Genomic DNA, 57,671 nt, shown 5'->3' on the forward strand with positions numbered 1-57,671 from the left:
CCCTGAAAAACAGCCCCGAGGGCGAGACCGTCACGCTGGCGAGCGTCCTCTATCGCCTGAACCATTTCGACGCCCACGCGGGCGGCACCGAGACCGACCGCTTCATCGTCGAGAACACGCTGAACGACCCGGCCACCTTCGACGACTACAAGGGCTTCACCAACGCGGCGCCGGAGAAGATGATGCTCTCCTTCGTCTCCACCGCCGCGACCGCCCTTTCCTTGCTGGGCAATCCGGACATCGCCCGCCTGACCAGCCACCACGACTTCGACTTCGCAGCCATGAAGGAGGAGGAGACGGCTCTCTTCGTCATGGTGCGCCAGCAGGACATGGGGACCTTCCGCTTCCTCCTGTCCCTCTTTTACACGGAGCTCTGTTCCGCCCTGCTCAAGGAGCGCAAGGGCCGCCTGCCGGTCTTCCTGCTCCTCGATGAGTTCGCCCATCTGCGCATTCCGGGTTTCCCCACCTTCGCCGCCACGGCGCGAAAGTACCGGGTCGGCTTCTGGCTGATCCTGCAATCCCTCTCCCAACTGTCCGCCAACTACGGACAGAACGAAGCCTCGGCCATCCTGGAAAGCGTGGGCACGGAGAGCTATTTCGGCGGCATGGGGTTGGACACGGCGCAGAACCTCTCGGCCCGCCTGGGCACGGCCTTCCGTTTGAACTGGTTCAAGCCGTCCGACGGTCTGCACCAATCGCCCCTCATGCGGCCCGACCAGCTCATCCGGCTACGGGACAATGAACTGCTGGTGCTCCATGGCAACCGCGACCCGCTGCGCCTGCGCAGTCTGCCCTACTACCGGCGGAGCGACCTGCGGACGCGAGCCCGCATGCTCCCCGCCGAACTTCCCGAGACCCGGGGCACGAGCCCCTGAGGGGAGCCGCCCGCTCCCCCTTCTTTCCTTCCTAACCCCTTATCTATGAACACCCCCAACGAACGCGGCCCGGAAATGACCGAGGCCGAACGCCGCCTCCGTATCCGCACGCTGAACGACACCTTCCGCACCACCTTCATCGGCGGACAGGTCATGCTCACCAGCGGCATCCAGGCCCTCGGTTCCCGCGTGGTCTACGACCTGATCCAGACGATCCAGAGCTACGACGATTTCACCAAGGACAACGACCCCCACGGCGAACACGACTTCGGCGCCTTCACCGCCGAGGGTCGGAAGGTTTTTTGGAAAATCGATTGCTACGACGAAGCCATGACCTTCGGATCGGACGACCCCACCGACCCGACGAAGACGACGCGGGTTTTAACGATCATGCTGGCGGAGGAGTATTAGTCCACGGATTTATCCGAACCAGTACCCGAAGACGAAAGGCGCGGCTCCTCGACGGGCCGCGCGTTTCATTTCCTTGCCATCCCACGCAGACGGTGGGTTACTCGATCACACACCTCGTCCGCTGAACCGGCCACGACCCAAGCCCCCGGCACGCCTACCAAGGCGGTCAGTTCATCGGCGGACAGGCCGTCCTCTTGAACACACTCGACAGGCGTGGCCCCAGATCCGGAAGCGGTTGATGATTTGTTCGTTCTCATATGGTCGGTCTATTCTTGTGGTTCGGGCGACGCAACACGCGCCTCGGCACGCTCTTTCTCGTCGGCGTATTTCTTGAGGGCGACCAGTTCCTCTTCCGGGGCATTTTGCAGCCATTCGGCCAATTTGGGATCAGATATCTCGCGATCAAAACGCATGAAATGACCTCGGGTTACAAGGCGGCTCGAATATCTCGCGACGAGTGAATGACACGAACAACAGAGATGCCATCTTCCAGGGGCATGTACAGGATAACATAGGCTCCGTGTGCGAATGACCGCATCCCGGGTGCGATATCCGGTCTGCTCTGCCCGCTCATGGGGAAGTCTGCTCTCTTCCCGCACCGGAACCGGATTTCATGGACGAATGAGCCCGCCCTTTCAGGGTTGTCCTGAGCGATGTACCGGGCGATGGACTTCAGATCGGCGACAGCGGCACGGCTATATACCGCGTTAGCCATCTTTCAGCTGGGGATACTGTCCGTACAGATCGCCAAGAATATCCTCGAAGGCTTCTTCTTCGGACACCTCACCGCTCTCCAGGCCCTCCTGTGCCAGACGACGCAGTTCGTGGAGTTTCGCGACATCCTCGGCGTCCAGGACCTGGGCGAAAACGAACTGATCCTCCTTCACGCCTGCCTTGGCGAGCGCGGCGGGAAATTCGGCGACGGAGCTTTGAACGATTTTCGTCATGCCTTGAGTTTAGGAAGCCGGAGCCTTCCGTGCAAGGGTCGTTGCTCCCAAATACAGCATGGTTCAGGAAGAGGCATTGAAGAGAACGCCCGCGTCCTCACCTAAAGAAAAGCCGACTTTCCCAAAAAGGCGCATTTTTGGGAAAGATGGGATTTCATGTGAGACGCTCTTTTCCGGAAGAAAACACGGGGAAATTCTTACGGTTTTACAGTCGGATCGTCAATTTCTCCGTCCCAAATGTCGTTGAATTTGCTGTCGTCCAGCTCGGTATAGCGGGCCGTGTGCTTCAAGTCCCGATGGCCGAGGAACTTCTGGATTTTGCGGTATTGGCGGTCCAGGACATTGGTCAAATGGAAGCCGCAAGAGTGACGCAGCATGTGGGTATTGACCCGAACGTCCAAGCCCGCCGCCTGTCCGGCCCGGTCGATCAGCTTGTAGATTGTGGAATGACAAAGCGCCGTTCCCCTATCGCTGATAAAGACCGGGGTGGAGGGCGTGGCGCCCTCCGGTCGGAGCCGCATGAGGGCGCCCACTTCGAAGGCTCCGAGGAGGTGGGTGGAGGGCGATCCTTTCTTCTTCCGCTGAACGTGAAGCCGCAGGTGTTCGAAATCGACCTGTCCCCAGGTCAACGCCCGCGCTTCGCTGGCCCGCAGGCCATGGCGGTACGTGAGCCAGACCAGCGTTGAATCCCGCAATCCGTGCCGTCCGGTGGTCCGCGCGGCCTCGAAGAGGCGGATGACTTCCAACTGGTGGAGATACTTGCGACTGCGGCGATTGGCGTATGGGGTCATGCGAGGGGGGTGAGGTTTTTTCTTCGGCATGGTGGGGCGTCCCCGACGGGTGAGGTCAGTCCACAGGCGGGTCGTTCTTTCCCAAAAATGCGCCAAAGTGGGAATGTTGCTAACATTCTGTATTGTAACATGTTTCCCCATGACCGAAGGCGCCCGGGCCGGAGATGTCGTCCAAAAGCCCGATCCCGAACTGCTCAAACGCTTCGAGGATGAACGCGACGCGGCGGCGGCTGACCGCCGGAAGGCGGAGGAGAAAGTCCGTCGAGGGGAAGACAAGGTTCGGGAAGCCGAACGAATGCGGAAGGACGCGCACAACGAGGCCGTCGCCGAACTCTGCCGCAAGAACCTTCTGCCCGCCGACGCTTGCCCCTAATCTTCTCTTGAATGTCCACTGCGGAACGCGGTCCGAGCCGAAACACCGAGACGGAGGAGGCGTTTTCTGAAAGGCCGCCGCACTTCGATATTCCGGGGTTCGAGAAATTGCCAACGGAGACGCAAGACCTGTATCTCCGCATTCCAGCAGCAGCCTTGGACGATGCCCGCCCGACCATAGAACGGGAAATCGCGGCTCTGAAACCAGCGGACGCCATTGAACGAGACGGTCAGGCCGACATTGGAACCGGCAAAGCCGAAGCCGCCACCGCAACCACTCGCGAAACCCGAGCCGTCGCCGCCTTCGACGCCTTCCACCGAGCGGAAACCGGCGATCCAGACGCAAAGAAGGAACTGGAGGATCACAAGAAGGAACTCCTCGACGAGGAACCGGACGACGACGAGATTTTCCGGACGACCCTGGAGAGCGAGAGCTCCGATCCCTTCGCCCAAGACACGGCCATGGAGGTCATGCTCTCAGACGAACAGGCGGCGGAGAGCCAGAAGGTCCTCGACCTGTTCCAGGACTTTCGCGGCGACCTGCCCAGCGCCGACGACGCATTGCCGCCCAAGCTGCAAATCGACCTGTTTCTGAAACTGACCAAGGGCAAGGGCCTGTTCCGCGAGCGCATGGACTTCACCCGCGCGGCCTTGGGTGTCGCCACCGAGGACGGTAAACAAAATTTGTTCGAGGGCCTGTCCCAAACCGGCGTACTCGAACACCGGGACCTGTGCGATCCGGCCATCGACGCCTTGCGCGCGGGTACCGACCGCCACCTGACCGAACGCATCTTTGGCCGGGAGGACGCGGCATAGGGATCCCCAGTCTGGTAAAATACTGGGGAACAACATCTAACCGGCTTCCCTTGGCTTTCGGGACCACGATCACGCGTGTCCACATGGCGGCTCGTGAGGGCGACCTCATGGCGGAGCGCCATGCGAAGGCCCTGCCGACGACAGGTGTTGTTCAACCGCCCGTGGGCTTGCCTTTTCGGGCGCCCGGGCGAGCTCCGGGGGCGTGAGGGGTGACCCTCGCCGACCTCATCGAGTGCGCGCGGCGCATCCCGAAGGAGGACGGTTCAACGACCCGTTAACCCTCTTCACCCATGTTCCCCAACGCATCCTCTTGTGATCCCGCCCGTTGCGACCTGCCCCTTTCCGAACTCCTCGCTCAAGACCCGTATTCTCTCCATTGGTGGGGATTGGTCTTTTGTCTAGCCTTCGTCGCGGTGGGGCTGGTCCTCGCCCTCGGATTTGCGGGGATGGTTTGCGATGACGCCCTGAGAAAGCGATTTCCTCTCCGGTCCTGCCCCTATGGAATCGGCGGCGACGACGCCCCCTTCACCATGCTCGGCATCGGAGGCGCGATCCTGCTGATCGTGGCAATGATCACCGCGTAGGATGGAAACCAATTAACCCAATGAGCCCTCACGGTTGCTTGGGGCGTGGCATCCCATAAGCCATGGAAGGGGGCAAACGCGCCACGAGTTTAACAGGCCGACACCCCGTAAAGGATTTGCCCCTCCGGGTTCCTCCTTGACGGGGTTTTCGTCGGCCTGTTGCGTGGGCGGCGTTTTAACCCCCTTTTACCATGGCCACACGATCCCACATCGCCTTCTACGAGCGACCGGAGCAACCGCTCGAACAGCCCTCCATCCTGCTCTACCGGCATTCCGACGGGTACCCGAGTTCGGTTCTGCCCGACATTCTGCCCTTCCTGCAGTGGTTCCAGGCCGAACGTGGACTGGACGACGGCGAATATGCCGCCGCCCGGCTCCTTCAGCACCTCTGCAACCGACATGACGAGGTGATCGCCGCCATTTCCTCCGAAAACGGCAGAATCCCAGAAGAGACGCCCTTCACCGGAACCCTTGGCTACGGCATCTGTCCAACGAACACTCTCCACGGAGATATCGAGTTCCTCTACGCGGTGACATCGAATCCTCAAGTCTCGATCCACTACAACGCAGCGTCCTTCGGAGAACAAGCGCGGTTCTCTCGACTGGGCATCGTCGATCTCGCCGGAGACACCGTCTTCACGCCCCGCGCGGCAAGTTTCTTGGGGGAGTGCTTCGAGCACAAGTTGGAGGACGAGGCGTGACAGCGCAACGCTCCACCGATCCGGAGAAGCCCCCTATCCGGGGGCCTTTCCCGTACAGAAGCGCGCCCAATCCTCGATCAACACCCGCCACTTCTCGATCATGTCCGAGCGCCAGTAAGCTTGCTCCGCCTTGTTCTCCTGGGTGTGGGCGAGGCAGGCTTCGGCCACCTCGCGGGCCACGTCGGTACAATCCGCCGCCCAGTCGCGGAAGGTCGAGCGGAATCCATGGACGGTAATATCGCCTTCGCCCAAGTCGCGGAGCACCTTCGTCAGGGACGTATCCGACAGCGGCGTGTCCGTCTTTTTCAGGCCGGGGAAAATCAGCTTGTCCTTGCGCAGTTTGGCGGCCTCCGTCAACACCGCGACAGCCTGGGGAGACAGGGGCACGCGATGTTCCTTGCCTCCCTTCATGCGCTCTTCGGGGACCGTCCAGAGGGCTGCGTCCAGATCGATCTCGTCCCAGGTCGCCCCCCGGGTTTCCCCGGGGCGGGCGACGGTCAGGATGTCGAAGCGCAGGGCCAGCGCCGCCACCCCGCCGACGCGGTCGAGCTTTTTCCAAAAGTCCGGCATGTCCGTATGCGGGAGCGCCGGACGGTGCTTCACCTTTTTAAGCGCGCCCGGAGCGGGCAAAACAAGGGACAGGTTCCCTTTCCACAGAGCCGGGTTCTCCCCTTCCCGGTAGCCGCGCACCCTGGCCCAATCCAGAATCTTCTCGATCCGTCCGCGAAGACGCGTCGCCGTCTCGGTCTTGTCGTTCCAAATGGGCTCCAAGACCTGGAGCACCAGTGTGCGGTCCACATCGGCCACCGAGACCGGGCCGAAGACCGGATAGACATAGGTAGAGAGGGTCGAGGGCCATTGCAGGGCGTGTTTGGGGTTTTTCCACCCCGCCCGATGGGCTTCTATATAAGCCTCGGCGCATTCGGCGAAGGTGATGGAGCGCGCCGCCTTCAGCCGGGCCGTGGCTTGCCGCCGCTTCTTCGCCTCGATGGGGTCGATACCCTCCAGCCGCATCTTGCGGCAGAGCAGGGCCTTCTCCCGCGCTTCGGCGAGGCTCAGTGTCTCCGCCGAGCCCAATCCGTGGTGCCTCAGGCGCCCGTTCTCCCGGAAGCGGAAGACCCAGGATTTCGTCCCCGTCTCCGTGACCTTCAGGTACAGCCCGCCCCCGTCGCCCAGAAGGCCCCGTTTCGTCGCGCGCGAGACGTGAAGTGCCGTGAGTTTGCCCATGGGAGAATACCGAAGCAGGTCCGAAACCAGTCCATATTTCAGTCCATGCTTTACGCGCGAATAAGGGCGAACGCAAGCGAACCCCGGCGCGCCGTGCCGGGGTCAAAATCGCTTGGTTTCCGCTGTTTTCCAGCTGTATTTGGGAAAATTCAGGAAGAAAATTGGCGGAGCGGGAGGGATTCGAACCCTCGGTACCGGTTTCCCAGTACGCCGGTTTAGCAAGACGACATACATACTCAAAAAACCGCAGAAAACAGCCATTTTCTAAATCTCATATTGACATTTTCTAAAATTGTTGTTTAAATGTTGTCTACAATCGAATTATGAGGTTTAAAAATGGCTAATTATCGAAAAAATTCTTCGTCGCGTGACGGTTCAAAAAAAACAACATTCACAGCAACAATCCGCATACCTTCTGGGTATCCCCATCCTGTTGAAAAACAGTCCTTTTCTCAAACTTTCAGCACCAAAGAGCAAGCGAGGCTTTGGGCCAGGAGGCAAGAGGACCAGATTAAATCTGGAACTTGGTTAGATCCGAGAATTCTTGAAAAATCTAGAACAGAACAAGAACATTTAGAAGCTACTAAGCTTCAGATCAAAACTCTTTCAGAAGCTCTTGACATTTACGAACAAACTGTATCTTGGAAAAAAGGCATTGACCGAGATAGAAGCAAAATCAAAAAGTGGAAAGAATCATTTCTAAAAGATCACAGACTTGATGAAATTACAGTTGCTCACATCGCACAATATCGTCAAGAAAACCTGACGAAAATTAAGCCGTCAACAATGAGAAATGATTTAAGCATCCTTTCAGGTGTTTTTGAATTGGCAATTACTGAATGGCTGTACGACATAGAAAATCCAGTTACTCAATTCAGAAAACGAAAAAATGCTTTGCCACCTCTTCCACCAGGAAGAGATCGCAGGTTAAGAACTGGAGAATTTGAAAAAATCCTTCAAGCTCTCGAACAAGTTCCCAGAGCTAACGAGATGAAAGCACTCTTTTTGCTGGCTCTTGAAACTGGCATGAGGCAAGGCGAGCTAAGGACACTCAAACGAAGCTGGATTGATGGTGATACAATCTCAATCCCAGATTCAAAAACCAACAAACCTCGAAGGGTCATCTTATCGACCAAAGCTCTCGCAGCCTTAAACGAACTACCAATTTACATCCTTGGAAACCTGTTCCACTCCTCTCGATATGACATAAACAACTCGTGGCAGCGAGCTATGAAGCTGGCTGGCATTGAAGATTTTCACTTTCATGACCTACGTCATGAAGCTCTATCTCGTATGGCAGCGGCACATATGCCACCGGCATTTATGATGAGGCAAAGTGGGCATAAAACCTTGGCAATGCTCGCCAGGTATGTAAATCCAACAGACGACGACATTAGGCAAGCCCTAAGAAAAATGGAAGCAGAGAACTAAAAGAAAAAGCCTCGGAGCATAGTTACCGAGGCTTTTCTTCTTGACTTTTACATAAAAATAATTCTTAATTTAAGGTGCGAACAAAAAGAAGGAGTTATTTTTATGAGCTTACAAAATAATATAGATGCAAAAAATGAAATTGTCAAACAAATTTTTTCTAAAAATCCTAAATTTCAGAGAGTATCCGAAGATTTATCATCTTCTTGGATAGAATTATCTGGCTATTCTCATGATAGAAAATATATCTCTGTCAACAATCCAAAAATAGATAGAGTCGATTTTTTGGCTTTTGACTGTGATCATGAGGACTATAATTATATTCCTGGAAGATTAGCAAAGCCTATTTATTCAGCAATATCTAATTTAACTGGAAGACACCACAAAGGCTATATTTTAGATGTCTCAGTTTTGACCGGAGAAAATGCAAGAAGAAAGCCTATAGAATATCTTGCAAAGGTACAACGAGTCTTAACGAGAGAGCTTGATGCAGATAGAAATTATGTTGGCTCACTGACAAAAAACCCGATGCATCCTGAATGGAATGTATTTGTGTTTCCAGATGCTAAACCTGTCCGTTTAGGTGATTTTTCAGCATATTTTGAAGAAGAAAAGCAACGAAATTTTAGAGATAAGTTTATTTTAAAGGAAAGTTTTGGCTACAGCCGTAATTGCGATTTATTCGACAATACTAGGCATTGGAGATATAGATATACTTCTGCAAGCCTTGCTGAGACTATTTCTTATGCTGACAGCATAAATTCTTTGTTTGCTATTCCCTTGTCGGCCTCAGAAATCAGAGCAACAGCAAGGTCAATCGATAAATGGGTTAACACAAAATATCAAGGTAACGGACCAAGATACACAAAAAGAGCATCAAAAGATGATAATGATTTAAAATCTCTGGAAAATGCACTGAATCAAATAGAGAAGCAAAAATTAAGAAAAACCCCGGATATCATCGCATATCTTGCAGGTTTCTCCAGAGATAGACTTTATAGACTCACAAAAAAACACGGAATTAGCATCTAATTCCTTGTCAACATTTTAGTTGCACTTTTCACACTATCAGATATTAGGAACTGTTTTCGTTATCAAAAGCGAAGCAGCAACCAGAGCGAAGCCAGAGAAACCAAGACCCTGGGACGAAAGTGATTCCCCCCTTCCTTGAAGGGGGGGGAACCGCACGAGCGGTGGGGGGATTAGTGAAACCAAGTTCATCCGTCAGGATGAACACACTTCAGGGAACATACGGTATATCACAAAAATAAGAAGAACAAAGAAGCAACCAAGATTCTTGAAGCCTCCTTCAGCGAAGCTCAATGAGACACATCCGCGAAGCGGATAGACATCCCCCCTGGGGGGGATGGATGCTAAAGGTCAGGGGGGGGTTCCAAGGAGGCTTAAAATCGTATCGTAGATTGCGATTCTCTATCTGTCTGGTATCCAAGGTCACATTTTGCCGAGATGCTTCTAAAAACATCGTTTTTGGAGGTTCTGGCTATATGCCTTCCTGAATCCTCTTGAGAATCCTGTCTCTCTCGTGATGCCTGAAGACAATTGAGCTTTCATAGAAAGATAAAATTTCAAGTGCTTCAACATATTCAGAAGCATCAAAATGCAAATCATCATCTAGCAAATCTTCAAAGTGAATACGACTCACTCTGTTTCCATTTCTGTAAAACTCAATGGTGCAATCTGATATATTAAAAATATATCCATATTCACATAGCAGTTTATTTTCAATAAACTCATTATTCATAATCATTGCACCGCCATCAAATGCCCCTAATAGACTATATCTAATTGGGTCATCATCAGCAATTTCACTTGATTCAATATTTTCAATTTCTCTAATCACTTCTTCAACATCGTAAATTGAAGTTGATTTTCTTTTCAAGATAGTTGTAGCATCATCAATAAAAACTTCAGCAATATTTTTGAATTGAGCATCACTCGAAATATAAGACAATTTATATTTATCTTTGATTTTAAAACCAAAAACTCCACGAGTGCTCATTGTCACATCCTTCGATGATGAAGAAGTTATCCACAGGCTAGGCCAGGCAGCTTGGAAGCCGCCTAACCTATGGATAACTTGAAATTTCATTTTTGGAAATCCTACTCCCCCCCTGACCTTCGATAAATCGAAGGTCTTTTTTTTAGGCTGGCTCCCCCCCAGGGGGGAACCTGGTCAGCAAGCTGACGATGTTCCTAAGAGCTAAGGCTAACGATTTCAGCACTTCAATATTTTCGTTACTTATTTTATACTTTTCGATACTCGAATAAAAAGCAACTATAAATAAAATAAAAAGCAAAAGTAATTTGACATTTACTTCACTATGCTCTAATATGCTAACTAAGGTTATTAGCAAGTTGTGGGCTTTGTAGCTACTTCGTATCTCCAAGCCCAACTTGCAAAGGGGGATAAATCCCCCTGTTGAACCCCCTAAGTAAATGAAAACTTGACTACAAAGGAGTAAATAAAATGGATGAAAATATTAGAGAAGCAGAAGTTAAAAAAGAGCTTGGATTAGATGCAAACACAAAGATGGTTGGTTTTGAGCTTAAAGATCATGAATATTATGAGTTTAGAAATAGAAAAAATAACAAACTCATAAAAGGATGGGTTTATATAGAAGAGCCATTTGATGTTTATTTAAATAACTATCTTGATTTGTGCAAAATAAAAAATGTTAAATCTGTAGATGAAAAATATGATTTAAATCATGAATACCCAATATATGTTGCATATAATTTAATTCATGATTCTGAGATAGTAGGAGTTGATTTTTATACAGAAGAAATAGACGATTATTCGATAGATTATATTACTTTTTTTATAAAGATTAATGATATAGACGACAGTGACAAAGTTTATAGTATTGATTTGGAAGATAAATCACATGACATTATTGAGAATCAATTAAATCAAAAGATTAATAAAATTTATAATGACTACCATAATGAGTATGAATATCAGGGTGGCAATTAATGAGATTAAAAGACAAAACAGTTAGATTAAGAATGTCATCAGAAGAAGAGATTGAACTAAAAAACTTGGCTCAATCTCACCAAAAGACAGTTTCCCAATATATTCGAGATTGCATCAAACTAAGGCAGTTAGGGCATACACAGGACACAAGAGAAGACATTGTTTTACTCCGTAGAGAAATTGCCGCCATTGGTAATAATTTGAACCAAGTGGCAAAATACACTAATTCTACTAAACAAGCAACAGACCTTACAAACTTGATAACTTCTCTTAAAAAGATAAAGGATAAAATTAACAAAACATTATGATTATAAAAAGTAAGCGATTCAGAACAGATAGTACAACAGACCTTGCATCTTATATCTTAGAGAATGAGAAAAATGAAGTTGTTCGCTTACTTTCAGGTAATACAGCAGACATACAATTAATGAAAGAAGATGCAAGAAAATATGGCTCAAAATATATGAGCCGCCACGTTACCATATCACCAGCAGAAGAAACAACAGAACAGCAGATTTTTGAAATCGTAGACCGATATCTAAAAGACTTTGGCCTTGAAGGACAGCCATATTTGTTGGCTGAACACACAAAATCAAGAGCAGACGATGGAGCATATCCAAAGCATTACCATTTGGCTTTGCCAGAAGTGAACCCAATCACAGGTAAAATTTTGGATAGTTCATTCACAATGAAAAAAGATGAAAAGCATAGCAGAGAAGCCGAGTTATTGCTTGGGCATAAGATTGTACCTGGAAAGCATTCAAAATCCGTATATTTTGCATTCTTAGAAGAAGGTAAGAAAGAGTATGCAGATAAAATAAAATATTTATTAGATAGCGATTTACCAAAATCAGCATTTTCTGAAAAGCAATTTCAAGAAGCAAAAAGAAAAGGTGTAAGCCTATCTGAAGTTAAAGAGATTGTCCAAGATTGCTATTCCAGGTCTGATAATTATCCTTCTCTTTTAGCAGCAATGAAAGAAAAAGGTTTACATGTTCAGCAAGGAACCAAAACCCTAATTATAAAGAATGATGAAGGAACTGAATTAGGTTCTCTTCAACGACTTTTGAAGATGAAAAAAAATGAATTTGAAAAATATATAGAAGGAGAACAGATAAATGAACAAGCAAATATTGAGCCAGAAGCCAAAACCCCAGCCCCAGAGCCAAAAAACAGCACAGAGCAGCAATCCAACGAAAGCAATCTACGAACAGAGCAAGACAGCAGCAGACAACAGCAAAATGATTATATCAATGTTGACAGAGCCACCAAAAACCGAGTCAGGAGAGAACCCAATCAATCTATTATTACAAGAGATAGACCAGTTGACGAAACGAATAGAAGGCTTGGAAACACAAAACAAAATGCTAATGAAGACGTTCAATCAAATAGAAGAGAACACAAATCAGTTAGTCAAGAAGTTATTGAGCAAATCCAATTAAATCAATTAAAACAAGCCATACTCGACAGAGAGCAAGCAAAAAAACAAAAGAATTTTAATGAGAATGTTGCTCTCTATCAGTTAAGCGAAGCACTTGTTGAAAGATACAAAAAACCTGAACCAAAACCTAAAAAGCCTCTTGAAAATATAGAAGCGAAAGTTATTGACTTTATAAAAGAAAGAAAGCCAAAAGATATTGCTCTTCATAAGATCAATATTCTTATTAAAGACTATGAAAACAGAAAGAAAATAGTAGAGCAATTGCCATCCAATGAATTAGACTATATAAGGGAAAACAATGGAAAATTAAAACAATTTGAGAAAGCAAGAAGTGAATTAATTATTAAGAGAGAAGAAATAGAAAAGAAATACAAAGAACACGAAGAATTAGAACCAAAAGGTTTTTTATCAAAGATGCTTGGAAAGCATAAGAAATGGAAAAAAGAAGAAGAAAGCCTATTTAAACAGAGATATAAGATAAGAGTATCTCACAATGACTCTTTTATAGATGTTCAAAATGAAAAAGAAAAATTATCAACTGAATACAAAAGAAAATTAGTGATTAAAGATAAATCATTAGAGCAATTAAATAAGGTTTTAGAGCCAGCATTAAAAATGAGAGACTATATAGAAGCAGGAAACCAGACTGCAATTAACAATTTAGCAGCGACAGACCCCGATTTTCCTTCAACGATTATATCAGGAACTTGGAGCACTCTTCATGAAATCTCAAAAGAAGAAGAAGCCAGAAAACCTAAACCTATAAGAGAATATCAACCAACATATTCAACCAATTATGATGATGACGACGAAGACGAATACGAACCTTCAGGCCCTTCAATGTGATGTGATTCGGCTAGAATCACGATTCCATATTGACTTTTAAAAAGCCCAACCCTGTCAACATTTTAGCTTGAAAAAAGCAACATCCAAAAATGTTGTTCTAATGTTGTCCAAAAATGTTGATAAGAACCACACAAAAACCCTGGGAAATAGGGCCTTTGTCAACATTTTTGGCTTGGTTTTCAGGGGTTTGGCGGAGCGGGAGGGATTCGAACCCTCGATACCGGTTTCCCAGTATGCCGGTTTAGCAAACCGGTGGTTTCAGCCACTCACCCACCGCTCCAGCCGTTCTCGCGTCGACACCCAGTGCCTTGCGAGGGCACACGAAATACCAGTCTGGTGAAGCCCCGTCAAGATGCCGTTGCATCTATTCTACGGGTTTTTCGACACCTCTTCGTCCACAACACCACCCGTCACCGTCACAAGCTCTGTCAGCGTCGTTTCAAATACACAATGGGGGTGACCAGCGGCAGCGAAAATGCGCGAAAATCGGTTCAAGGATCCGTCAATCGCTATGGGGAGTTCAGACGTGTGGCCTACCGGTGCAACCCCGCCAATGGCGAAGCCCGTGGCCATGCGAACCACCTCCGCATCAGCACGCTTGCATTTCCCTGCCAGCCCGAGAATACCCGGCAAGGCCTTGGTATCACATTGGCGATCCCCTGCGACCAGAGCCATCACCGCTCTGTCGCCAATCTGAAACACCAGACTCTTGACGATCGCACCCAATTCGCAGCCAAGGGCCGTTGCCGCATCCTGGGCCGAACGGGCCGTATCGGACAAGGCCACCACTCGGTCCTCTATCCCCACCAAAGCCAATGCCGCGACAACCCGTCGAACGGACTCTCTCTCCAATGCTCTTTCCATGGGCGCCTCCTCACAAACAAAAGGTATCTGGCTTCCTTCCAGCATATTTTGGGTCCTTATTAGGTTTTTTACCAAAAAATCGGAAGAAGATGTTTCGATCTCGTACACTCTATTTCTATTTGAACGCCTGAAGACGTCGATAATATTTTATGGGTGGTTGTTTCTAATTGAGTCGATGGTCGATTTTGCTTGTCTTTGCGCTTAAAGAAACAGTCTCCATTAAGGTGACCTTGTGCAACGGGCAGCTCCGTTGTCCATGTTTCGGTGGGTCCCGGCTAGCCCTGGGTCTGTCTTCTCCAGGCCCAGGCAGTTTCGACGATGGTCTCCATGGAAGACCGGTGGGGGGTAAAGCCGAGTTCGGTGGCAGCCACGTCCGCCCTGGCTACCAGGGCGGGGGGGTCACCCGGTCGCCTGGGGTCCACCTTGACTGGGATGGGATGTCCGGTCACGCGCCGGGCGACATCCACGATTTGACGCACGGAAAAGCCCGAATTGGTGCCCAGGTTGAGGAACGGATAACGCGTTTCCCGATCCAGATAGCCGATGGCGGCTACGTGGGTGTCGGCGAGATCGCTGACATGGACATAGTCCCGGATGCAGGTGCCGTCCTGGGTGGGCCAGTCGTCGCCGAGCAGGCCGAAATGGGGGAGGCTCCCTTCCGCAGTCATCAGCACCCGGGGGATGACGTGGGGTTCGGGGTCGTGGATTTCCCCCGTCAGGCCGTCCGGATCGGCGCCGCCAGCGTTGAAGTAGCGTAGAGCCAATGTTCGGAAGCCGTAAGCCCGGGTGTAGTCGGCCAGTATTCCCTCCACCACTAGCTTGGTCGCCCCATAGGTGTTGATGGGCTGGCAGGGGGTCCGTTCGGTGATGGGCAGGTCTTTCGGTACGCCGTAAACAGCGCAGGTGCTGGACAGCACGATCCGCGACAGACCATGGGCCCGCATCGCTTCCAGCAAACTCAGGCTGCCGCGGACGTTGATGTCGTGGTAGGGCGCCGGATCCTCCATGGACTCCCCGACGTAGGCCAGGGCGGCGCAATGGATCACTGCCTGGGGCTGGTGCGTGGATAGGACTTCGATCAAGCGTCCGGTATCACGGATGTCCCCAATTTCCAGAGGGCCCCATTTCACCAATTTCCGGTGGCCTCGGCTGAGATTGTCGAATGTGACCGGGGTGAAGCCCTGACGTGCAAGAGCTAAGCAAACGTGGCTCCCAACAAAGCCAGCGCCGCCTGTAACCAGGATGGTTGTCATAATTCACGCGGTTTCCGGGGTGGGGATTGTCTTTTTGACTAAAGTGTGGTCAATGACTGTACCGCAAGCAGAATTCGGGGGCAATACGATGAAGATGGGAACCAGCGTGGACCCGGCACTTGAGGTCAAGTATCTGTCCGAAAAGCAAGACGTGAGTTTCGAGGATGCGTGGTATGATGCGGTGGAACCCACGCATTTCTGGATGCAATGGCGTCATCGGGTCTTCCTGAATATGGTCGCCGACCTCGGATTGACTCAGCGCCCCCTCAGGGCCCTGGAAATCGGTGGCGGCAACGGTGTCGCCCGGGATTTGATCGAGCGGGACACCCCCTGGACAGTGGATATGGCCGATCTGAACGCGGTGGCCCTGGACATGGCCCGACCGGGGCGGGGGGAAACGCTTCTGTACAACGCGCTTGATCTCCTGCCGGACCGCGTTGGACAGTACGATGTCGTCATCCTGTTCGACGTGGTCGAACACATCGAGAATCCCAGGCCGTTCCTGGAGGCCGCCGTGGCCCACCTGCGTCCGGGTGGGCATCTGTTCATCAACGTGCCAGCCCTTCAGCCCCTTTACAGCATTTTCGACAAGGTTCTCGGCCACTTCCGCCGCTATAACCGCGCCACCCTGAGAGGGGAATTGGTCGGTTTGCCGACGCGGATTCTGGAATGCCGGTATTGGGGGCTGTTGCTTCTGCCTGTTCTCGTTGCTCGCACGACCTTGTTCAATTTGACCCGCAAGAACGACGATCCGAAGCGCATCGCTCAAGAGGGTGTCAAGCCACCGAACGGCTTCGCCGCCACTGTTCTTCACAGTCTGCGCCGGATCGAAACATCCCTTTTGAAGCGTCCTGTCCTGGGAACATCCGTCATGGCCGCTGCCGTGAAGACGGACGATGCCAGGGATCAAGGGTAACGTGTCAGGGACGCTCAAAAGGCGCTATGTCCTTGTTTGAGTCCGCGACCACCAATGTCCAGAAAGCACTTGGTGCTCACCTGCTTCTCTCTAGGTTATGAGTTTCTATGCCGTCTCGACACATCACGCTTTCGATCGTGGTTCCTGCTTTCAACGAGGAAGCCGTCATCCGCGAAGCCCATCACCGTCTGGTGGACGCTCTGGGTGGCCTTCCTGAAATCACCATGGAAGTCGTCTATGTCGATGACGGGAGCCGGGACGGAACGAGAGCGATCCTGCGAGAACTGGCCCAATCGGATTCTCGGGTCCGCTATATCGGTCTTTCCCGTAATTTTGGTCACCAGCCTGCGGTTTCCGCAGGGTTGGAAGTCGCCAGCGGCGATGTTGTCGCGGTCATTGACGCGGACCTGCAGGACCCGCCCGAAGTTATTCTGGAAATGCTGGACCTGTGGCGCCAGGGCAATGATGTCATCTACGGTGTCCGCACCGCCCGTAAGGAAGGCTTTTTTAAGCGTTTCGCCTATAACGTGTTTTATCGTGTCTGGAAATACGCTGCGGATATCTCCGTCCCGTTGGATGCCGGTGATTTCTGCTTGATGGATCGACAGGTTGTCGATGTCCTGCGCAATCTGCCGGAAAATGGTCGCTTCATTCGTGGATTGCGGGCTTGGGTGGGCTTCCGGCAGGTCGGTCTCCGTTATCAACGGCACGCCCGGTTCGCTGGTGAGACGAAGTATCCCTTCCTCAAGCTCGTGAAGCTCGGTAGCGATGGTATTTTCAACTTCTCGCTGCTTCCCTTGAAGCTGATTTCCGTTTCCGGCGGGGTCATATTCCTCTCTTCCCTGCTTGCGATCGTCGTCCTTGCCCTAGCCAGACTGGCGAATATCAATGTCATGGGGCATGCCCTGGACGAGGTTCCCGGGTATACATCCATTGTCCTTCTCCTGCTGCTTCTGAGCGGACTCAACATGCTGTTCCTTGGGGTGATTGGTGAATATCTGGGGCGTCTCTACACGGAGACGAAGCGCCGCCCGACCTTTGTGATTGCCGAGGATAGCGCCCGCAGAACGCCAACGCGGGGTGAATCGGACCAAAGCCGATGAACAAGACCAATGCCCTTCGCTATTTCCTGTTGAAACATCTTTGGAAGAACCGGCACCTCGTTTCTCCAGAGACCCACCGAGAGGTGGCTCGAAGCCTTGTTATCGAGGAAACAGAGACCCGCGATTGGAACATCCTTTGGCGGGATGGCGAGGAGCGACGTGGTTTCGTCATGCCGCGAAACGACGTTCAATTTTATCGGCGCGGCGACATCTCGAACGCCACCGAGGCGGACGGTGGGGACTTCAAGGATGTGGCCAATGCTTTCGTCGCCACGGCCTTCCGCATAGACGATCCCCTTCAGGTCTTGGCCCCGGAAGGGGTGGGCAGGGCTCTCGACGTTTGGCGAACGGTGCTGTGGTTGGCCGTCGCTGTGGCCCTCTATGTCCTGTTCGATCTGCCGATGGCGGCGGGTGTTTTGTTCGCGGCTGTCATGGTGGTTGAAATCTGGGCGCCAAAGGGAAAGCTTGTCCTGGCGGGCTTGATGCTGCCCCTTTCATTCGTGATGGGATTGCCCGGTGCCCTGTTCAGCGGACTCGCCGCGCCTCTGCAGTTCCTGGATACCAGACCGGATTGGCGCCGCGTCCGAACCGGCCTACATGTGATCGGGTTTGCCCTTGGCATGGTGGTGGCTTGGCGTCACAGGGAAACACTGAGTCTGCCCATGATCGGTTGGGCCGCCTTTCCCATGCTCGGCGCTCTGGCCTTGGCTTTGTTCCGATGGCTGTACGCGACGCACCGTCACATGGCGCCCTTGGCGATTCCGGCGCTGGTCTGGGGGCTGGGCTGCACCGGTTTCTTTTCCGCGTCGCTTTTCCTTGTCGCCGGTCTGTTCGCCGATGTGGTGATCGCGCAATTGGTGCCCCCATCCGAACGCCTTGGCACGATGGTTGTCCGGTCCGCCTCCGGCCGGATGGTTGTCCGGTCCGGCTCCGGACGGATCTCCCCGTCCCTGATCACTGGCCTGCTCGGAATGCTGGCCGCGCTTGTCGCCGGTTTGACCTGGTGGTCGGGTGTCGGTGCCGACCCTGGCATCCTCGATCGCTTTTCCCCTGAGTTAGTCGAGCACATGCAGATGATCGACACCGGCGACCGGCGGCTGGCGTACAAGGTCTTCTTGCTGATGTTGCCGCTGGCTGCCTTGGCGGCCTTCTGGCTGTCGCGACGTCCTGCCCTGCTGGCGCCGTCGACGGTTCTTGGGCGGGTGTTGCTCATTCTCCAAACACCACGCGTCGCCGCGACCATCGTTCTGGTGGTGTCGGCCCTCGTTCTTTGGGGCAATCAGCAAGAGTTGCCCGAGGACGACTTGATGAACATTATCGGGCTGCGGTTCGGGCTGCTTTATATCCCGACCCCATTTCACTATGTGCTGCTTGTGATCGGCTCGGTGATCGGGCTGGCGCTTATGGTGGCTTGGCCCCGGAGTCAGCTTGGGCCCACCCAGTCTCGCCGTCTGGGGTGGGCTTTCATCTGGATCTATCTGACACTGGCTTTGGTGCCCGGCTTGCTTTCCCCCGCTCACTTTGCGGCGCCCGGGGCCTATATCTTCAGCCTATTTTCTAACCATAACGGGATCATCTTCGGCGACGCCGTCCAACTTGCCCATGGCATGCAGATGCACTCTGATGTCCGCATCATGTATGGGATGCTGCGCGCCGTCGGGCTGGCCATTTGGTCCAAGTACGTCGCGCCCCTGTCGGTGGCCGACGGAGCCATGGTTCTGAAGGTAGGGCAGGTGATTCTTTGTCTGTCCGCCCTGTGGTTGGCGCGAACCATGGCCCGGGGCCGGGTCCTGGTCATTTTCCTGTCCATGGCTTTGATCGTTCCCTGGTTCCACACCTACCATTCCGCTATTTTATTTCCCAATCATGCCGGATGGCGGTTCACCGGGTATGCCTTGGGATTTGGGTTGGCCGCCTTCACGGCAGGGTGGACGCTCTGGCGTCGCGCCATGGTACTTGGCGCTTGCGGGGGCCTGTTCGTTCTGCTCAATACCGAAACCGGTCTCTGCCTGTCTCTAGGCCTTCTGGGCACTCTTATCCTGTCGGCCGAACGACCGACGCTACGGAACATCGCCGGGCTGATCGCCAGTTTCCTGATCGGCGCCGGGATCGTCGTCCTGGCGTTCCTTGGCCTGTATGCGGCGACCTTGGGGCCTCTTCCGTCATTGGCGGCATGGGCGATTGGACTTGGCTATTTCTTTGAAGGGGCCAGTGGCTTCGCGGGACGTCCCTTCTACTTCGACCCCTTTGCCCTATTGATCGCCGCGCATTGGTCGTTGATCCTAATCAATGCTGGCCGCCTTCGTCTGGAACGGGCTCTGAATGTTCTGGAAAGTCTGCGGGGTGGTCTGGCGATCACTGGAATGCTTTGGCTGGCCTATTACGTCAATGGTACCTCGCGGCAGTATTTGCCCGGACTGGTGTTGGTCTATGGCGTGTTTCTGTCCACATATTTCGCGCCCGCAATCCTTACCTTTCTACGCAAGGGGAAGGATTGGAAGCGCTTCCTGTCCCTCCGCCCTGTGGTCGTTGCCATTGTTGTCGGACCCATGATTCTGGCAGGCAACATACAGATGGGGGGGAGTTTGTGGTACAACTTGATTGCGCCGCCTCCGACTGCACCAACAGAGACAATTTCAGGGGCAGAAGTTCCGGAGAGTGTCGCGCGGAATCTGAAGGAAAAGATCGCCTTCATAATGGCCCAGCCCGACCGGGAGGAAATGGTTATTCTGAGTTCCTTCGGCTATTTTATCCATGCCGAGACCGGAACAGCCTCCCATCTGCCCATGGCCGAGCCTTACATGCAATCCTATGATCGGGGTGACATGGACAGGATCATGAAGCGGATCGAGGAGCTGGCGCCGAGGCGGATTCTGGTGGATGCCAAAACCGAGGACTTCGTGCCTTATCCGACGGAGCAGGCGTTCCAGGAGCGTTTCATCAGCCGGATACTGGCGACCTATCGCTTCGATCACGAAGAATCCGGATGGTCCATCTATGTCCGGCGGGAGCCCTAACTGAAAATGCAATTCTTCAACCGTCAACAACAGATGAAGTTAGCCCGGAGTCTGGTTTCGAAAACCGCGCCAGCCTACGTGCAGTTCTATCTGACTTCGCGATGTAATCTGGCTTGCGAACAGTGCAATATTATTTACGCCGATGCCAGTGCACGGGAAATGAACATTGGGCAGATCCGCAAAATGGCGGAGAACCTGTCTGAAATTGGTGTCTGCATTGTTCTGCTGATCGGGGGCGAACCCTTCGTCCGCCGGGACTTACCCGATATCATCAAGGCATTCACCGATGTCGACATCCACGTGCGCATGCAGACCAACGGTCTAGCCAGTCGTGAGATGCTGGAATCCTGTATCGCTGCCGGGGGGCATGACATTTCCATTTCCCTTGACAGTCTTCGCCCAAGCCTGCAGGACACCATTAACGGGGGGTTCAACAAAAGCTGGGATCGGGCGCTTTCGACCATCGCCACGGTCAACGAGATCTTCCCGGACAACGCCACCGCTTTTCTCAATAGCGTGTTGATGCGCCGTAATCTGGACGACCTCCAGGATGTGGTGCGCTTTGCCACTGCTATTGGCTGGGGCGTTTCCATCGTTCCCGCCCATGTGTCCTCTCCCGAGGAACCAAGGGGCTTCCGTGCTTTTGACGATGATGGGGTTGTCGGTTTTCCGCGCGAGGTCTGGCCCGATGTCCGACGCAGTATCGACATCTTGAAGGCCCAACGCAAGGAAGGCCTTAACCTGTATGATTCCGATGAGTACCTGGAAGACATTTACCGCTTTGTGACGGGACAGCCATTGCAATGGCGTCGCCGCAATGGCGGTGTCTGTGACTCACCCGACCTATATTTCGCCATTTCGCCCAATGGGAACATGAAGGTCTGTTGCGACTACGAACTCGATACATCCTATCCCGTGCACCACCCTGATTTCCCCACTTGGTATAGGGATGGTCGTATCCACGGAGAGACTCAGTCCTTCACCCGAGCCTGCGGCGGCTGCATGTATGGCAGCTATCCTGAAATCACCATTTCCGCCCGCTATTTGAAGCCTATGATCGAGCGTTTTCTGCACTTCAATGTCAAACCGCCAAAGCTTCAGAAGTTGAGCGTGGCCGAATTGCGCGATATCGCCGCGACTATCCTGTTCGAGCGGACCGGCGAGATGGAGGACAGGAATAAACCTGGCTCCGCCGACCGGGAAATGGGCACCATCCGTGTTTAAATCGGTCCTGGAATACCCTTCGGTTTACCGGCTGTTTATGGAAGTAACCGGCAATCTGCGGGCGCGGTCCATTTTTGCCCGGGACATGGTCAAGGCACGGGAAGGCGACCGGGTCCTAGACATTGGCTGCGGCACCGGAGAGATGCTCCACCTTCTACCGAAGGTGGACTATCATGGGTTTGACATGAACGACCGATACGTGGCCTGGGCGCGGAAGAAGTACGCGGGTCGGGGGACTTTTCGGCGGGAATTCGTTTCGGCGGCCACACTGGGCGGTGACGCGGGCACCTATGATATCGTTTTGGCCAGCGGTCTGCTCCATCATCTGACGGACGACGAAGCAGCCGATCTGTTCCGGCTGGGCTGGGCGGCTTTGGCTCCCGGTGGGCGCATGTTCACGCTCGATGGGTGTTACGTCCCGGGTCAGTCGACGCTGGAACGTCGTATTTTGGCCGGTGACCGTGGGCAGTTCGTTCGCACCGAGGAGGAATACCTGCGCCTTGCCCGGGCGGAGTTTTCTGATATTCAATCCCGCGTTTGTCCTGGCCTCCTTTATATTCCCTATACCCTTGTGATTCTGGAGTGCCATAAGCCCTCCAGCTGATGGACGGCTTGGCCCCAAACGAAGGCTTTCGCGGTCCGCGACAGGGGGCGTTTTCAAATCTCACGGGGCTTTACCCCGTCCCCCACTGGGGCCGAACGGCCCCAGACCCATGGATCCGCGCCGGGGCTGTTCAGGACCTCCGGGCGTGGTAATGTGCGCCCCGCGTTCCCTGTCTGCATTTGGTCCCTTGATGCTTCTTTTTGATCAGCTCCCTCCCGACTTTTTCCTCATCTTTTCCCGGTCCAATCGCTACCTTTATGCGAAGGTGGTCACGGAGATCTACGACCAGTATTTTGGAGTAGGCTTCCTCTATCCTGGACGGCGGGATCTGGTGTTGATCATCTACAACGTCCTGCGGGCCAATCCCGAACTCTGGACCGAGGATGAGGACCTGCTGGGGCTGCCTGAGGCTGTGCGTAAACGGGGGCGGCGCCTGAGTGTGAGCACAGAGGATAGTGCCCAGGACAAATTGTTGAAGCAGGCGCAGCATGTCTATCGCCGTCTGGTCGATACGGGCTGGTTGGAGGAAGAATGCGTTGGCCTGAAGGTCACCGTTGACATGCCGCCCATGGCCCTGCTGGTGACCGAACGCCTCGTCGCCTTGCGGCAGGGGTTGGCTGTTGCGGCCTCGGGCGTTGTCGTGGCCATCCGGACCGCGTTGGCCGCGATCCTGACCGATGCCCGGGCCAATGCGGCCGGTTTGCGTAAGGCGGCGGAGAATGCCCAGATCTTCGAACGCTCCCTGCGGGTGGTTCTTGCAGACCTGCGCCGGGTCGAGAAAAAGGTCATGGATAGCGAAAGCCTGGAAGACCGGTACCGGGCTTTTTTCGAGGATTTCATCGGCGAGGTGCTGTTGAAGGATCTGGAGGAGATCCAGGGGCCGAACCACCCCTATCGGCATCGGGCGGAAATTCTACGGAACGTGGAGGCGATTACCCTCTCCGATCACGTCCGGGATCGGGTGATCGAAGGCTATGTGGATGACCGGATCAGCGCCGACGACCGCTCCGCCGTCGAGCAATTGGACAATGATCTGACGATTCTGAGGGCCGTTTTCGGGCATATTGATATCACCCTGGGCCATATCAACCGCTTCCGCCGCAAGCTCGAGCGAAAGCTGACCAACACCATTCGCTATGCCGAACAGGGGGACCGGGTGGTGTCCCGCCGCATGACCACCCTGATCCAGCGCCTGGACGGGATCCGCGCCCGGTCCGAAGAGCTGGGGCGGGAGGCAACTCCCGTTCCCGGTCCGCGCCTGGACCGGCCAAGCTATTTCGGTCGGGCGACCATGGCCGTTCCCCGCCGGGCCCGCGTTCCTTTGGAAGCCCATCCGTTGGAACGGCGGAGGACGGATCCGGCTCAGGCCCTGCGGCGGACCATGATGCGCGACTTTGCCCAGCTATTCCGTGTGACGCCCGGACAAGTTCTGGCCTACCTCGAACGGGTCATGGGGGGCGCCCCCGTCCTGGAGGCGCGGGATGTGCCCATTTCTTCCCTGGAGGAGTTTCTTTTGGTTGACGAATTGCGACGCCAGTGTCGTGCGCCCTCACCATCGGTGGCGCGCCTTTACCGGTTCGAGCGGGCTGAAGGCTGGCGGGACGATGACTGGTTGCGCTGCGCCAATTTCCGGATCCACCTGCGGGGGCCGCAGACCGCACAACCGGCTGACCGGACATCGACTAACCCGAACACCGCATCCTTGGAGGTCCAGGATGCTCCATGATCTCGACCTTCTGGACCAGCGGACAGGAGGCAAGGCCTCGGAAGACCTGCCCTCGGCCCTGCGACTTTTGCTGCGATCGCAATTCCTGTTCAGCGGAGACCGGGGGTTTGCCTCGGCCTACAACACCCTGACCAATCCCCGCTATCGGGACTTCATCGAGGATTGGCTGGACGTCCTGGGACTGAGTTTTGTCCAATCCGTTCAGGACCAGTGGGTGGGCGTTCTGCCCCAGACCGATATCTCGCATATGCCGAGCATGTCCTTGACCGACACCCTGGTGTTGCTCGTGGTGGCCCAGGCTTGGCAGGAGGCGGCCAATGGTGGAGATTTCGGCGAGCGCGCCGTCGTTCACACCACCGTCAACCGGGTTTGGGACCAATACGATACCCTGCGGCCACGCCTGCGCGGTGGTGCCATGACCATCACCGAGTTCGAGCGGTCCCTCAAGGAACTGCAACGCCGCAATATTGTGGACCTGAAGGAGATGGACGAGGAGGTGGAGGACCGGGACTTGGAAATCCGCCCCATGGTGACCCACCTTCTGCGCGATGGAGAGGCCCTGCGGATCCTGGAAGAGTATTGTCGCTCAGAAGAAGGGATCCTGTCGACCTGGGTCCCTCGGGAGGGGGAGGTGGCCCCTGGCCGTGATGGAGAGGGCGAAACCAAAGCCGGAGATGGTGCCTCAGACGAAGTCGATATTGGTGCCTCAGACGCAGTCGATATTGGTGCCTCAGACGCAGTCGATAACGGGGACTTGAACGCATGATCCGGCTGACCCGCATTGGCATGGTGAATTGGCATCAGTTTCCCGCCCAGAACATCGACCTGCGGGGCAATGTCGCCCTGGTCGGTGAAAACCGCTCGGGAAAGTCCACCCTGCTTGATCTGATCCAGACGGTGCTGTCTGGAAACAGTGGCCGTTACCTGGAGCTGAACGCCCGGGCGGGCGGGGGGCGGCGCAAGGGCCGCCGGACGGTGCAATCCTACATCCTGGGCCGCACCTCCGAGGGGCCTGAGGGCGTCAAACGCAAGGAAGCGCTCTGCACCATCTTCCTGACCTTCGAGCGGCCAGAGGGAACACCGGTGACCTTGGGGGTGGTCATGGAAGCCCGGGCCCAGGACGCCAAGGAAAACACCCTGGCCCGGTTTATCGCCGATGGTGTGGCCCTGTCCGTCAACGATCTGGTGGGAACCAATAGGACGGGGGACATGCTGGCCAAGGATTGGGGGACCCTCGTCCAACCCTGGCTGGATGGGGCCTGTGCCGAGGCTGGAGGACGGCTGATCGTCCACCGGGAGCCGGCCATTCATTTCGTCAGTGACTACCTGAAAATGCTCTCCACAGGACGGCTGCCCATCGCCTCGGACCGGTTTCTGAAGGCGTTTGGCAATGCCGCGCGCCTGAGGGAAATTGCCTCGGCCACCGCCTTTGTGCGGGATTATATCCTGGAGGAGGATCCCCTTCAGATCACCCAGTTGCGGGAGTCGATCCAGGATTACCGGGGATACGCCCGCGAGATTGGTCTGCTGCGTCACAAGCTGGAGCACCTGCGCCCCCTGGCCAAGCGAATCGATGCCTATGCCCTGGACCTGCGGCGCCAGGATATCGCCCGCTGGGGGGAGGCCCGGGCTAAGGCTTTGGCCGCCCGGGTAACCATGGCAGACCACCAGAGGCAGGCCCGCCTGGGGCGGGCTCGGTTGGACGAGATCAAGGCGACTTTGCAGCGCCTGGATGGGGAACGCCGGGACCTTGAGGAGGAAAAGCAGGGACTGAACCGACTGATCCAGGCGGCCACGGACACCCACCGCATGGCCGAACTGCGGTCGCGGCGAACAGAGCTGGAAGCCAGCTTGAAGGAGGTCAATCGGGAGATCCAGACCCATTACAAGGTCACTGTGGCGTTGGTCGACGTTCTGCGGGTGCCCGATCTGATTCCCCGGGCCTTTGGACGGGTTTTGGACAGTCTGCGCCTGTTGGAAGGTGAGACCGGTGCCGACCAACCGCCCCAATGGCCCCGGAATCCGGCGACCGTGGAAGGCCTGTTGGCCGCCCTGGCGCTGGATCGGGAGCGCTTGGAGGGTCTTCTGCGGGAAACCACGGACGCCCTGGCCGTGGACCGGGCCGGGATGGAGGGGCGGATCGCCGAACTGTCGCGCCAGATCCGGGAAATCGAGAACCGCGGCTTCACCATGCGACCCGAGGTGGAAACCCTCCGGGATGACCTGCGCCGACAGGGGATCCCCTCCCGCCTTCTGTGCGAACAGCTTGAACTGGTCGACGAGGAGTGGCGGCTGGCCTTGGAAGTGTTGTTGGGGCGGGATCGCGAGGCCATTCTGGTGGATCGGGAGCATGTGGAACGGGCCATTCGCCATTTGCAAACCAATCGCCGGGATTACCGAGGCTGCCGGATCGCCAACAGTCGGAAATTGGATCTGGGGGGAGAGGCGCGCCCCGGTACCTTGGCCTCGGTCGTTCGCAGCAGTGATCCTCTGGCCCTGGCCTTTGTCCTGCGTCGTTTGGGGACGATCCGTCTCGCCGATACCGTTGAGGATCTGCATGCCGAAGGCCGTGCGGTCATGCGGGACGGCACCTATGATGATGGCTTGGCCGTGGAAGTCCGCCAGATGGGACGGAATGACGGGTATAAGATCGGGGCCAATGCGGGGCGGGGCTCGCTGCGGGAATTGGAACGGGAACGGGATCGCTTGAAAGCCCAGTCCGCAGAGCTGCTGACGGAACGGAAGCAGTATGACCGGGTGATCTCTGCCTTCCGGGCTCTTGATGATCTGACCGAGGGGAAGTCGCTGTCCCGGGCCGTGGATTTGGCCGAACGGGCGCGTGGGGAACTGGACGATATCGCGCGCGCCATTCGGGACGAAAAAGGCCAGGCTGATCCGTCCCACTTGCAACGTTTGGTCGCGATCGATGCCCAGTTGGACAGCTATCGCGAGGAGGAAGGACGGCTGAACCGGGAGTCCGGTGGGGCCAAACGCTCGGTGGAAGAAGCGACCTCCAACCTGAACAGGGGCGAGCATGTCGCCGGGTCGCGCAATCAGGTCAAGGTTCTTGTGGAGCGCTATCGGAAGGTGCTCCGTTCGGTGGGCGCGGTGCGCAGCCTGGGGGGGCTCGATCGCTTCCGGGAGGCACTCACCCAGGCGGCAGGCAATCTGGACCGCAGTGCCCTGGCGTTGGGTGGGGAAAGAGAGCGCCTGGAAAAGCATATCGCCGGGGAAGGGCCGGACATTCTGCGGGATTACTTCACCTATAAGCGCCTGGACGAGGGCTCGCCGGAATTCACCTCTGCGGATGCGATCTTGGAACATTTGCGGGGGTGGGTCGCCCGGCAGATCCAAACCATCGAGGCGAACAGTCTGAAGCGCTATGAGGACTTGGCCAAACAGGCGGCGGAGAAGGCGGAATACTTCTTCCAAACGGCCTTCATCCATGAATTGCGGGAGCGGTTCAGCCGGGTGGAGGAGGCCATCAACGGGATGACCCGGGCCCTGAAGGACCATCCCTTCCACAACGAGCGCTATCACTTCCGGTATGAGCCTGCCGGAACCCACAAGGCGATCTGGGACCTGGTGGAGGGGTCTCGGGAGAACGACAGCCTGTTGATGCCCCTGTTCCAGGAGGCGGAAATCGCCGAAGGAACACCCTTTGGCGAGGCGTTGATTCTGGTGCGGTCCCTGTTGCTCGATCCGGAATTCGATGTCGCGGACTATGCCGATTACCGGAACTACTTCACCTTCGACATGGAGATGACCGATATCCAGACCGGCAAACGGAGCAATCTGGAAAGCCGTCAGGGAACGGGATCGGGGGCGGAGCAGCAAACCCCCTATTACGTGGCCATCGGTGCCTCCCTTGCCACCCTGTACCACCGCGCGCGCGGGCGGACGGCTGTGGGGGGCGGTGCGATCACGGGGGGCACGGAGGACCTGGGGTTGGGCCTGGTGATCCTGGATGAGGCCTTTTCGAATATGGATCCCAAGAACGTTTGGGCCGCCTTTGATTACTACCGGGACCTGGGCCTGCAATTGTTGGTCGCGGCACCCTACGACAAGCGGTCCGTGCTGCTGGAAATGGTTGAGACCGTTGTCGATGTCTGGCGCGAGGGAGATTACGCCGATACCGAAGCGACCTATCCGGGGGAGCGCCTGCGGCAGGAACTGAGCCAACGCAATCCGGCGCACCATGACATGGACAGTTTTCGACGATTCCTGGAGGTCGATGCCATGCGGAAGGCAGGGGAGTGATGGCAAAGGATATTGGATTGCAAGCTAAGGCGTTTTTGCTGACCAGAAATCCCCTATCAGGGATTTCCCCGGGACGCGGTTCGGGGTATATGTCCCTGGGCTTTCGACGGCCGGGACGCCTTTGTGGACCTTGGCGGCCAGGTGGCTCACGGGTTTACCCAAAGGTGTCTCCCAGGGGTTTCGGAGACCCTTAGGAACCAGCCGGGCTCTCCCATCGGGGAGGGGCGGTGCTTTCATGGTCCCTACAAACGAGTTTTCCAGGAGGAATACGATGACTATCCGCGTTGGTATCAATGGTTTTGGCCGCATCGGTCGCATGGTGTTTCGTGCTGTCGCCGCCGAATTCCCCAATATCGAGATCGTGGCCATCAACGACCTGCTCGACCCGGATTATCTCGCCTATATGCTGAAGTACGATTCCGTGCACGGCCGCTTCAAGGGAGATGTGTCGGTTGAAGCTGGCAATCTGGTCGTCGACGGCAAGACCATCCGCCTGACCGCCGAACGGGATCCCGCCAACCTGAAGTGGGGCGAGGTCAATGCTGATCTGGTGATCGAATCCACCGGCCTGTTCCTGACCGGCGAGACCTGTCAGAAGCACATTGACGCCGGCGCCAAGAAGGTCGTGCAGTCCGCCCCCTCCAAGGACGACACCCCGATGTTCGTCTACGGCGTGAACCACGAAACCTATGCCGGTCAGGCGATCGTCTCTGCGGCCTCTTGCACCACCAACTGTCTGGCCCCCGTGGCCAAGGTGCTGCATGACAACTGGGGCCTGAAGCGCGGCCTGATGACCACGGTGCATGCCGCGACCGCGACCCAGAAGACCGTTGACGGCCCCTCCATGAAGGATTGGCGTGGTGGCCGCGGCATCCTGGAGAACATCATTCCGTCCTCCACCGGTGCCGCCAAGGCCGTTGGCAAGGTTCTGCCGGACCTGAATGGCAAGCTGACGGGGATGTCTTTCCGTGTGCCGACCTCCGACGTTTCCGTGGTCGACCTGACCGTGGAACTGGAGCGCGCCGCCACTTACGAAGACATTTGCGCGAAGATGAAGGAAGCCTCCGAAGGGTCCCTCAAGGACGTTCTGGGCTACACCGAGGATAAGGTGGTTGCCACCGATTTCCGCGGTTGCGTCAACCCCTCGATCTTCGATGCCGGGGCCGGTATCCAGCTTGACGAGACCTTCGTGAAGGTCGTGTCCTGGTACGACAACGAATATGGCTACACCTGCAACATGCTGCGTTTCGTCCAGCACGTCGCGAAGTAAGCTGCCAAAGGCGGGGGGCGGCGGTGTGCTGTCCCTCGCCGTTGGATGCCTCAGGAAAAAACCCGGAACCACGTCATGGTTCCGGGTTTTTTGTGTTCGGCCTGGCCGCGTTGCGTTGCCTCGGTCCGGTCCACAGCACGCCGGTTTGAGTTCGACTTTTTGCGCCAAGAGCATGCGTTGCGCTTAAGATCAAGGTGTGGTGAGTTTGACACACCGCACCTTGGAAGCGGCCAAGTGGCCGCCGCGCCTTATGGCGCGTAACAGCCCGCCTGGCGTTTGAACGCAAGAAAAGCGGCGTGGGTTTCAACCCGCGCCGCTTGGTATAAGCAAGAACACTGTACACGATAGGGGATGTTTTCCCGTCACGGGGCTTTGCCCCGTCCCCCACTGGGGCCGAAAGGCCCCAGACCCCGGGCAAAAAAATGGGGGGCGGGAGTTCCAAGAGGCTGTCCTATCGGGGAAGTCTGGATCAGATTCCAACAGACGTTCGAGGAGATGGGGCATTTGAGGTTTATGAAATACGAAAGGTATGCGGTGCATTGTCGCTGACAAGCGGAGGGGCGGGCGCTACCATCCCGTCCATGACTGACAGCACCCCCACTCCCCCCGTCTCCGCCCCCGGATCCTCCAGCGAAAACAAGGGGTTCGTGCATTTGCGCGTGCATACCGCCTTGTCCATGTCCGAAGGGGCGATTCCCGTGAAGACGCTGGTCAAGCTTGCCGCGAAGAACGAAATGCCTGCGGTTGCTGTCACCGATACTGGCAATATCTTCGCCGCCCTGGAGTTCTCCGTCACCGCCTGTGACGCTGGCGTGCAGCCGATCATTGGCGTGCAACTGGCCATCCGGAACAGCGACAAGAAGGACCGGGGGTTTGGCGCGGGGCGGGACCTCCGCGCGCCGGACCCGGACGCCATCGTCCTCCTCGCCAAGGACGACATCGGATATGGCAACCTCATGAAGCTGGTCTCCAAGGCCTTCCTGGAGACCGACGGGGGCGAGACGCCCCAGGTCCCCCTGGAGCAGGTCGAGGCCCATAATGCGGGATTGATCCTGCTCACCGGCGGCACGGGCGGACCCCTCGGGCGGTTGTTGCTGGAGGAGCGGCCCGAGGAGGCCGAGGCCATGCTCGCCCGCCATAAGGAGCACTTTGGCGACCGGGTCTATGTGGAAATCCAGCGCCATGGCATGCCCGCCGAGGACACCATCGAGGAAGACTTGATCGACCTTGCCTATGCCCTGGATGTTCCCCTGGTTGCCACCAATGAGCCCTATTATCCGGACCGGGAGATGTTCGAGGCCCATGACGTGCTCATCTGCATGTCCCAGAAGACGGTGGTCGGCGACCAGAAGCGCCGACGCCTGACGCCCGAGCATTACTTCAAGTCCTCCGCCGAAATGCGAGCGCTGTTCGCCGACCTGCCCGAGGCGCTCGACAATACCTTGGTCATCGCCAAGCGCTGCGCGGTCAAGAGCGACAAACGCAAGCCCATCCTGCCCCACAGTCCCGCGGTGAAAGGTCGTACCGAGGCTGAGGCCCTTGAGCAGATGGCCAAGGATGGCCTGGAAAAGCGCCTCTGGAAGCATGTCTTCACCGAGGGTATGAGCGAGACGGATCGGGAGGAGGTGTCCCGCCCCTATCGTGAGCGTCTGGAGTACGAACTGGGGATCATCAATCAAATGGGCTTTCCCGGGTACTTTCTGATCGTGGCCGATTTTATTCAATGGGGGAAGGACCAGGGGATTCCTGTCGGACCGGGGCGTGGGTCGGGTGCCGGGTCCGTGGTGGCCTGGGTTCTGACCATCACCGATTTGGATCCCCTGCGCTTTAGTCTGCTGTTCGAACGCTTCCTCAATCCGGAACGCGTATCCATGCCCGACTTCGATATCGACTTCTGCCAGGACCGCCGGGAAGAGGTGATCCGCTATGTGCAGAAGGAATATGGATACGACCGGGTCGCGCAGATCATCACCTTTGGAAAGCTCCAGGCCCGCGCCGTGTTGCGATCCGTGGGCCGGGTCATCCAGATGCCGCTCGGCTTCGTCGACAAGATTTGTAAGATGGTGCCGAACAATCCGGCCCAGCCCTGCACCCTGAAGGAAGCCATCGACGGCGAACCCCAACTGCAGGAGTTGCGGGATACGGACGAGACCGTGGCCCGTCTGCTGGACATCGGCTTAAAGCTGGAGGGGCTCTATTCCCATGCCTCCACCCATGCCGCCGGAGTGGTGATCGGCGACCGGCCCCTGGACGAACTGGTGGCCCTCTACCGAGACCCCAATTCCGATATGCCGGTGACCCAGTTCAACATGAAATGGGTGGAACAGGCCGGATTGGTGAAGTTCGACTTCCTGGGGCTGAAGACCCTTACGGTGCTGCAATGCGCCGTCGAGCATATCGCAAAGCGTGGCATCAAGATCGATCTTTCGGCCATTCCTTTGGACGACCGAAAGTCCTACGAGATGTTAGGACGGGGTGAAACCAGTGGTGTGTTCCAGTTGGAAAGTACGGGAATGCGGGATGTCTTGCGCAACATGAAACCCGACACGCTGGAGGACATTATCGCCGTCGTGGCCCTCTACCGTCCTGGTCCCATGGATAACATCCCGAGCTACATTCGCCGGAAGAATGGGGAGGAAGAGGTCATCTATATGCATCCGGACCTGGAGCCGATCCTGAAGGAAACCTACGGGATCATGATCTACCAGGAACAGGTGATGCAGGCCGCCCAGATCATGGCGGGCTATTCGCTGGGTGGTGCCGACCTGCTGCGCCGGGCCATGGGTAAGAAGATCAAGGCGGAGATGGACACCCAGCGGGCCATGTTCGTGGAAGGATCCTTCGCTCGCGGCACGGCGAAGGCCCATGCCTCCGAGGTCTTCGACACCATCGCCAAGTTCGCGGGCTATGGGTTCAACAAATCCCACGCCGCCGCCTATGCCCTCGTTGCCTATCAGACGGCCTATCTGAAGGCCAACTACCCCGTGGAGTTCATGGCCGGCACCATGACCTACGACATGCATAACACCGACAAGCTGGCGACCTTCAAGGTCGAGTTGAAGCGCCTGAAAATTCCCCTTCTGCCGCCGGATGTGAATACCTCCATGGCTCGGTTCGACGTGCAGGATGGGGCGGTGCGCTACGCCCTGGGGGCCCTGAAGAACGTCGGCGAGAGCGCCATGGAGGCCCTGGTGGCCGAGCGAAAGCGCGGGGGGCTCTTCAAAGATGTCGCCGATTTTGCCAAACGGTTGGACAGCAAAGTGGTCAACAAGCGCTTGTTGGAAAACCTGATCAAGGCGGGGGCCTTGGATAGCCTGGATCCAGATCGGGCCAAGTTGCTGGGCAATGTGGATGTGATCATGCGCCATGCCCAGGCGGCGGCCCAGGACCGCTCCTCCAGTCAGGTCAGCCTGTTTGGAGGGGGGGGCGCCGCCGAACCCCCCATGAAGCTGCGGGATTGTGACCCCTGGTCTGTGACCCACAAGCTTGCCGAAGAGCGGGATGCCATGGGCTTCTACCTTTCGGCCCATCCCTTGGACGTCTACGGCGACGCCCTGGAACGCTTGGACGTGGTGCCCATCGAGGCCCTGGCCGGGCATTTGCGCAATGGTGGCAATGGGTCGGTCAAGCTCGCCGCAACCCCCGGTGCCCGAAAGGAGCGTACTGGGAAGAATGGAAGCCGCTATGCCTTCCTGGAACTCTCCGATGCCTCGGGTACCTGCGAGAGCATGGTTTTTTCCGAAGTCCTCGCCGTTTCCCGGGAGCTGATGGATTCGGGCAAGCCCCTGTTGGTGCGGGCCGATGCGCGTCTGGAGGGGGAAGACGTGCGCCTTCTCGCCCAGGGGATTGAGTTGCTGGACACTGCTGTGGCGAGATCGACCAGTCGCATCAAGATCATTTTTTCCGACTCGGGGCCGGTCGCGCGCATCCAGGACATTATTGCCAAGGACGGTCCGGGCAACCGGGATGTCACCCTCGTCGCGGACCTGGGGGACAAAGAAGTGGAAGTTCGACTGGCTGGTCAGTTCGCACTACGCGCAGAAACCCTGTCAAAATTACGGGATTTGCCGGGAATTCGACAAGTGCGAGAGGTATGATGCAAAGGATGTATTTTAAGTTTTACATATATCCAAAGTAACCCATATGAAAATCCATCTACCCAAAGTTCAACCCTAACTAGATTGTCTCCTAACGGGCAGCTTTGTGAAGCCTCCGGGTCAGGAGCTGGGACTGTGTTGGGGGATGGACATGCTTAAAAACCAAGGAATTGCGACCAAGATTTCGGTGATCATAGGAATCATGGTCTTAGCGCTCGTCGCGTCGGTCGGGATCATGCTGGAAACCGAATACAACGCCTTGCGGAAGGAGCGGATCTATTTGACCAAATCCCTCGCCGGGACGGCGGCGAAGATTGGTGAGTTGTTTTCCGCCAAGGTGTCCCTGGGCGAAATGAAGCAGGACACGGCCTTCAGACTTTGGAAGGATGTCGTCGGTGCCATGCGCTATGGTGATGGGGACTATCTCTTCGCAAATGGGGAGGATGGAACAAGTCTGGTCCACCCTCGTTCGGAAATGATTGGGACGAACCTTTCCGGGCTCACGGATCCGAACGGTGTCTTGATCACCCAAAGTATGATGGATGCAGCCAGCTCTGGACCGGACGGAGGCATGGTTTTTTATCAATGGGCGAAGGAAAAAGGCCGGAAACCCGTCGACAAGGTGAGTTGGATGACGCCTGTTCCGGCCTTCGAAGCCGCCGTCGGAACCGGCGTCTACGTGGATGATGTGGTCGATACCTTTATGCATTCCCTGCGGCTGGCGCTTGGCGTGGGGGGGGTGTTTACCTTCGCTGCTTTGATGGTCGTGCTGTTGATCTCAAAGGATATGACCAAAGTGCTGGGTGATTTGGTCTCCCGCATGGGGCGGATCGCTGGGGGCGAGTTCAATATCCCGATCCCCGGCGCGGATCGGGGTGACGAGGCGGGCGCCATCGCTCAAGCCCTCGAGGTCTTTCGCGAACGCGTGTCCGAGGCCGAGCGCATGCGCGCAGAACGCGCGGATATGGCGGTGAAAGCGGAGGGGGAGCGTAGGGCGCATCTCGCTCAACTGGCCAAGACATTTGAGGAGTCGGTTGATGGGGTGGTGCGAACCGTCGCGAATGGGGCCAAGGGACTGCTCGCCGATGCCCAATCGATGTTCGAGCTGGCCAGCGGGACACAAAGCCGAGCCTCAGCCTCGCTGACTATGACCGAAAGCAATCAGTCGAGCTTCCACTCGGTCGTCTCGGCGTCCGAAGAGCTGTCCGCATCCATTCGCGAGATCAGCTCACAGACGGAACGGGCGCGGGTCACCAGCCAATCTGCGGTTGAGGCCGCAGAAAGTTCGTCAGTGCGTGTGAATGGATTGGTCGCCGATGCCGAGAAGATCGGCGAGGTCATCACCTTAATTGAGGATATTGCCAGTCAAACAAACCTGTTGGCCTTGAACGCGACGATTGAAGCGGCGCGGGCGGGCGAGGCAGGCAAGGGCTTCGCCGTTGTTGCGAATGAGGTCAAGAGCCTGGCCAACCAAACCCAGCGGGCGACCGATGACATCCGCAATCAGATCGAGCGGGTGCGGACGTCCGTCACTGCGGCAGCCATGGATATCGGAGGTATTCGCAAGGTGATCCATGAGATTGCCGAGGCGGCCTCGGCAATCGCCGCAGCCATCGAAGAACAGGGCACGGCCACCAACGCGATCTCCGGCAATGTTCAGGAGGTAATGGAAGGATCCCGCGCCTTAAGCCGAAACATCCGCACGGTCGCCGATGCCGCTGTCACCACGGAACAGACGGCGGACAAGTTGCGGTCTGCCTCACAGGATATGGGGCGGGCCTCTGAAAGCCTGGGATCTGAAGTGCGTGGCTTTCTGGATCATCTACGGAAGGAGTAGGGGGAGAGGGGGCTACGGCCCTGCCACTCACATGACCGATTTGTCCGGCATATCTGTCTGTAAAAAAAGGCAGATATGCCGGGAAGGCGGCCCCCAACAGGCACTGATACTGTATTTGTGGTGCATGACAATATTAAAATCTCATATTCTTGTGAAATACGCCTACAAACGCTGTCCGTTGAGACCTATTGTTTCCCAAACATTGTTTTGATGAGTGCTTCTCGCCAGAAGCCGGATTCGTCATGGGGAAAATATGCTTAAACATCAAGGAATCGCGATCAAGCTATCGGTGATCGTCGGAATTATGATGGTTGCCCTTATTGTCTCTGTTGGTCTTACTCTAAAGAGTGGATATGATGCGATGCTCCTTGAGCGGGTGTATCTAACCCAATCCATCACGGGGACCGCAGCGAAGATTGGCGAAATGCTCGCCAACAAGGTTGCCGCCAAAGAGATGGATCAAGAGACCGCTTTTGGGCTCTGGAAGGATGTCGTGAATGCCATGCGCTATGGCGACGGCGACTATGTGTTCATCGATGGATATGACGGGACATTTGTTGTTGCGCCTCGTCCGGATTTGGTCGGGAAAAACATGCTTGGCGTCAAAGGGCCCGACGGCACCTTTGTGACCAAGCGGATGATTACAATGGCCAAGTCTGAGCCAGAAGGCGGAATGGTTGACTATACATGGGCCAAGGAAAAGGGGAGCGATCCGGTCGATAAGGTCAGTTGGGTGAAGGCTGTTCCCGCGTTTCAGGCGGTTGTGGGGACGGGTGTCTATGTGGACGATGTGACGAAGAGATTTGTTGGCGCCTTGGGTGTTGCTTTTGGGGTCGGTGCGTTTTTTTCCGTCCTCGCTTTGAGCGTTGCATTTTTCATTTCCAAAGACATGACCTCCGTTCTCCGAAGTCTGGCCTCCCGCATGGGACAGATTGCGTCAGGTAATTTAGCGCTGGCCATTCCCGGTTCAAGTCGGGGAGACGAGGCGGGGTCCATGGCCAAGGCCCTCGAAGTCTTCCGGGAAAAAGTGGCAGAGGCTGAAGATCTGCGCAGGGAGCGGGCCGAACTGGAAGCCAAGTCTGAACAGGCCCGCAAGGCGCATTTGGTCCAACTGGCCAGCACCTTCGAGGAGTCCGTCGATTCGGCGGTGCGCACCCTGGCCAATGGGGTCAAGGAATTGCGGTCCGATGCGCATTCCATGTTTGATCTGGCTTGCGATACCCAAACCCGGGCGGTGGACTCGCGGGAGATGAATGAGAAAAACCAATCGAGTTTCCAAACGGTCGCTTCTGCCTCCGAAGAGTTATCAGCTTCCATTCGCGAAATCGGGTCGCAGACCGAACGGGCTCGACTCACCAGCCTCTCCGCCGTTGAGGCTGCGGAAAGCTCTTCGGTGCGCGTGAATGGATTGGTGGCTGACGCTGAGAAAATCGGAGAGGTCATCACCCTGATTGAGGACATCGCCAGCCAGACCAACCTGCTGGCCCTGAACGCGACGATCGAAGCGGCGCGGGCGGGCGAATCCGGCAAGGGCTTCGCGGTGGTGGCCAATGAAGTGAAAAGCCTGGCCAACCAAACCCAGCGCGCAACCGATGATATCCGCAATCAGATCGAGCGGGTGCGGAGCTCGGTTACCGCAGCTGCGTCGGATATTGGGAACATCCGCAAGGTGATCCATGAAATCTCGGAGGCTGCGTCCGCGATTGCCGTAGCCATCGAAGAGCAAGGTGCCGCAACCAGTGAGATTTCCCGCAACGTGCAGGGGGTGATGGAAGGATCTGGAGACGTGGGGCGAAACATTCATACGGTCGCCGAAACGGCGGTCACCACCGAACAGACGGCGGATAAAGTGCGGACGGCTTCCCAGGAGATGGAGCAGGCCTCAGAAAGCCTGAGGACAGAAGTGCATCGCTTCCTGGAGCACTTGCGTCAGGGATAAGCGGGTCGGGAGGATCCCCTATCGGTCGAGTGTGCCCGAAGGGCCAGTGTTCCCACCAAGGGGAGGGGCCTCCAGTGCCTGCCTAAACCCCTCCGCGAGGGGGCCGCGTAAAGGACTTGCATTGTGGGGTGGGGGCGTTTAAAAGCCCCCCATCACACACGCGAGGTTCGCGGCCGTCCAGAGACTATCTGGTGCGGCCGTTCCGGTGTCGGTACTGAGCTCTCTCGATAGGGACCTGTTCGACTCAAAGCCATCGCGGAGGTTCAACCGGAAAAGAGGAAATAGCCACCATGGCCCTCCCCACGTTTTCCATGCGCCAGCTTGTCGAAGCTGGCTGTCACTTCGGTCACAATACCCGCCGCTGGAATCCCAAGATGGCGCCGTACTTGTACGGCGTACGCGACAATGTGCACATCATCGATCTCCAGCAGACCGTGCCCATGTTGTACCGCAGCATGCAGGCCGTCCGCGAAGTGACCGCCGCCGGTGGCCGCGTGCTATTCGTCGGCACCAAGCGCCAGGCACAGTCGATCGTCGCCGAACAGGCCCGTCGGTGCGGTCAGTACTACGTGAACCACCGGTGGTTGGGCGGTATGCTGACCAACTGGAAGACCATTTCCCACTCCATTAAGCGCCTGCGCGAGTTGGAAGAGCGGTTCTCTGCCGGTGAGCTTCAGGGCTTGACCAAGAAGGAGCAACTCAACCTGTCCCGCGAAAAGGACAAGCTGGACTTGGCTCTGGGTGGCATTAAGGATATGGGCGGTCTGCCCGACATGCTGTTTATTATCGATACCGTGAAGGAAGGTCTGGCCGTCAAGGAAGCCAATAAGCTTGGTTTGCCGGTCGCTGCGGTGATCGACTCCAATTCTGACCCCGCCGGAATTTCCTTCCCCATTCCGGGCAATGACGACGCCATCCGCTCAATCCAGACCTATTGCGAGTTGATCGCCGGTGCGGCCCTGGATGGGATCCAGGCACAGCTTGGTGGCGCAGGCATTGATGTGGGCTCTTTCGAAGAAGCCCCGGTCGAAACGGCGCTCAGCGAAGAAGCTCCGGCAGGAGCGGGTGAGGCCGAAGGCGAGCAGCCGTCCGCTTAAGAGGGGCGTTTCCGCCGAACGGGCGCGATGACATGCGTTGGGATGGCGGCGGCTTAAGGCGCCGCCATCTTTTTGAATGCTGTCCTTTTTGATTACCGTCCACGTTCCCCGGATCGCCTGTGGGAGTGGGCGCATTTCCTCGCGCGCGGCCCAAGCCATGGGGCCCGTGTTCTGACCGACCACCGAGAGAGGATTTCCAATGGCCGAGATCACCGCCGCCCTCGTCAAGAGCCTTCGCGAGAAGACCGGCGCGGGCATGATGGACTGTAAAAAAGCCCTGAACGAGACCGCTGGCGACATCGACGGCGCAGTCGATTGGTTGCGCACCAAAGGGTTAGCTGCCGCCGCCAAGAAGGCGGGTCGGACCGCCGCTGAAGGTCTGGTCGGCTTGGCCACCGATGGCACCAAGGGTGCAGTGGTTGAAATGAACTCCGAAACCGACTTCGTCGCCCGGAACGAGACGTTTCAGGAGGCGGTCTCCACCTTGGCAAGTCTGGCTCTGAAGGCCGACGGAGACCTGGATCGGTTGAAGGCTGAAGCGTTCCCGGGTGGGGAAGGGCGCAGCGTCGAAGAGCAGGTGACGCACCTGATTGCCACGATCGGCGAAAACATGCAGCTTCGTCGCTCTGCTGGCATTTCCGTGGATCAGGGTGTTGTTTCTTCCTATGTTCACACCCAGGTCGCTCCGGGACTTGGTAAAATTGCCGTGCTGGTGGCTCTGAAGTCCGCCGCAGATCCTGCTAAGCTTGATGAGGTTGGCCGTCAGATCGCCATGCATGTGGCTGCTGCCAATCCCATGTTCGCCACCGTGTCCGAAATCGACCCTGCTGTTATCGAACGCGAGCGTGCTGTCTTGACCGAGAAGGCCAAGGAGCAGGGTAAGCCCGACAATATCATCGAGAAGATGGTTGAGGGTGGCCTGAAGAAGTTCCAGAAGGAAATCGTGTTGACCGAGCAGGTCTTTGTCATTGACGGAGAAAGCACCATCGCCAAAGTGCTGGAAAAAACCGGCAAGGATCTGGGCGCTGCCATCGAGCTCAGCGGATTCGTCCGCTTCCAACTGGGTGAGGGCGTAGAGAAGGAAGAAGGCGATTTCGCCGCAGAAGTGGCTGCGCAACTGAACAAGTAAGGGGGTGGGCGGCCTTCGGGCCGCTCATGTCCATGTGGACTTCGGTCTGGAAAAAAGCGACGTTGGCCGTCGGGTTTGGGACTCTTAAGATCCGAGCCGACGGCCGCTTCGCCATCGGCACTATGGGGCGTCGGTGGCTGTGGTGTGTCTTTTAAAAGAAGCAGGACCGCAGGTACCGGGGTGTCCCGCTTACGGTCAAACGCGGCGAAGGGATAGACGAGATGACCGAGGGTACGGGAACGGCCGGCAAACCGATCTATCAAAGAGTTCTGCTGAAATTGTCCGGCGAAGGTCTGTTGGGAGACAAGGAATTCGGCTTGGACTTGGCCATGGTCGAGCGCGTGGCCGGTGAAGTGAAAGCAGCCCATGAGCGGGGCATTCAGGTGTGTCTGGTCATCGGTGGAGGGAACATTTTCCGGGGTGTCTCCACCGCTGCCAAAGGCATGGACCGGACCAGTGCCGACTACATGGGGATGCTGGCGACGGTCATGAACTCGCTCGCCGTTCAGAACGCCTTGGAAAAATTAGGCGTTCAAACACGGGTCCAGTCGGCCATTCCCATGTCCATGGTCTGCGAGCCCTATATCCGTCGACGGGCCGTCCGGCACATGGAGAAAGGGCGGGTTGTCATTTTTGCCGCTGGGACGGGAAATCCCTTTTTTACCACAGATACTGCTGCGGCTTTGCGCGCCGTGGAGATGAACTGCGATGCGCTGTTCAAGGCCACACAGGTTGACGGAGTCTATTCTGCAGACCCCAACAAGGATCCCTCGGCGAAGCGCTTTGACCGCCTGACTTTCTCCGAGGTGCTGACTCGCGACCTCCGTGTTATGGATACCTCCGCCATCGCCTTGGCGCGAGAGAACAACATCCCTATAGTGGTCTTTTCCCTGCATTCCCCGGGGGCTCTGGCTCAGGTGCTGGAGCGTAGAGGCTTGTTCACGGAAATCTGCCCCGATAGTGACCAGGAGTAATAACAGTGTCCGAAGACGCACAAAGCTTTGAAGATCTGAAGGCCGACCTGAAACATCGTATGGATGGTGCGGTTGAGGTTCTACGGAAGGAATTCTCAGGTCTGCGGACCGGTCGGGCTTCTGTCAATTTGCTCGATCCCGTCATGGTGGAAGCCTATGGGCAGGCTATGCCGCTCACGCAGGTTGCCACCGTCAGTGTTCCTGAGCCCCGCATGATCAGTGTTCAGGTCTGGGATCGTAGCATGGCGAAGGCTGTCGACAAGGCCATTCGCGATGCTGGTTTGGGGCTCAACCCGGCGTCCGATGGTCAGCTTATCCGCGTTCCCATTCCTCCGCTGAATGAAGAGAGGCGCATCGAGTTGACCAAGGTTGCGGGCAAATATGCCGAGCAGGCCAAGGTTGCGGTGCGCAACGTGCGTCGGGATGGCATGGATCAATTGAAGAAAATGGAAAAGGACGGTGTCATCAGCCAGGACGAACACAAAAAGTTCGGTGTTGATGTCCAGGCCCTGACCGATGCAACCATCAAAAAGATGGATGAATCCCTGTCACACAAGGAACAGGAGATCATGCAAGTCTGATGTTGACCGATTCCGCCAAAGACATGGGGGATGGGAATGCATTCCTGCATGTGGCCATTATCATGGATGGTAATGGCCGTTGGGCCAAGGCGCGCAGTTTGCCCCGCACGGCGGGGCATAAGCGAGGTGCCGAATCTGTGCGTGCAGTGGTGGAAGCTGCACCGGAGTTGGGAATCACCCATCTGACGCTTTTCGGGTTTTCCTCGGAGAATTGGAAGCGGCCTGAAGGGGAGGTTGGAGACTTGATGGGACTCCTGCGCCTCTATCTTTCCAAGGAAGTTCGGGGCCTGCACCGGAATAATGTTCGCCTGCGGATCATCGGCGACCGGACCCGCTTTTCGCAGGAAATCGTTACCCTCATCGAAAAGGGTGAGGATCTGACTCGGGATAATTCGGGACTGCAGTTATCCATCGCTCTGAATTACGGTGCGCGCATGGAATTGGTCGAGGCGGCCAAAACCATGGCGCGGGACGCCGTCGCGGGAAAATTGGATCCAGATGGTCTGGACGAGGAGCGTTTTGCGGGATATCTGCTCACGTCGGACCTTCCTGACCCTGATGTTCTTGTCCGAACCAGTGGCGAGCAACGCATCAGTAATTTCCTTCTCTGGCAATGCGCCTACACGGAATTGGTCTTTACACCGGTGCTTTGGCCGGATTTCGGGCGGGAAGCCCTCTCTCAAGCTCTCGTGGATTATCGGAACAGAGACCGCCGGTACGGGGGACTGTAAACGGTCTTCCGCGCGGCATGACGATCGGCAGCAGGGAGATTTAAGAAAGCGTCCGGGGAGGACCCGTTGCTTAAGACACGTATTTTTTCGGCTTTGATCATGGCGCCGCCAACCCTGGCCGCGGTGTATTTCGGAGGTCTGTGGTTTCTCCTTCTCTTGGCCTTGACCGGGGCCGTGATGGGATGGGAATGGGTTCGCCTTTGTCGAGGAGGGGTAAGGGGGACCGATTGGATGGTGCCTCCCCTGATGGCTCTGGCCGGAGTGTTTGGTGGATTTGATCCTCTTTGGGTGATCACAGGATTGCTCTCTGCTACGGGGATCTTGTGGGGTTATCAACCCGCAGGACAATGCCGCGACGGGAGCCCCCATGGAAGTCGTTGGGTGGCCTTGGGGCTGTCATACTGGGGAATTCCGTTGGTTTGTCTGGCCTGGATCCGCCAACAAGGGGGATGGGAGACGGCCTATTGGATTTTGGCCGTTGTCTGGGCTACGGATATCGGTGCCTATGCCTTTGGGCGTTTAATCGGTGGGCCTAAGCTTGCCCCGGGCCTCAGCCCCAATAAGACCTGGGCGGGCTTGATTGGGGGGATGCTTTGCGCATTCGCTTTTGGGTGGGGCGGGGCCCTTCTTGTTGAATCAAAGGGGTCTGTTTCCCCGTGGTTCGTCGCTTTGGCGCCACTCTTGGCCGTTGTCTCCCAGATGGGCGACTTGGCGGAATCCGGAATCAAACGTCGCTTCGACGTGAAGGATTCGAGTAATATCATACCTGGCCACGGGGGTATCTTAGACCGCGTGGATGGTTTGATGGCCATTATGCCGGTTATGGCCCTGGTATTGGCCTTTCTAGGCGATGAGATGGGATTGTACTGATGAACTCTGATCTGACCACGGGATGTCCCCGACGCATTTCGATCCTGGGGTCCACCGGATCCATCGGGAAGAGTACCATTGACTTGATTGAACGAGACCCGGATGCCTACCATGTGGTTGCCTTGACCGCGAATGGTAGCGCGGAAGCTTTGGCCGCCCAAGCCATAGCGCTGAAAGCAGAAGTCGCTGTTGTCGCTGATCCTGCGGCCTTTGTGCGGTTGAAGGAGGCTTTGGCCGGGTCTGGGATTGAGGCCGCTGCGGGGCCTGATGCGGTGCGCGAGGCTGCCGCACGCGAAGCGGATTGGGTTATGGCCGCGATCGTTGGCGCTGCGGGCCTGGAGCCGACCCTTGCCGCTGTGGAGCGCGGGGCGACGGTGGCCTTGGCCAACAAGGAATGTCTTGTGTGCGCTGGCGATCTGTTTATGGCCGAAGTGAAGCGCTATGGAGCGACCCTTCTCCCCGTGGATTCGGAACATAATGCCATTTTCCAGGTCTTTGACTTTGATAGAAAAGATCGCATCGAGAAAATTCTTTTGACGGCTTCGGGGGGGCCCTTCAGGGATTGGTCGCGGGACCAGATGGCTGTTGCGACTCCCGAACAAGCTATCGCTCATCCCAATTGGTCCATGGGCGCCAAAATTAGCGTCGATTCTGCTTCCATGTTCAACAAAGGGCTCGAATTCATCGAGGCTCACCATATTTTCGGCCTCGGGGCAGACCGCATTGAAATCCTGGTGCACCCCCAGTCGGTGGTCCACTCAATGGTTGCTTATGTGGATGGCTCCGTTCTGGCTCAGCTGGGTTCGCCTGACATGCGGACACCCATTGCCTACAGTCTGGCTTGGCCTGATCGCATGGTTGCTCCTGTGCCCCGGCTGGATTTCGCTGCATTGGGCAGACTTGATTTCAGGGCGCCGGACCCGGAGCGCTTCCCCGCCATCCGCATCGTGCGTGAGGCTTTGGAACGAGGGGGAGGGGCGCCAACAGCCATGAATGCCGCGAACGAGGTCGCTGTGGATCGGTTCCTGAATAGGGAGGTCGGATTCCTTGATATTCCGGTGGTGGTCGAGGAAACGATAGAGGAAATAATGTCCGGGCCTCTGGGGACGCAGACCGTCGACCGGTTGGATGCAGTCCGCGCCGTTGACAGCGAAGCTCGGATCGTCGCGGCTCGACGGTCCGCTCGGAGAAGATTCGCTGCTGCTTGATGGCCGACAGGCTTGGGTCTGCCAAGGCGAGTCTCTCTGGTTACTGGCCTTCCCAGATTTCGGAGCTATCGGATCGCCAAGCAGTCGGGCGTGAATACTCCGGAATGGCTCTTCTATGACCCCCTGGTCACCGGCCTATGGTTGACTGTCCCATACGCGGGCTCGCCCTGGAGGGCGAGGAGTGCTAGAGTCGTCCGAGATCATATTCGGGCGCGAATGCGCCCCAATATGATCTCGGACGACTCTAAAATTTATACAATCAGAGTCAAACTGGGCCAGCTTGACTCTAGAAGCTTAGGCTTCAGTGTTGGGGGATCCTGCCCTGCTGCGCGATATTTTTGAAGCGGAACACGAATGCTAGATCTGCTGCATACCTTGGTGTCTTTCGTCTGTGTCCTGACGGTGGTGGTTTTCGTCCATGAAATGGGACACTTTTTAGTTGCTCGCTGGAACGGTGTAAAGGTCGAGGTGTTCTCTATCGGGTTCGGTAAGGAACTGTTCGGCTTTAATGATCGCCGTGGGACTCGCTGGCGAGTGAGTGCGATCCCCATGGGGGGCTACGTGCGCTTCTTCGGTGATTCCGATGCAACCAGCACAACTCAAGACGCCGATGCTGTGGAGGAGATGGCCGAAGCTGATCGTGCCGTCTCTTTCCACCATAAACGGCTGGGGCAGCGGTTCGCCATTGTTGCCGCTGGGCCTTTGGCGAATTTCCTCTTTGCCATCATTGTCTTTGCCGGTTTTTTTATGACTTTTGGCCAATCGCGCTCCTTACCGGTGGTTGGGGAGGTCATGCCCGGTAGCGCTGCAGAGGAAAGTGGCCTGCTGCCTGGGGATCTGATCCTGTCCATTGACGGGACGACCGTGGAGCATTTCCAGGATGTGCAGCGTTTGGTGCCCCTGTCCAATGGAGAGCCTTTGGACGTGCTGGTCCGCCGGAAAGGCGCTGAGCGCCGCTTGACAGTGACGCCTCACATGGTCGATCTCGATGACGGCCTGGGGAATACGGTGAAGGTCGCACGTATCGGAATTCAAGTGAGCCTTTCACCGGATGACATGCGTCGCCTGGGACCTTTGGATGCCTTGGGCGCGGCGGTTTCGCAAACGTGGAGTCTATCGGCTGATACCCTGACCTATTTGGGGCAGATGATCTCCGGTGATCGCTCCACCGATGAGCTTGGGGGGCCTGTCCGGATCGCCAGGTTTTCGGGTAAAGCGGCAGAACGGGGGTTGGCCGATATTGTCATGTTTGTCGCCCTGTTGTCCGTTAACCTCGGGCTTATAAACCTTTTTCCCATTCCGATGCTCGACGGCGGACACTTGATGTTTTACACCTTAGAAGCTCTGCGGGGACGGCCTTTGACGGCGCGGGTCCAGGAGTATGGATTCAGGGTCGGGCTCGCCCTCGTTCTGGCACTGATGGTCTTCGCGACCTGGAATGATTTGAGCGTCCTGATCTGGTGACGCTTTCTAAAGGAAACACCCTTGTAATGGGTGGTTAGAGTCGGCCAACCCGAAATGGGCTGGCAAGCGAAGTCTCCCGGGAACCGGAGGCTGTTTAACGTGGGACGGATACGGAAAGTATGGGGAAGACCGTGAGGAACTTGACCGCGATCTTGAGGGCTATGGCCCTTACCTTACCCTTAGCGGCTATCATGACGCTGTATTCGTCCAACGGAGGGGGCGTTTCGGCGGCATTTGCCCAGGTCCCTGGGGGAACGATTGAACGCATTGTTGTCGAGGGAACGCAACGGATCGAACCTTCCACGGTGCGAACCTATATGGTGGTCCGGGAAGGGGATGCCTATGACCCATCCCGTGTGGACAAATCCCTGAAAAACCTTTTCGAGACCGGTTTGTTTGCAGACGTTTCCATTCGAAGGGAGGGAAATGTTCTTTTCGTCTCGGTCGTGGAAAACCCGATCATCAACCGGATTGCCTTCGAGGGTAACAGGCGTATCAAAGACGAGCAGCTTCAATCTGCGGTTCAGTTGCGGCCCCGTGTTGTCTTTACCCGTGCGAAGGTGCAGGAAGACGTTCAGCGCATCTTGGAGGCCTATCGTCGGTCCGGTCGTTACGCTGTTTCGGTCGATCCCAAGGTCATTCAACTGGAGCAAAACCGTGTTGATTTGGCTTTTGAGATTAACGAAGGTCCTTCGACAAGCGTGCGTCGTGTCTCCTTCGTTGGTAACAAAGTCTACAGCGATTCAGACCTTCGTGAAGTCATCGAGACCTCTGAGGAGGCTTGGTACCTGTTTCTATCGTCGACGGATACCTACGATCCAGATCGCCTGACCTATGACCGGGAGCTGCTACGGCGCTATTACCTGAAGAAGGGATATGCTGATTTCCAGGTGAAATCAGCCGTCGCGGAGCTGTCGCCGGATAGGGAAAACTTCTTTATTACCTTCACTGTCGACGAGGGGGAGCGCTACAAATTCGGGGAAATCGGCCTCGAAAGTACGCTGGAGGATCTGGACCCAGAAACTCTGCGCCAATTCATCGAATTTGATCCGGGCGACTGGTATAACGCAAACAAGGTGGAGGATGCCGTTCAGGCCCTGACCGAGGAGGTCGGGAATCTGGGGTATGCGTTTGTGGATGTTAAACCCATAGTCGATCGCGATGCGGAAAATAAAACCATCGGTTTGACATTCCAAATCGAGGAAGGTCCGCGGGTGTTCGTCGAACGCATCGACATCAAGGGCAATATTCGGACGTTGGATGAGGTTATACGCCGGGAGTTTCTGCTGGCCGAAGGGGATGCCTTCAATGCCGCTCGTTTGCGACGCTCCCGCCAGCGGGTTCAGGATCTGGGCTTCTTTGAAAAGGTTAACGTAACCAATGAGCCATCCCCGACCGCACCTGATCGCACGATCGTGAATGTCGAGGTCGAGGAAAAGTCTACGGGAGAAGTGAACTTTGGAGTGGGCTGGTCCTCTGCCGTCGGGGCTATCGTCGAAGTTGGGATGCGCGAGCGGAACTTGCTCGGACGTGCTCAAGACCTGAAGGTCAGTGTGTCCTGGGCCCAGCGCCGCAGCCAGATCGACATCAGCTTTACCGAGCCCTATTTCCTTGATCGCCGTTTGCGTGCGGGCTTCGATATCTACGCCGTCCAACGGGATTTGAAGAACGAGAGTTCTTACAATTACAGGACCTACGGAGGGGCCCTGCGTTTGGGCTACAACTACAACGAAGATTTGTCTCACCTGTTCAAGTACACCCTGGAATACAATGATATCACCGACATCGATAGTGATGCCTCTCAGTTCATTAAGGGTCAGGATCGCAAGACTTGGTTGTCTCAGTTGGGCCATACTCTGACCTACGATAGGCGGGACAGCAGGCTGAATCCCACAGAAGGGTATGTTGTTTCTTTGGGGAATGACCTCGCAGGACTGGGGGGGACAGAGTATTTCATTCGGTCTGATTTGAAGGGGGCTTATTACTTCCCGCTAGGAGATACCTTTGATTGGGATCCCGATTGGTCCCTGTCCTTCCGCGGATCGGCGGGTTATATCGCTGGTCTTGGAAAAGACGTGAATATCAACCAACGGTACAATCTTGGTGGCAGCAATTTGCGCGGCTTTGCGAGCGCGGGAGCGAGCCCGCGGGATAGTACCACCGATGATGCGTTGGGCGGTAATTGGGTGGCAACGGGCACGGCAGAGTTGGGTGTTCCCTTGGGGCTTCCCGATGAATATGGTCTTACGGGACGTCTGTTCACCGACGTCGGCGCAATTGGAGAGCCTGATTCCTTCGACTCTTCCTTAATGGACGGGTCTACCTCGCCTCGCTTATCCGTCGGCGCCGGTGTAACCTGGATTTCGCCTGTCGGTCCCATTTCGGTGGACCTGGGCTACCCCGTTATTAAGAAGGAGTTCGATGAAACCGAGCTCTTCCGACTTTCCTTTGGTTCGAGGTTCTAATATGGCTTTTCTGAAAGGCGCCCAGCCGTGGGTCGCGGCGGTTGTTCTGTCGCTTTGTCTTCCCGTTGCCGTGGCGCGAGCTCAGGCCGATCAGGCCTTTCCCAATTCCAACATTGGCGTGATTGACGATCAGAGTATTCTTATGGAGGCCAAAGCGGCGCAAGGCGCACGCGAGGACAGCCAAGCCTATGCGGCGAAGTATAGAGAGGAGGCCCGTAAGGACGAGCAAGTGATTCATGAGGCTCAAAGTGCCCTCGCTCGTGAGACGGACCAGGGCAGTGAGGCTTTCCGTAAAAAGCGCCAAGCTTTTGACAAGCAAGTGGCTGAATATCAGAAAAAGGTGACGAACCTGCGTCGGAACCTGGACAAGGCCCTCACACTGGCCCTGGATCAGGTTCAGTCGCGGATGTTTGATGTGGCCCGGGACGTGGCCGCTGAACGGGGCATTAATTTGGTTATGCGCCGTAGCCAATTGCTGCTGTTCGATCCCCGCATGAATCTGACCGAGGAGGTCTTGAAGCGGGTGAACGATAGTCTGCCTGCGGTTACCGTTCCCGATCCGGAAAGTCTTACCCGTAAAGAACAGTAGGGTCTGAAGTACGTCAGCTGGACGCGAATTCGGACTGTTGGGCGGGTATGACGGATTGAAATTCTCGGCGGAGGTGCCGAGGGCAGGAAAAGAGTGTGAAAGTTTCCTGAAATCCGTTAAAGCCTGACCTCGGCAACGGCATTGCGCCCGGTGGCCGAGCGGAGTGCCTTCTAGGGCCGTTTTGTCGTCGCGATGGAATGGGGATGGGAAAACTGTCCCCATTTTATCAATTTTGATTTGGGGCGGTTTGCTCTAGAGGTTGTTCACAGGATGGCCCGCCCCTGATCCAAAGGGGGGGGCAGTAAAGCTATTCGGGTGACCCGGTCGATCCGTGGTCGGTGTGTGTCGGTGGGGATCCGGGGTCTCGGGTCTTCAACGGGTTTCAAGGTCGCGGTCCCAGGGGGGCACCCGGGCAGTCGGCTTTTTGCAGGATGGGACGATTGGGAATGACTGAGACGGTTCAGGTGAACGGAGAGCAGGGGGACGGGATCGAGGGAAAGGTCACCGAAGTGGTGGATATTACCCGTATCCTTGACATGATCCCCCACCGTTATCCCTTTTTGATGGTGGATCGGGTCGTGGAGGTGAAACACGGCTACAGTGCGGTAGGCATCAAGAATGTCAGCATTAACGAGCCGTTCTTCCAGGGACATTTTCCCAACCAGCCCGTTATGCCCGGTGTGCTGATTATCGAGGCGCTTGCCCAAACAGCGGCTGTCCTGGTGGTTGAGACATTGGGAGCTAAGGCGGAAGGCAAGATCGTGTATTTCATGATCGTTGAGAACGCCCGTTTCCGGAAGCCGGTGGTTCCCGGTGACCAGTTGCGTTTGCATGTGACCAAGGAGCGGCACCGGGGCAATGTCTGGAAGTTCAAAGGGGAAGGGCGTGTCGACGGCGTATGCGTTGCCGAGGCCACGTTTGCGGCCATGATCGTGGATGAAGATGCCCAGCAGCAACTTTAGGGGCCCGAAGCGCAGTCCCTTGCGTCTGGCCCATGCCAAATCGCCTTCCTGCTAAACCGCCGTTCTGGTGGTTTCACACCGTTTGAAAGTACTCTTCCACCATGCCGAGCTTGCATCCAACCGCCATTATCGACCCTAAAGCTCAATTGGCCGACAGCGTCACGGTCGGCCCCTTTTGCACGGTCGGGCCTGATGTGGTTCTTGGTGAGGGGGTGGAACTGGTGAGTCATGTGGTTGTTGATGGACATACGACCATCGGAAAGGGGACAAAAGTTTTTCCCTTCGCCGCCATCGGGACCCCTCCCCAGGATCTGAAGTTCAACGGAGAAGTCACCCGCCTGGAGATTGGCGAAAACAACACCATCCGCGAACATGTGACCATGAATCCTGGAACCGACGGTGGCGGTGGGGTGACCCGCGTGGGATCCGGCGGATTGTTCATGGTTGGGGTTCATGTCGCCCACGACTGTTTGATTGGAGATCATGTGATCTTCGCCAATAACGTGGTTTTGGCGGGGCATGTTGAAGTGGACGATCATGTGGTCGTTGGCGGGCACGCGGCCGTCCACCAGTTTGTTCGCATCGGCAAGCACGCCATGATTGGCGGAGCGTCTGCTGTCGAGCGCGATATTATTCCCTTTGGGACGGTGATTGGCAATCGGGCGACTCTTCAGGGTATGAATGTGGTGGGGATGAAGCGTCGGGGGTTTTCCCGCGCAGAGTTGCACATCCTGCGCGATGCGATAAGGATCCTGTTCTCGGGCGACGAGGTGACCACTCAGATCCCGGTGATCGAAGCGACCTATCCCGAGTCCCCAGGGGTTGCCGAACTGCTTGCCTTCTTGCGCGGGGAGTCCAAGCGGGGCTTGATTCGCCCTGGCGAAGACGCTCAGGTCTGAGGCGATCGGGCGAAAGGAGTGCGCCCAGATGGATCCCTCCCATAGGACGATACCCTTGGCTCTTGTGGCCGGTGGGGGCAGTCTTCCCCTGAAGGTCTACGAGGCCTGCCGTCGGGTGGGGCGACCCGTCATCCTGATCGGGTTGACCGGACACGCCGACCCCAAGGATTGGCCAGACGAGGTGGAACAGATCTGGATCCGCCTGGGTAAGGCCGGAGGGACGGGGCAGGGGCTCATGGATCGGGGGATCGACCACATTTGTTTGGCCGGACATGTGCGGCGGCCCAGTCTGACCAGTTTGTGGCCGGATCTCCGGACCGCTCAGTTTTTGGCTAAAGTCGGGGCCGCAGCTTTGGGTGATGATAGTCTGCTTAAGGTGATCCTCAAGGAACTGGAAAGCGGGGGCTTTGTTATCGAAGCGCCGGACCAGATTTTGGGAACGGACTCCGCTCAGCTGGGCCAGCGGGGTATACACCAACCCGACGCAATCGGGCTGGCCGATCTGCGCCATGCCTTCACCGTGGCCAAGGCCTTGGGTGCCTTGGACGTGGGGCAGGGCTGCGTTTGCCAACAAGGGATGGTATTGGCTTTGGAAACCATCGAGGGGACAGACGCCATGGTCGCCCGGGCCGGAGAGCTGCGGCGGGGCGGTCCCGGCGGTGTGCTGGTCAAGGTCGCCAAGCCTGAGCAGGACCACCGGGTAGATAAACCCACGATCGGCCCTCGCACGGTGAGGACTGCCCATGCCGCAGGCTTGCGGGGCATTGGCTATGAGGCCGGGGCCACCATCCTTCTTGATGCCGATGAGGTGGTCGCCTTGGCCGATAGTCTGGGCTTGTTTGTCGTTGGCCTAACCGCGAAGGAACAAGCGTGAACAAGGAAGCGGCGATCGAAGGCACAGAGGAAGCTCCGCTGATCTTTATAATCGCTGGCGAGCCCTCCGGGGACCAGTTGGGCGCCCATTTGATGGAAGGCTTGCGGGCGGAGACGGGGGGACAGGTTCGGTTTGCCGGTGTCGGCGGTGATCGCATGGCCGAACAAGGGCTGGATAGTCTGGTTCCCCTGGCGGAGCTTTCCATCATGGGTTTTTTGGAGGTGGTGCCGAGCATTCCCCGCATCCTGAAACGGGTGCGGGAAACGGTGGAGGCCATTCGTTCCCTTAGGCCTGCCGTTGTCGTTACCATCGATTCCTGGGGGTTCACTGGTCGGGTGCATAAGGCTCTCATCGAAGAGGGCATCGAATGTCCTCGGGTTCATTACGTTGCCCCGATGGTATGGGTCTACAAGCCGGGGCGGGTCCATAAGGTGGCCGCCCGTGTGCACCATCAAATGTGCCTTTGGCCCTTTGAACCCGCCCTGTTTGAAGCCGCAGGTCTGTCTTCGAGCCATGTGGGTCATTCGATTATTGAAACAGGAGCTGGTGGGGGAGAGGGGGCCGCTTTCCGGCGCCGCCATGGGGTGCCAGAAGATGCGCCCTTACTCGCGGTTCTGCCCGGCAGCCGACGGGGGGAGGTCCGCCAGATGCTGCCTGTCTTCGCCCAGGCCGTGGCGCGGATCCAACGAGTCCATCCCAATCTATATGTGGTTCTGCCGACCCTGGGGCACCTGCGTGATGACGTGGAAAAACAGGTTGCGTCCTGGCCTTGCCCGGTCGCGGTGGTGACGTCCGTTGAGGATAAATACGACGGCTTCGCCGCTTGTTCCGTAGGCATCGCTGCTTCGGGGACGGTCAGCCTCGAATTGGCCTTGGCTCGGGTTCCCCACCTGATTGCCTACAAGGCCAATTGGGTCAGTGCGGCGATCTTCTCGCTCTTTGTGAAGGTTCGTTTCTTCGACATGGTGAATATCCTGCTTGACCGGGGGGTGATCCCGGAATTGTTGCAGCACCGGTGCACCCCTCGACGGGTCGCGGATCAGGCTTTGGTCTTGATGGTCGATGGGATAGAGCGGGAAACCCAGTTGGAGGACATGGCACGGGCGGTGAACCTGTTGCGGGGCGATGGCTCTCCCCCTTCGCGCCAAGCGGCGCGTCAGGTCTTGGCCCACCTAAAACCGGTAGGTTAGAGTGAAACACAGTACACGACAGTGTCTCGTGTTTTTTTGGGCGATTGCCCAAACTCCCATTTCTCTTTTATACTCTGTGTCCTCGAACATCCGGAAAACCTGCTTCGCCGTTTCTGGGCCCTGTCCAGACCCGCAAAGGTCACGGACCCTTTGATCCCAAATGGGGGGCCGGGGCCTCAGACCCCGGTGGGGGACGGGGCAAAGCCCCGTGACTGGCCCCCCCCTGTTGTGTACCGTGACCATGAAATGGCGCAACTCGATCTCGACACACTGCTAGAGCATGTTGCGTGAAACATGATTCACGCAACATGCTCTAAACCTCTGACATTGAAGCAAATCGTCACGCCTACGGCGTGCGTTCCACCCGTCGCAATCTGTTCCAGATTGCTCGGGATTTGCTCTAAGGCCCGCGCCCTGGCATCGGGATGAACGGCAAGCGGTTCCGCCGGATCGTGACAGCAAGGGCGAGGACACAGCAACCACCCAGGGCACTCCATAGACCATCAAATAGATAGGATCTCGGGCCAAAGGTCGCGTAAAGGGAGCCGGCCAGGGTGATGGCTCCCCCAACCAAGGCGCCCATGCAGATGGCCGAATAGAGTGCCTGGGCTCTGCCTGAGAGTTCCGGTGGGATGGTGCGGGCCAGATGGAACATGGCTCCCAAATGGGCCGCACCGAAAGTTCCGGCGTGCAGGACCTGGGTGACACCCATGACCCAAGGGTCGGCCGTAACGGCCATCAACGGCCAGCGGATCACGCCAGACAGGGCCGCCAGACCCATGAGAGCCAGGGGTGGGACCCGGGCAAGAACCCTCTTGGCGTAGAGGAACAGAAAGACTTCCGCAACCACGCCTTCGGCCCAGAGGAGGCCAATCGTTCGACCGTCCAGGCCAGCGTTCAGCCATCGGATACTGCCGAAGGCGTAATAGGTGGCGTGTCCGGCCTGGATCAAGCCGCCCGCGCCCAAGAAGAGCAGAAAGCGCCGATCGGTGAGCAGGCGTCGCATGCCGCCCGGTTCCCTCTTGGTCTCGGGCGGGCCCTCCGGAAGCCCCAAGGTGGTCAGGGTGACGCAGCCGAGTAATCCGACGATGACCCAAATCACCGGATCCGCGCCCCACTGGTCGATCACCGGACCCAGGCCCATGGAGACAGCGATAAAGGCCAGGGACCCCCAAAGCCTCGCCCGGCCATAATCCACGCCCTTATCCCGGACTGCGCGGATGGCGGTGGCTTCGATTAAGGGGTTGAGGGATCCATGCAATCCGGTTGCCAGCACGGCGATGGCAAGAATGGCCCAGAAGGAAGTGAGTTGGGACAGGGATGCGTAGAGCGCCAGGGCCAGGGCCGCAATCCCGAACATCAGCGGGCGAATCCGCCCCAGACTATCGGCCAGATGTCCCACGGCGGGGTTGATCACCAGTTTGGACCAGACCGCCGCGCCGGCAATGACGCCGATCTGGTCGGGTGTCAGACCCCGGCTTTTCAGCCAGACCGGCCAATAGGGCAGCATGACCCCGATCACGGCGAAAATTCCCGCGTACAAGGCAGAAAGCCGCAAGGCGATCATGGGGTATGCCCTTCAGAGTCTAAGGGGGGCTCAAGTGATTGATTGCGCGTCCATTGGAGAGTACCAATGAGGAACCAAGCGGGTGGGCTCCAAGCCCGAATCCAAGGAACCGCTGGTCCAATGTATTGGAGAGGAAAGGTCCACCCTACCATGACGTCCCCTACCCAGAATGGCCCTACCCAGAATGGCCCTACCCAGAATGGCCCTACCCAGAATAACCCTACCCAGAATAACCCGTACCAGATTGGCCTTGACCGGAATTCGGCCAACTCCGTCCCCCTGACCCCCTTGGGCTTTCTGGAACGTGCTGCCATGGTGTATCCTGACCGTGCCTCTGTGGTCCATGGAAAACGCCGCTATACCTGGGCGGACACCTATGCCCGAGCGCGCCGGTTGGCCTCTGCCCTCAAAGCGCGGGGCATCGGGTTCGAGGATACGGTGGCGGTGATGGGGGCCAATACACCCGAGCTATACGAAGCCCATTATGGCGTGCCCATGGTCGGCGCCGTGTTGAATGCTTTGAATGTGCGGCTGAATGCCGATGAAGTCGCCTTCATTCTGAATCATGGGGAAGCCAAGGTGCTGATCGCTGACCGGGAGTTCTCGCCGGTGGTGAAGGAGGCCTTGACCAAGTTGGACAACGTGCCCCTGGTGATCGACATTGCCGACAGCGAATATGACGGCCCCGGCGACTGCCTGGGGGAGATGGACTACGAGGCCTTCCTGGCCACCGGTGACCCGGATTTCGAGTGGCGGTATCCGGCCGACGAATGGGAGGCCATTACTCTCAACTACACCTCGGGCACCACGGGTAACCCCAAGGGCGTGGTTTACCACCACCGGGGTGCCTATCTGAATGCCCTGTCCAATATCATCACCTGGGGTATGCCGCATCATGCCATCTACCTGTGGACGCTGCCGATGTTCCACTGCAATGGCTGGTGCTTCCCCTGGACCATGGCGGCCAACGGCGGGACCAATGTGTGCCTGCGACGGGTCTCCGCAGCGAATATCTTTAATGCCATCGCCGACGAGGGCGTGACCCATTTCTGCGGTGCCCCCATCATCCTGGGCTTTCTGATCAACGCCAAGGAAGGTGAACGGAGGGACTTTAGCCATGCGGTGAACGTGATGACTGCGGCCTCTCCGCCACCGGCCGCGGTTCTTCAGAAAATGGAGGAAGATGGCTTCAAGGTCAGCCATGTCTATGGTCTGACAGAAGTTTATGGTCCTGCCACGGTTTGTGCCTGGAAGCCCGAGTGGAACGATCTGCCGATGGACGAGCAGGGCCGCCTGAAGGCCCGCCAGGGCGTGCGGTATATCGTGCAGGAAGGGTTGATGATTGGCGATCCGGAAACCTTGGACCCCATGCCCTGGGACGGGGAGTCCATGGGAGAGGTGTTCTTCCGCGGCAATATTACCATGAAGGGCTATCTGAAGAACCAGAAGGCCACCGAGGAGGCGTTCCGGGGCGGCTGGTTCCACACGGGAGATCTGGGCGTTGTCCATCCCGATGGATATATCCAGCTCAAGGACCGATCCAAGGACATCATCATTTCCGGTGGGGAGAACATTTCCTCCATCGAGGTGGAGGACACCCTTTACAAACACCCTGACGTGGTTGCTGCGGCTGTTGTCGCCAAGCCAGATATCAAATGGGGTGAGACGCCCATGGCCTACGTCGAGATCCGCGATGGTGCCACGGTAACGGAGCAGGATTTGGTTGCCTTCTGTCGACAGCATTTGACCCATTATAAATGCCCCCGCGAAGTGCAAATCGGCCCCTTGCCAAAGACCTCTACGGGTAAGATTCAAAAGTTCATTCTGCGCGCCCAATCCAAGGAAAAATAAGGGGAGCGTTGAACGGAAGGGGACATCAAGGGTTTCGGTTCCTTCAACCAAAACTCTTGATGGTTCGCTCGGTGATATCCCCGACTTGGCAGTTCCGGGGGAGATAAGAAACATAGGAACAGAAAGAAGGGGAAGCCTTTCCGCTTCGCCGAAGGGGGCTATCTATGGATGGAGAAGAAATACGGGGAGGGGGACGGCTGGCTGGGGATCGGTTGCTGCGAACGGACCGGGATCGGTACGCGGCCTTGGCCTTTTGCTGGGCCGATTTGTTGCTACATTTAAGCGGTGAAGGGCAGATCCTTTTTACAGCCGGGGCCTTCAAAGCCTTCATCGGTCGGGAGGGTAAGGATCTTATCGGCACGTCCTTCCTGTCCTTGGTGACGCCGGAGGATGCTCCCCTTGCCGCTCAATGTCTGCGGATGGCCCTCAAGCGGGGGCGGACCGATGCTGAAATCCTGCGCCTGATCCGGCCTTTGGGTTTGCCCCTGCCCGTGGACGTTTCGGGGTACTCCCTGGATGGGCACTGTTATATTGCCTTGCGGATGCGGGCCAAGACCCCCAGTGAAGCCACCGACAGCAGTGGCCGGGATAGTTTGACCGGTCTGTTGGGGCCCGAAGCCTTCAGTGAGGCTGCGGGGCGCCGGATCCGGGCCATGCTGGACCTGGGGCGCAAGGTGGGAGTGACCGTTGTCAGTCTAAGGGACTATGAGACCCTGCGCGATCGCATGGGGGATGGTCGTGCCAAAGGTATGTTGCGGTCCGTCGGAGCGTCCCTGCGGGCTGCAGCCCTGGATCAGGACAGCGCCGCGCTAATCAACGATGGCAGTTACAGTCTGTTGCATGAGGTGGATACGGACATCGAAGGCCTGGAGCGGGAACTGACGGAGATTTCCCGGTTGCACGATCCGGAGGGCAGGGGGCTGACCGTCGAAACGGCCATCTTGGACATGGAGGGCGTCGAAAAGATTGGCGAGGTGGATCTGATCAAGGGCTTGATGTATGCCATGAACCACTATCGGCAGTTGGCAGGGGACAACCTGAGTATCCGCAACCTGTCGAGCAATATCTCGCAGTTGGTGGCCCAGGGCGTGGGCGAGGTTACGGGATTCAAACGCATTGTCGCTGAACGAAATTTTTCCATTGCCCTGCAACCGATCATTCACGCGGTGAATGGGACTATTCACCACTACGAGGCCCTCTGCCGGTTCAGCAGCGACCGGCCCCATGAATCTCCCTTCCGGTACATTACCTTCGCCGAGGAAACCGGTCTGATTCATGAATTCGACTTGGCCATGGCGACCAAGGTCATGGAATGGTTGGGAAGCAAACCTCGGAATTCCGATGCTTACAATGTTGCGATCAATATTTCCGGATATTCCATGGGGGTGGACCAGTATGTGACGGGGTTATTGGCTCTGCTCGACGCCAATCCCTGGTCCAAGGGTCGGGTGATGTTCGAGATTACGGAATCCTCGCGCATGTCCGACCTGGAAGCCGCCAATGGCTTCATTGGTGCCCTGCGAAGCCGGGGCTATCAGGTCTGTCTGGACGATTTTGGAGCGGGCGCAGCCAGCTTTCAATACCTCAGTGCCCTGGACGTGGATATCGTGAAGATCGACGGCTCGGCCGTGCGCAACGCCATGCGGGGCAGTAAGGGAAAGGCCTTCCTCAGTGCT

48 protein-coding genes and 1 tRNA gene (1 of these 49 running past the window's edge) are annotated in these 57,671 nt (G+C 56.6%); 39 read left to right on the forward strand and 10 right to left on the reverse strand.

Annotated elements, in window-relative coordinates:
• Positions 1–875, forward strand: an 875-nt coding sequence (locus ACLIRY_RS00005; RefSeq protein WP_413203289.1) for a type IV secretory system conjugative DNA transfer family protein, incomplete at its 5' end; no start/stop codon positions are given.
• Positions 876–950: 75 nt separating this feature from the next.
• Positions 951–1,286 carry a DUF3768 domain-containing protein gene (locus ACLIRY_RS00010; RefSeq protein ID WP_413203290.1) on the forward strand — a complete coding sequence of 112 codons (336 nt, stop codon included), beginning with the start codon at positions 951–953 and terminating at the stop codon, positions 1,284–1,286.
• A gap of 266 nt (positions 1,287–1,552) precedes the next feature.
• On the opposite strand, the gene ACLIRY_RS00015 is transcribed toward ACLIRY_RS00010, so the two are convergent.
• From ACLIRY_RS00015 to ACLIRY_RS00030, 4 genes are all read right to left on the reverse strand, one after another.
• Positions 1,553–1,699, reverse strand: a complete 147-nt coding sequence (locus ACLIRY_RS00015) for a hypothetical protein (RefSeq protein WP_413203291.1) — start codon at positions 1,697–1,699, stop codon at positions 1,553–1,555.
• A gap of 14 nt (positions 1,700–1,713) precedes the next feature.
• Complete coding sequence (locus ACLIRY_RS00020) at positions 1,714–2,001, reverse strand: type II toxin-antitoxin system RelE/ParE family toxin (protein ID WP_413203292.1); 288 nt, start codon at positions 1,999–2,001, stop codon at positions 1,714–1,716.
• Positions 1,994–2,233, reverse strand: a complete 240-nt coding sequence (locus ACLIRY_RS00025) for a hypothetical protein (RefSeq protein ID WP_413203293.1) — start codon at positions 2,231–2,233, stop codon at positions 1,994–1,996. Before ACLIRY_RS00025 ends, ACLIRY_RS00020 begins: the two co-directional genes overlap by 8 nt.
• A gap of 197 nt (positions 2,234–2,430) precedes the next feature.
• Positions 2,431–3,024, reverse strand: coding sequence for a tyrosine-type recombinase/integrase (locus ACLIRY_RS00030; protein ID WP_413203294.1), 594 nt, complete (start codon positions 3,022–3,024; stop codon positions 2,431–2,433).
• 139 nt (positions 3,025–3,163) lie between these two features.
• Here ACLIRY_RS00030 and ACLIRY_RS00035 point away from each other — a divergent pair, with 139 nt between their 5' ends.
• The 4 genes from ACLIRY_RS00035 to ACLIRY_RS00050 all read left to right on the forward strand — a co-directional run bounded on the left by ACLIRY_RS00035 (position 3,164) and on the right by ACLIRY_RS00050 (position 5,497).
• Positions 3,164–3,397: a hypothetical protein gene (locus ACLIRY_RS00035; RefSeq protein ID WP_413203295.1), complete on the forward strand. Its 234-nt coding sequence runs from the start codon at positions 3,164–3,166 to the stop codon at positions 3,395–3,397.
• 11 nt (positions 3,398–3,408) lie between these two features.
• Complete coding sequence (locus tag ACLIRY_RS00040; RefSeq protein ID WP_413203296.1) at positions 3,409–4,212, forward strand: hypothetical protein; 804 nt, start codon at positions 3,409–3,411, stop codon at positions 4,210–4,212.
• A 290-nt stretch (positions 4,213–4,502) separates the two neighbouring features.
• Positions 4,503–4,796, forward strand: coding sequence for a hypothetical protein (locus tag ACLIRY_RS00045; RefSeq protein ID WP_413203297.1), 294 nt, complete (start codon positions 4,503–4,505; stop codon positions 4,794–4,796).
• Positions 4,797–4,987: 191 nt separating this feature from the next.
• A complete protein-coding gene (locus ACLIRY_RS00050) occupies positions 4,988–5,497 on the forward strand; it encodes a hypothetical protein (RefSeq protein ID WP_413203298.1) in 510 nt (169 codons plus the stop codon).
• 33 nt (positions 5,498–5,530) lie between these two features.
• Here ACLIRY_RS00050 and ACLIRY_RS00055 read toward each other — a convergent pair whose 3' ends face one another.
• Positions 5,531–6,724 (reverse strand): tyrosine-type recombinase/integrase, encoded by a 1,194-nt coding sequence (locus ACLIRY_RS00055; protein WP_413203299.1) that lies wholly within the window; start codon positions 6,722–6,724, stop codon positions 5,531–5,533.
• Positions 6,725–7,060: 336 nt separating this feature from the next.
• Here ACLIRY_RS00055 and ACLIRY_RS00060 point away from each other — a divergent pair, with 336 nt between their 5' ends.
• Positions 7,061–8,155: a tyrosine-type recombinase/integrase gene (locus tag ACLIRY_RS00060; RefSeq protein ID WP_413203300.1), complete on the forward strand. Its 1,095-nt coding sequence runs from the start codon at positions 7,061–7,063 to the stop codon at positions 8,153–8,155.
• A 102-nt stretch (positions 8,156–8,257) separates the two neighbouring features.
• Positions 8,258–9,184 carry a replication initiation protein gene (locus ACLIRY_RS00065; RefSeq protein ID WP_413203301.1) on the forward strand — a complete coding sequence of 309 codons (927 nt, stop codon included), beginning with the start codon at positions 8,258–8,260 and terminating at the stop codon, positions 9,182–9,184.
• A 469-nt stretch (positions 9,185–9,653) separates the two neighbouring features.
• Here ACLIRY_RS00065 and ACLIRY_RS00070 read toward each other — a convergent pair whose 3' ends face one another.
• Positions 9,654–10,262, reverse strand: a complete 609-nt coding sequence (locus ACLIRY_RS00070; protein WP_413203302.1) for a hypothetical protein — start codon at positions 10,260–10,262, stop codon at positions 9,654–9,656.
• Positions 10,263–10,640: 378 nt separating this feature from the next.
• Between ACLIRY_RS00070 and ACLIRY_RS00075 the strand changes: the two genes are divergently transcribed.
• From ACLIRY_RS00075 to ACLIRY_RS00085, 3 genes are read left to right on the forward strand one after another with little or no spacing between them, the layout of a single operon-like run.
• Complete coding sequence (locus ACLIRY_RS00075; RefSeq protein ID WP_413203303.1) at positions 10,641–11,147, forward strand: hypothetical protein; 507 nt, start codon at positions 10,641–10,643, stop codon at positions 11,145–11,147.
• Positions 11,147–11,455, forward strand: coding sequence for a plasmid mobilization protein (locus ACLIRY_RS00080; RefSeq protein WP_413203304.1), 309 nt, complete (start codon positions 11,147–11,149; stop codon positions 11,453–11,455). The genes ACLIRY_RS00075 and ACLIRY_RS00080 overlap by 1 nt, the downstream gene beginning before the upstream one ends.
• Positions 11,452–13,434 (forward strand): relaxase/mobilization nuclease domain-containing protein, encoded by a 1,983-nt coding sequence (locus ACLIRY_RS00085; protein ID WP_413203305.1) that lies wholly within the window; start codon positions 11,452–11,454, stop codon positions 13,432–13,434. The genes ACLIRY_RS00080 and ACLIRY_RS00085 overlap by 4 nt, the downstream gene beginning before the upstream one ends.
• A 188-nt stretch (positions 13,435–13,622) precedes the next feature.
• On the opposite strand, the gene ACLIRY_RS00090 is transcribed toward ACLIRY_RS00085, so the two are convergent.
• The 3 genes from ACLIRY_RS00090 to galE all read right to left on the reverse strand — a co-directional run bounded on the left by ACLIRY_RS00090 (position 13,623) and on the right by galE (position 15,551).
• Positions 13,623–13,714, reverse strand: a tRNA-Ser gene (locus ACLIRY_RS00090).
• 89 nt (positions 13,715–13,803) lie between these two features.
• Positions 13,804–14,298, reverse strand: a complete 495-nt coding sequence (locus ACLIRY_RS00095) for a YbaK/EbsC family protein (RefSeq protein ID WP_413203306.1) — start codon at positions 14,296–14,298, stop codon at positions 13,804–13,806.
• Positions 14,299–14,573: 275 nt separating this feature from the next.
• Positions 14,574–15,551, reverse strand: coding sequence for a UDP-glucose 4-epimerase GalE (gene galE / locus ACLIRY_RS00100; protein ID WP_413203307.1), 978 nt, complete (start codon positions 15,549–15,551; stop codon positions 14,574–14,576).
• 52 nt (positions 15,552–15,603) lie between these two features.
• On the opposite strand from galE, the gene ACLIRY_RS00105 reads away from it, so the two are divergent.
• The 26 genes from ACLIRY_RS00105 to lpxB all read left to right on the forward strand — a co-directional run bounded on the left by ACLIRY_RS00105 (position 15,604) and on the right by lpxB (position 52,577).
• Positions 15,604–16,467: a class I SAM-dependent methyltransferase gene (locus tag ACLIRY_RS00105; protein WP_413203308.1), complete on the forward strand. Its 864-nt coding sequence runs from the start codon at positions 15,604–15,606 to the stop codon at positions 16,465–16,467.
• Positions 16,468–16,574: 107 nt separating this feature from the next.
• Positions 16,575–17,570: a glycosyltransferase family 2 protein gene (locus ACLIRY_RS00110; protein WP_413203309.1), complete on the forward strand. Its 996-nt coding sequence runs from the start codon at positions 16,575–16,577 to the stop codon at positions 17,568–17,570.
• Entirely contained in the window at positions 17,567–20,587 is a 3,021-nt protein-coding gene (locus ACLIRY_RS00115) for a hypothetical protein (RefSeq protein ID WP_413203310.1), read from the forward strand. Before ACLIRY_RS00110 ends, ACLIRY_RS00115 begins: the two co-directional genes overlap by 4 nt.
• Positions 20,588–20,620: 33 nt before the next feature.
• The gene (locus ACLIRY_RS00120; protein WP_413203311.1) at positions 20,621–21,811 is read left to right on the forward strand and encodes a radical SAM protein; all 1,191 of its coding nucleotides are present in this window, start codon (positions 20,621–20,623) and stop codon (positions 21,809–21,811) included.
• On the forward strand, positions 21,804–22,415 hold the full coding sequence (locus tag ACLIRY_RS00125) for a class I SAM-dependent methyltransferase (RefSeq protein WP_413203312.1): 612 nt from the start codon (positions 21,804–21,806) through the stop codon (positions 22,413–22,415). Before ACLIRY_RS00120 ends, ACLIRY_RS00125 begins: the two co-directional genes overlap by 8 nt.
• 190 nt (positions 22,416–22,605) lie before the next feature.
• Entirely contained in the window at positions 22,606–24,141 is a 1,536-nt protein-coding gene (locus tag ACLIRY_RS00130; protein WP_413203313.1) for a Wadjet anti-phage system protein JetA family protein, read from the forward strand.
• Positions 24,131–24,907, forward strand: coding sequence for a DUF4194 domain-containing protein (locus ACLIRY_RS00135; protein WP_413203314.1), 777 nt, complete (start codon positions 24,131–24,133; stop codon positions 24,905–24,907). Before ACLIRY_RS00130 ends, ACLIRY_RS00135 begins: the two co-directional genes overlap by 11 nt.
• Entirely contained in the window at positions 24,904–28,401 is a 3,498-nt protein-coding gene (locus ACLIRY_RS00140; protein ID WP_413203315.1) for an SbcC/MukB-like Walker B domain-containing protein, read from the forward strand. The genes ACLIRY_RS00135 and ACLIRY_RS00140 overlap by 4 nt, the downstream gene beginning before the upstream one ends.
• A gap of 271 nt (positions 28,402–28,672) precedes the next feature.
• Positions 28,673–29,671 carry a type I glyceraldehyde-3-phosphate dehydrogenase gene (gene gap / locus ACLIRY_RS00145; RefSeq protein ID WP_413203316.1) on the forward strand — a complete coding sequence of 333 codons (999 nt, stop codon included), beginning with the start codon at positions 28,673–28,675 and terminating at the stop codon, positions 29,669–29,671.
• Between the two features lie 581 nt (positions 29,672–30,252).
• A complete protein-coding gene (gene dnaE / locus ACLIRY_RS00150; RefSeq protein WP_413203317.1) occupies positions 30,253–33,768 on the forward strand; it encodes a DNA polymerase III subunit alpha in 3,516 nt (1,171 codons plus the stop codon).
• A 151-nt stretch (positions 33,769–33,919) separates the two neighbouring features.
• Positions 33,920–35,605 carry a methyl-accepting chemotaxis protein gene (locus tag ACLIRY_RS00155; protein ID WP_413203318.1) on the forward strand — a complete coding sequence of 562 codons (1,686 nt, stop codon included), beginning with the start codon at positions 33,920–33,922 and terminating at the stop codon, positions 35,603–35,605.
• A 253-nt stretch (positions 35,606–35,858) separates the two neighbouring features.
• Positions 35,859–37,544, forward strand: coding sequence for a methyl-accepting chemotaxis protein (locus ACLIRY_RS00160; protein ID WP_413203319.1), 1,686 nt, complete (start codon positions 35,859–35,861; stop codon positions 37,542–37,544).
• A gap of 290 nt (positions 37,545–37,834) precedes the next feature.
• Positions 37,835–38,641: a 30S ribosomal protein S2 gene (gene rpsB / locus ACLIRY_RS00165; protein WP_413203320.1), complete on the forward strand. Its 807-nt coding sequence runs from the start codon at positions 37,835–37,837 to the stop codon at positions 38,639–38,641.
• Between the two features lie 199 nt (positions 38,642–38,840).
• Positions 38,841–39,770, forward strand: a complete 930-nt coding sequence (gene tsf, locus ACLIRY_RS00170) for a translation elongation factor Ts (protein ID WP_413203321.1) — start codon at positions 38,841–38,843, stop codon at positions 39,768–39,770.
• A 221-nt stretch (positions 39,771–39,991) separates the two neighbouring features.
• Positions 39,992–40,744: a UMP kinase gene (pyrH, locus tag ACLIRY_RS00175; protein ID WP_413203322.1), complete on the forward strand. Its 753-nt coding sequence runs from the start codon at positions 39,992–39,994 to the stop codon at positions 40,742–40,744.
• 59 nt (positions 40,745–40,803) lie between these two features.
• Positions 40,804–41,325 (forward strand): ribosome recycling factor, encoded by a 522-nt coding sequence (frr, locus tag ACLIRY_RS00180; RefSeq protein WP_413204166.1) that lies wholly within the window; start codon positions 40,804–40,806, stop codon positions 41,323–41,325.
• Positions 41,325–42,056: an isoprenyl transferase gene (locus ACLIRY_RS00185; protein WP_413203323.1), complete on the forward strand. Its 732-nt coding sequence runs from the start codon at positions 41,325–41,327 to the stop codon at positions 42,054–42,056. Before frr ends, ACLIRY_RS00185 begins: the two co-directional genes overlap by 1 nt.
• Positions 42,057–42,122: 66 nt before the next feature.
• On the forward strand, positions 42,123–42,926 hold the full coding sequence (locus tag ACLIRY_RS00190; protein ID WP_413203324.1) for a phosphatidate cytidylyltransferase: 804 nt from the start codon (positions 42,123–42,125) through the stop codon (positions 42,924–42,926).
• The gene (dxr, locus tag ACLIRY_RS00195; RefSeq protein ID WP_413203325.1) at positions 42,926–44,134 is read left to right on the forward strand and encodes a 1-deoxy-D-xylulose-5-phosphate reductoisomerase; all 1,209 of its coding nucleotides are present in this window, start codon (positions 42,926–42,928) and stop codon (positions 44,132–44,134) included. Before ACLIRY_RS00190 ends, dxr begins: the two co-directional genes overlap by 1 nt.
• A gap of 354 nt (positions 44,135–44,488) precedes the next feature.
• Positions 44,489–45,598 carry an RIP metalloprotease RseP gene (rseP, locus tag ACLIRY_RS00200; protein ID WP_413203326.1) on the forward strand — a complete coding sequence of 370 codons (1,110 nt, stop codon included), beginning with the start codon at positions 44,489–44,491 and terminating at the stop codon, positions 45,596–45,598.
• 191 nt (positions 45,599–45,789) lie between these two features.
• Positions 45,790–48,063 carry an outer membrane protein assembly factor BamA gene (bamA, locus tag ACLIRY_RS00205; RefSeq protein ID WP_413203327.1) on the forward strand — a complete coding sequence of 758 codons (2,274 nt, stop codon included), beginning with the start codon at positions 45,790–45,792 and terminating at the stop codon, positions 48,061–48,063.
• 1 nt (position 48,064) lies between these two features.
• A complete protein-coding gene (locus ACLIRY_RS00210; protein WP_413203328.1) occupies positions 48,065–48,652 on the forward strand; it encodes an OmpH family outer membrane protein in 588 nt (195 codons plus the stop codon).
• Positions 48,653–49,098: 446 nt separating this feature from the next.
• Complete coding sequence (gene fabZ / locus ACLIRY_RS00215) at positions 49,099–49,614, forward strand: 3-hydroxyacyl-ACP dehydratase FabZ (protein WP_413203329.1); 516 nt, start codon at positions 49,099–49,101, stop codon at positions 49,612–49,614.
• A gap of 101 nt (positions 49,615–49,715) precedes the next feature.
• Positions 49,716–50,513 (forward strand): acyl-ACP--UDP-N-acetylglucosamine O-acyltransferase, encoded by a 798-nt coding sequence (gene lpxA / locus ACLIRY_RS00220; protein WP_413203330.1) that lies wholly within the window; start codon positions 49,716–49,718, stop codon positions 50,511–50,513.
• Positions 50,514–50,541: 28 nt separating this feature from the next.
• Positions 50,542–51,387 carry an LpxI family protein gene (locus ACLIRY_RS00225; RefSeq protein WP_413203331.1) on the forward strand — a complete coding sequence of 282 codons (846 nt, stop codon included), beginning with the start codon at positions 50,542–50,544 and terminating at the stop codon, positions 51,385–51,387.
• Positions 51,384–52,577, forward strand: coding sequence for a lipid-A-disaccharide synthase (gene lpxB / locus ACLIRY_RS00230; RefSeq protein ID WP_413203332.1), 1,194 nt, complete (start codon positions 51,384–51,386; stop codon positions 52,575–52,577). The genes ACLIRY_RS00225 and lpxB overlap by 4 nt, the downstream gene beginning before the upstream one ends.
• Before the next feature lie 400 nt (positions 52,578–52,977).
• Here lpxB and ACLIRY_RS00235 read toward each other — a convergent pair whose 3' ends face one another.
• Entirely contained in the window at positions 52,978–54,144 is a 1,167-nt protein-coding gene (locus ACLIRY_RS00235; protein WP_413203333.1) for an MFS transporter, read from the reverse strand.
• A gap of 243 nt (positions 54,145–54,387) precedes the next feature.
• Here ACLIRY_RS00235 and ACLIRY_RS00240 point away from each other — a divergent pair, with 243 nt between their 5' ends.
• Positions 54,388–55,995 (forward strand): acyl-CoA synthetase, encoded by a 1,608-nt coding sequence (locus ACLIRY_RS00240; protein WP_413204167.1) that lies wholly within the window; start codon positions 54,388–54,390, stop codon positions 55,993–55,995.
• A gap of 164 nt (positions 55,996–56,159) precedes the next feature.
• A protein-coding gene (locus ACLIRY_RS00245; RefSeq protein WP_413203334.1) for an EAL domain-containing protein crosses the window boundary here: on the forward strand, positions 56,160–57,671 show its 5' portion. Its footprint extends 210 nt past the window's final position; the window shows 1,512 of its 1,722 coding nt (coding positions 1–1,512); it begins with the start codon at positions 56,160–56,162; the stop codon falls past the right edge of the window.

The sequence above is a fragment of the Rhodospirillum sp. A1_3_36 genome (genome assembly GCF_047263945.1).
In the GTDB taxonomy this organism is placed as follows: domain Bacteria; phylum Pseudomonadota; class Alphaproteobacteria; order Rhodospirillales; family Rhodospirillaceae; genus Rhodospirillum.

Coding starts and splice junctions, on each gene's coding strand:
- ACLIRY_RS00010 (WP_413203290.1), top strand. CDS start 951: ATGACCGAGGCCGAACGCCGCCTCCGTATCCGCACGCTGAACGACACC.
- ACLIRY_RS00015 (WP_413203291.1), bottom strand. CDS start 1,699: ATGCGTTTTGATCGCGAGATATCTGATCCCAAATTGGCCGAATGGCTG.
- ACLIRY_RS00020 (WP_413203292.1), bottom strand. CDS start 2,001: ATGGCTAACGCGGTATATAGCCGTGCCGCTGTCGCCGATCTGAAGTCC.
- ACLIRY_RS00025 (WP_413203293.1), bottom strand. CDS start 2,233: ATGACGAAAATCGTTCAAAGCTCCGTCGCCGAATTTCCCGCCGCGCTC.
- ACLIRY_RS00030 (WP_413203294.1), bottom strand. CDS start 3,024: ATGACCCCATACGCCAATCGCCGCAGTCGCAAGTATCTCCACCAGTTG.
- ACLIRY_RS00035 (WP_413203295.1), top strand. CDS start 3,164: ATGACCGAAGGCGCCCGGGCCGGAGATGTCGTCCAAAAGCCCGATCCC.
- ACLIRY_RS00040 (WP_413203296.1), top strand. CDS start 3,409: ATGTCCACTGCGGAACGCGGTCCGAGCCGAAACACCGAGACGGAGGAG.
- ACLIRY_RS00045 (WP_413203297.1), top strand. CDS start 4,503: ATGTTCCCCAACGCATCCTCTTGTGATCCCGCCCGTTGCGACCTGCCC.
- ACLIRY_RS00050 (WP_413203298.1), top strand. CDS start 4,988: ATGGCCACACGATCCCACATCGCCTTCTACGAGCGACCGGAGCAACCG.
- ACLIRY_RS00055 (WP_413203299.1), bottom strand. CDS start 6,724: ATGGGCAAACTCACGGCACTTCACGTCTCGCGCGCGACGAAACGGGGC.
- ACLIRY_RS00060 (WP_413203300.1), top strand. CDS start 7,061: ATGGCTAATTATCGAAAAAATTCTTCGTCGCGTGACGGTTCAAAAAAA.
- ACLIRY_RS00065 (WP_413203301.1), top strand. CDS start 8,258: ATGAGCTTACAAAATAATATAGATGCAAAAAATGAAATTGTCAAACAA.
- ACLIRY_RS00070 (WP_413203302.1), bottom strand. CDS start 10,262: ATGAAATTTCAAGTTATCCATAGGTTAGGCGGCTTCCAAGCTGCCTGG.
- ACLIRY_RS00075 (WP_413203303.1), top strand. CDS start 10,641: ATGGATGAAAATATTAGAGAAGCAGAAGTTAAAAAAGAGCTTGGATTA.
- ACLIRY_RS00080 (WP_413203304.1), top strand. CDS start 11,147: ATGAGATTAAAAGACAAAACAGTTAGATTAAGAATGTCATCAGAAGAA.
- ACLIRY_RS00085 (WP_413203305.1), top strand. CDS start 11,452: ATGATTATAAAAAGTAAGCGATTCAGAACAGATAGTACAACAGACCTT.
- ACLIRY_RS00095 (WP_413203306.1), bottom strand. CDS start 14,298: ATGGAAAGAGCATTGGAGAGAGAGTCCGTTCGACGGGTTGTCGCGGCA.
- galE (WP_413203307.1), bottom strand. CDS start 15,551: ATGACAACCATCCTGGTTACAGGCGGCGCTGGCTTTGTTGGGAGCCAC.
- ACLIRY_RS00105 (WP_413203308.1), top strand. CDS start 15,604: ATGACTGTACCGCAAGCAGAATTCGGGGGCAATACGATGAAGATGGGA.
- ACLIRY_RS00110 (WP_413203309.1), top strand. CDS start 16,575: ATGCCGTCTCGACACATCACGCTTTCGATCGTGGTTCCTGCTTTCAAC.
- ACLIRY_RS00115 (WP_413203310.1), top strand. CDS start 17,567: ATGAACAAGACCAATGCCCTTCGCTATTTCCTGTTGAAACATCTTTGG.
- ACLIRY_RS00120 (WP_413203311.1), top strand. CDS start 20,621: ATGAAGTTAGCCCGGAGTCTGGTTTCGAAAACCGCGCCAGCCTACGTG.
- ACLIRY_RS00130 (WP_413203313.1), top strand. CDS start 22,606: ATGCTTCTTTTTGATCAGCTCCCTCCCGACTTTTTCCTCATCTTTTCC.
- ACLIRY_RS00135 (WP_413203314.1), top strand. CDS start 24,131: ATGCTCCATGATCTCGACCTTCTGGACCAGCGGACAGGAGGCAAGGCC.
- ACLIRY_RS00140 (WP_413203315.1), top strand. CDS start 24,904: ATGATCCGGCTGACCCGCATTGGCATGGTGAATTGGCATCAGTTTCCC.
- gap (WP_413203316.1), top strand. CDS start 28,673: ATGACTATCCGCGTTGGTATCAATGGTTTTGGCCGCATCGGTCGCATG.
- dnaE (WP_413203317.1), top strand. CDS start 30,253: ATGACTGACAGCACCCCCACTCCCCCCGTCTCCGCCCCCGGATCCTCC.
- ACLIRY_RS00155 (WP_413203318.1), top strand. CDS start 33,920: ATGCTTAAAAACCAAGGAATTGCGACCAAGATTTCGGTGATCATAGGA.
- ACLIRY_RS00160 (WP_413203319.1), top strand. CDS start 35,859: ATGCTTAAACATCAAGGAATCGCGATCAAGCTATCGGTGATCGTCGGA.
- rpsB (WP_413203320.1), top strand. CDS start 37,835: ATGGCCCTCCCCACGTTTTCCATGCGCCAGCTTGTCGAAGCTGGCTGT.
- tsf (WP_413203321.1), top strand. CDS start 38,841: ATGGCCGAGATCACCGCCGCCCTCGTCAAGAGCCTTCGCGAGAAGACC.
- pyrH (WP_413203322.1), top strand. CDS start 39,992: ATGACCGAGGGTACGGGAACGGCCGGCAAACCGATCTATCAAAGAGTT.
- frr (WP_413204166.1), top strand. CDS start 40,804: ATGGATGGTGCGGTTGAGGTTCTACGGAAGGAATTCTCAGGTCTGCGG.
- ACLIRY_RS00185 (WP_413203323.1), top strand. CDS start 41,325: ATGTTGACCGATTCCGCCAAAGACATGGGGGATGGGAATGCATTCCTG.
- dxr (WP_413203325.1), top strand. CDS start 42,926: ATGAACTCTGATCTGACCACGGGATGTCCCCGACGCATTTCGATCCTG.
- rseP (WP_413203326.1), top strand. CDS start 44,489: ATGCTAGATCTGCTGCATACCTTGGTGTCTTTCGTCTGTGTCCTGACG.
- bamA (WP_413203327.1), top strand. CDS start 45,790: ATGACGCTGTATTCGTCCAACGGAGGGGGCGTTTCGGCGGCATTTGCC.
- ACLIRY_RS00210 (WP_413203328.1), top strand. CDS start 48,065: ATGGCTTTTCTGAAAGGCGCCCAGCCGTGGGTCGCGGCGGTTGTTCTG.
- fabZ (WP_413203329.1), top strand. CDS start 49,099: ATGACTGAGACGGTTCAGGTGAACGGAGAGCAGGGGGACGGGATCGAG.
- lpxA (WP_413203330.1), top strand. CDS start 49,716: ATGCCGAGCTTGCATCCAACCGCCATTATCGACCCTAAAGCTCAATTG.
- ACLIRY_RS00225 (WP_413203331.1), top strand. CDS start 50,542: ATGGATCCCTCCCATAGGACGATACCCTTGGCTCTTGTGGCCGGTGGG.
- ACLIRY_RS00235 (WP_413203333.1), bottom strand. CDS start 54,144: ATGATCGCCTTGCGGCTTTCTGCCTTGTACGCGGGAATTTTCGCCGTG.